51 protein-coding genes and 1 riboswitch (2 of these 52 cut by a window edge) are annotated in these 57,671 nt (G+C 74.0%); of the genes, 31 read left to right on the forward strand and 20 right to left on the reverse strand.

All coding sequences use genetic code 11. The annotated features are described in order from the left end of the window. Together AB0G74_RS07405 and AB0G74_RS07410 are read right to left on the reverse strand one after the other, a co-directional pair. A protein-coding gene (locus tag AB0G74_RS07405) for a metal transporter (RefSeq protein WP_361141657.1) crosses the window boundary here: on the reverse strand, positions 1-363 show its 5' portion. It extends 294 nt beyond the left edge of the window; only the first 363 of its 657 coding nucleotides appear in the window; its start codon is at positions 361-363; its stop codon lies off the left edge, out of view. 165 nt (positions 364-528) lie between these two features. Further along, positions 529-1,272 carry a trypsin-like serine protease gene (locus tag AB0G74_RS07410; protein ID WP_361141659.1) on the reverse strand — a complete coding sequence of 248 codons (744 nt, stop codon included), beginning with the start codon at positions 1,270-1,272 and terminating at the stop codon, positions 529-531. A gap of 286 nt (positions 1,273-1,558) precedes the next feature. On the opposite strand from AB0G74_RS07410, the gene AB0G74_RS07415 reads away from it, so the two are divergent. Then, positions 1,559-2,386 (forward strand): MOSC N-terminal beta barrel domain-containing protein, encoded by an 828-nt coding sequence (locus AB0G74_RS07415; RefSeq protein WP_361141661.1) that lies wholly within the window; start codon positions 1,559-1,561, stop codon positions 2,384-2,386. A 98-nt stretch (positions 2,387-2,484) separates the two neighbouring features. Here the strand turns inward: AB0G74_RS07415 and AB0G74_RS07420 are convergent, their stop codons facing one another. Continuing rightward, positions 2,485-2,736, reverse strand: coding sequence for a hypothetical protein (locus AB0G74_RS07420; RefSeq protein ID WP_361141663.1), 252 nt, complete (start codon positions 2,734-2,736; stop codon positions 2,485-2,487). A 76-nt stretch (positions 2,737-2,812) separates the two neighbouring features. After that, positions 2,813-4,015 (reverse strand): erythromycin esterase family protein, encoded by a 1,203-nt coding sequence (locus tag AB0G74_RS07425; protein ID WP_361141665.1) that lies wholly within the window; start codon positions 4,013-4,015, stop codon positions 2,813-2,815. A 68-nt stretch (positions 4,016-4,083) separates the two neighbouring features. Between AB0G74_RS07425 and AB0G74_RS07430 the strand changes: the two genes are divergently transcribed. From AB0G74_RS07430 to AB0G74_RS07455, 6 genes are all read left to right on the forward strand, one after another. Next, positions 4,084-4,827, forward strand: a complete 744-nt coding sequence (locus tag AB0G74_RS07430) for a TioE family transcriptional regulator (RefSeq protein ID WP_361141667.1) — start codon at positions 4,084-4,086, stop codon at positions 4,825-4,827. A gap of 706 nt (positions 4,828-5,533) precedes the next feature. Continuing rightward, the gene (locus tag AB0G74_RS07435) at positions 5,534-11,086 is read left to right on the forward strand and encodes a glutamate synthase-related protein (RefSeq protein ID WP_361141669.1); all 5,553 of its coding nucleotides are present in this window, start codon (positions 5,534-5,536) and stop codon (positions 11,084-11,086) included. Continuing rightward, positions 11,083-12,843, forward strand: a complete 1,761-nt coding sequence (locus tag AB0G74_RS07440; RefSeq protein ID WP_361141671.1) for a sulfite reductase subunit alpha — start codon at positions 11,083-11,085, stop codon at positions 12,841-12,843. Before AB0G74_RS07435 ends, AB0G74_RS07440 begins: the two co-directional genes overlap by 4 nt. Before the next feature lie 2 nt (positions 12,844-12,845). Next, complete coding sequence (locus AB0G74_RS07445) at positions 12,846-13,757, forward strand: hypothetical protein (protein WP_361141673.1); 912 nt, start codon at positions 12,846-12,848, stop codon at positions 13,755-13,757. A gap of 79 nt (positions 13,758-13,836) precedes the next feature. Beyond that, positions 13,837-14,220: a BlaI/MecI/CopY family transcriptional regulator gene (locus AB0G74_RS07450; RefSeq protein ID WP_358828695.1), complete on the forward strand. Its 384-nt coding sequence runs from the start codon at positions 13,837-13,839 to the stop codon at positions 14,218-14,220. Positions 14,221-14,228: 8 nt separating this feature from the next. Further along, complete coding sequence (locus tag AB0G74_RS07455; RefSeq protein ID WP_361141675.1) at positions 14,229-15,173, forward strand: M56 family metallopeptidase; 945 nt, start codon at positions 14,229-14,231, stop codon at positions 15,171-15,173. Between the two features lie 36 nt (positions 15,174-15,209). Here AB0G74_RS07455 and AB0G74_RS07460 read toward each other — a convergent pair whose 3' ends face one another. Together AB0G74_RS07460 and AB0G74_RS07465 are read right to left on the reverse strand one after the other, a co-directional pair. After that, complete coding sequence (locus AB0G74_RS07460; protein ID WP_361141677.1) at positions 15,210-15,866, reverse strand: response regulator transcription factor; 657 nt, start codon at positions 15,864-15,866, stop codon at positions 15,210-15,212. Beyond that, positions 15,863-17,005 (reverse strand): sensor histidine kinase, encoded by a 1,143-nt coding sequence (locus AB0G74_RS07465; RefSeq protein ID WP_361141678.1) that lies wholly within the window; start codon positions 17,003-17,005, stop codon positions 15,863-15,865. The genes AB0G74_RS07460 and AB0G74_RS07465 overlap by 4 nt, the downstream gene beginning before the upstream one ends. A 194-nt stretch (positions 17,006-17,199) precedes the next feature. Between AB0G74_RS07465 and AB0G74_RS07470 the strand changes: the two genes are divergently transcribed. Next, positions 17,200-17,679, forward strand: coding sequence for a DUF6326 family protein (locus AB0G74_RS07470; RefSeq protein ID WP_361141679.1), 480 nt, complete (start codon positions 17,200-17,202; stop codon positions 17,677-17,679). A gap of 156 nt (positions 17,680-17,835) precedes the next feature. Here AB0G74_RS07470 and AB0G74_RS07475 read toward each other — a convergent pair whose 3' ends face one another. Together AB0G74_RS07475 and AB0G74_RS07480 are read right to left on the reverse strand one after the other, a co-directional pair. Next, positions 17,836-18,825 carry a sporulation protein gene (locus tag AB0G74_RS07475; protein ID WP_361141680.1) on the reverse strand — a complete coding sequence of 330 codons (990 nt, stop codon included), beginning with the start codon at positions 18,823-18,825 and terminating at the stop codon, positions 17,836-17,838. Between the two features lie 86 nt (positions 18,826-18,911). After that, positions 18,912-19,130, reverse strand: coding sequence for a hypothetical protein (locus AB0G74_RS07480; protein WP_361141681.1), 219 nt, complete (start codon positions 19,128-19,130; stop codon positions 18,912-18,914). A 533-nt stretch (positions 19,131-19,663) separates the two neighbouring features. Here AB0G74_RS07480 and AB0G74_RS07485 point away from each other — a divergent pair. Further along, positions 19,664-21,508, forward strand: a complete 1,845-nt coding sequence (locus tag AB0G74_RS07485) for a transketolase (RefSeq protein WP_361141683.1) — start codon at positions 19,664-19,666, stop codon at positions 21,506-21,508. Between the two features lie 309 nt (positions 21,509-21,817). Here AB0G74_RS07485 and AB0G74_RS07490 read toward each other — a convergent pair whose 3' ends face one another. Continuing rightward, positions 21,818-21,973, reverse strand: a complete 156-nt coding sequence (locus AB0G74_RS07490) for a DUF6131 family protein (protein WP_361141685.1) — start codon at positions 21,971-21,973, stop codon at positions 21,818-21,820. A gap of 266 nt (positions 21,974-22,239) precedes the next feature. Between AB0G74_RS07490 and AB0G74_RS07495 the strand changes: the two genes are divergently transcribed. The 6 genes from AB0G74_RS07495 (at position 22,240) to AB0G74_RS07520 (ending at position 25,766) form a co-directional block, all read left to right on the forward strand. Then, the gene (locus AB0G74_RS07495) at positions 22,240-23,562 is read left to right on the forward strand and encodes an NAD(P)/FAD-dependent oxidoreductase (protein WP_361141687.1); all 1,323 of its coding nucleotides are present in this window, start codon (positions 22,240-22,242) and stop codon (positions 23,560-23,562) included. Between the two features lie 292 nt (positions 23,563-23,854). Then, on the forward strand, positions 23,855-24,643 hold the full coding sequence (locus AB0G74_RS07500; protein WP_361141689.1) for a SigB/SigF/SigG family RNA polymerase sigma factor: 789 nt from the start codon (positions 23,855-23,857) through the stop codon (positions 24,641-24,643). A gap of 102 nt (positions 24,644-24,745) precedes the next feature. Further along, positions 24,746-24,994 carry a DUF6479 family protein gene (locus tag AB0G74_RS07505; protein WP_361141691.1) on the forward strand — a complete coding sequence of 83 codons (249 nt, stop codon included), beginning with the start codon at positions 24,746-24,748 and terminating at the stop codon, positions 24,992-24,994. 28 nt (positions 24,995-25,022) lie between these two features. After that, a complete protein-coding gene (locus AB0G74_RS07510) occupies positions 25,023-25,205 on the forward strand; it encodes a hypothetical protein (protein WP_361141693.1) in 183 nt (60 codons plus the stop codon). 64 nt (positions 25,206-25,269) lie between these two features. Next, positions 25,270-25,530: a WhiB family transcriptional regulator gene (locus AB0G74_RS07515; RefSeq protein ID WP_361141798.1), complete on the forward strand. Its 261-nt coding sequence runs from the start codon at positions 25,270-25,272 to the stop codon at positions 25,528-25,530. After that, positions 25,530-25,766, forward strand: coding sequence for a hypothetical protein (locus tag AB0G74_RS07520; protein ID WP_361141695.1), 237 nt, complete (start codon positions 25,530-25,532; stop codon positions 25,764-25,766). The genes AB0G74_RS07515 and AB0G74_RS07520 overlap by 1 nt, the downstream gene beginning before the upstream one ends. Positions 25,767-25,798: 32 nt before the next feature. Here the strand turns inward: AB0G74_RS07520 and AB0G74_RS07525 are convergent, their stop codons facing one another. After that, positions 25,799-27,025, reverse strand: a complete 1,227-nt coding sequence (locus tag AB0G74_RS07525) for an ANTAR domain-containing protein (RefSeq protein ID WP_361141697.1) — start codon at positions 27,023-27,025, stop codon at positions 25,799-25,801. Positions 27,026-27,321: 296 nt separating this feature from the next. Between AB0G74_RS07525 and AB0G74_RS07530 the strand changes: the two genes are divergently transcribed. The 6 genes from AB0G74_RS07530 to cobM all read left to right on the forward strand — a co-directional run bounded on the left by AB0G74_RS07530 (position 27,322) and on the right by cobM (position 32,903). Next, the gene (locus tag AB0G74_RS07530) at positions 27,322-28,272 is read left to right on the forward strand and encodes an AraC family transcriptional regulator (protein WP_361141698.1); all 951 of its coding nucleotides are present in this window, start codon (positions 27,322-27,324) and stop codon (positions 28,270-28,272) included. A gap of 141 nt (positions 28,273-28,413) precedes the next feature. After that, positions 28,414-28,752, forward strand: coding sequence for a hypothetical protein (locus tag AB0G74_RS07535; protein ID WP_361141699.1), 339 nt, complete (start codon positions 28,414-28,416; stop codon positions 28,750-28,752). Between the two features lie 1,033 nt (positions 28,753-29,785). Next, positions 29,786-30,271: an STAS domain-containing protein gene (locus AB0G74_RS07540; protein ID WP_361141701.1), complete on the forward strand. Its 486-nt coding sequence runs from the start codon at positions 29,786-29,788 to the stop codon at positions 30,269-30,271. Between the two features lie 141 nt (positions 30,272-30,412). Next, positions 30,413-30,664, forward strand: coding sequence for a DUF4190 domain-containing protein (locus tag AB0G74_RS07545; protein WP_361141703.1), 252 nt, complete (start codon positions 30,413-30,415; stop codon positions 30,662-30,664). Positions 30,665-30,819: 155 nt separating this feature from the next. Next, entirely contained in the window at positions 30,820-32,157 is a 1,338-nt protein-coding gene (gene cbiE / locus AB0G74_RS07550; RefSeq protein ID WP_361141704.1) for a precorrin-6y C5,15-methyltransferase (decarboxylating) subunit CbiE, read from the forward strand. Beyond that, positions 32,154-32,903, forward strand: a complete 750-nt coding sequence (cobM, locus tag AB0G74_RS07555) for a precorrin-4 C(11)-methyltransferase (RefSeq protein WP_361141706.1) — start codon at positions 32,154-32,156, stop codon at positions 32,901-32,903. Before cbiE ends, cobM begins: the two co-directional genes overlap by 4 nt. A gap of 67 nt (positions 32,904-32,970) precedes the next feature. Here the strand turns inward: cobM and AB0G74_RS07560 are convergent, their stop codons facing one another. After that, positions 32,971-34,089: a cobalt-precorrin-5B (C(1))-methyltransferase gene (locus AB0G74_RS07560; protein WP_361141708.1), complete on the reverse strand. Its 1,119-nt coding sequence runs from the start codon at positions 34,087-34,089 to the stop codon at positions 32,971-32,973. Positions 34,090-34,136: 47 nt separating this feature from the next. On the opposite strand from AB0G74_RS07560, the gene AB0G74_RS07565 reads away from it, so the two are divergent. Further along, positions 34,137-34,898 carry a cobalt-precorrin-6A reductase gene (locus tag AB0G74_RS07565; protein WP_361141710.1) on the forward strand — a complete coding sequence of 254 codons (762 nt, stop codon included), beginning with the start codon at positions 34,137-34,139 and terminating at the stop codon, positions 34,896-34,898. Positions 34,899-34,990: 92 nt separating this feature from the next. Here the strand turns inward: AB0G74_RS07565 and AB0G74_RS07570 are convergent, their stop codons facing one another. From AB0G74_RS07570 to AB0G74_RS07580, 3 genes are read right to left on the reverse strand one after another with little or no spacing between them, the layout of a single operon-like run. After that, positions 34,991-36,505, reverse strand: a complete 1,515-nt coding sequence (locus AB0G74_RS07570) for a precorrin-2 C(20)-methyltransferase (RefSeq protein WP_361141712.1) — start codon at positions 36,503-36,505, stop codon at positions 34,991-34,993. Continuing rightward, a complete protein-coding gene (locus AB0G74_RS07575; protein WP_361141714.1) occupies positions 36,502-37,173 on the reverse strand; it encodes a precorrin-8X methylmutase in 672 nt (223 codons plus the stop codon). The genes AB0G74_RS07570 and AB0G74_RS07575 overlap by 4 nt, the downstream gene beginning before the upstream one ends. Then, complete coding sequence (locus AB0G74_RS07580) at positions 37,170-38,465, reverse strand: cobalamin biosynthesis protein CobG (protein ID WP_361141716.1); 1,296 nt, start codon at positions 38,463-38,465, stop codon at positions 37,170-37,172. The genes AB0G74_RS07575 and AB0G74_RS07580 overlap by 4 nt, the downstream gene beginning before the upstream one ends. Before the next feature lie 68 nt (positions 38,466-38,533). Then, positions 38,534-38,681, forward strand: a riboswitch (cobalamin riboswitch). Positions 38,682-38,710: 29 nt separating this feature from the next. On the opposite strand from AB0G74_RS07580, the gene cobN reads away from it, so the two are divergent. The 8 genes from cobN to AB0G74_RS07620 all read left to right on the forward strand — a co-directional run bounded on the left by cobN (position 38,711) and on the right by AB0G74_RS07620 (position 49,786). Then, a complete protein-coding gene (gene cobN / locus AB0G74_RS07585; RefSeq protein ID WP_361141718.1) occupies positions 38,711-42,304 on the forward strand; it encodes a cobaltochelatase subunit CobN in 3,594 nt (1,197 codons plus the stop codon). Positions 42,305-42,582: 278 nt separating this feature from the next. Next, positions 42,583-42,810, forward strand: coding sequence for a hypothetical protein (locus AB0G74_RS07590; RefSeq protein ID WP_361141806.1), 228 nt, complete (start codon positions 42,583-42,585; stop codon positions 42,808-42,810). Between the two features lie 218 nt (positions 42,811-43,028). After that, positions 43,029-44,327 (forward strand): hypothetical protein, encoded by a 1,299-nt coding sequence (locus AB0G74_RS07595; RefSeq protein ID WP_361141720.1) that lies wholly within the window; start codon positions 43,029-43,031, stop codon positions 44,325-44,327. A gap of 69 nt (positions 44,328-44,396) precedes the next feature. Beyond that, positions 44,397-44,921: a hypothetical protein gene (locus tag AB0G74_RS07600; protein ID WP_361141722.1), complete on the forward strand. Its 525-nt coding sequence runs from the start codon at positions 44,397-44,399 to the stop codon at positions 44,919-44,921. Between the two features lie 112 nt (positions 44,922-45,033). Then, complete coding sequence (locus tag AB0G74_RS07605; RefSeq protein ID WP_361141723.1) at positions 45,034-46,452, forward strand: MFS transporter; 1,419 nt, start codon at positions 45,034-45,036, stop codon at positions 46,450-46,452. A gap of 333 nt (positions 46,453-46,785) precedes the next feature. After that, positions 46,786-47,919, forward strand: a complete 1,134-nt coding sequence (locus AB0G74_RS07610) for an acyl-CoA dehydrogenase family protein (protein ID WP_361141725.1) — start codon at positions 46,786-46,788, stop codon at positions 47,917-47,919. Then, complete coding sequence (locus AB0G74_RS07615; RefSeq protein ID WP_361141727.1) at positions 47,916-49,430, forward strand: amino acid adenylation domain-containing protein; 1,515 nt, start codon at positions 47,916-47,918, stop codon at positions 49,428-49,430. The genes AB0G74_RS07610 and AB0G74_RS07615 overlap by 4 nt, the downstream gene beginning before the upstream one ends. Before the next feature lie 83 nt (positions 49,431-49,513). After that, a complete protein-coding gene (locus AB0G74_RS07620) occupies positions 49,514-49,786 on the forward strand; it encodes an acyl carrier protein (RefSeq protein ID WP_361141729.1) in 273 nt (90 codons plus the stop codon). A 67-nt stretch (positions 49,787-49,853) separates the two neighbouring features. On the opposite strand, the gene AB0G74_RS07625 is transcribed toward AB0G74_RS07620, so the two are convergent. The 6 genes from AB0G74_RS07625 to AB0G74_RS07650 are packed head-to-tail and all read right to left on the reverse strand — an operon-like array spanning position 49,854 to position 56,068. Then, the gene (locus tag AB0G74_RS07625) at positions 49,854-51,644 is read right to left on the reverse strand and encodes a gamma-glutamyltransferase (RefSeq protein WP_361141731.1); all 1,791 of its coding nucleotides are present in this window, start codon (positions 51,642-51,644) and stop codon (positions 49,854-49,856) included. 24 nt (positions 51,645-51,668) lie between these two features. Further along, positions 51,669-52,658: a PhzF family phenazine biosynthesis protein gene (locus tag AB0G74_RS07630; protein WP_361141733.1), complete on the reverse strand. Its 990-nt coding sequence runs from the start codon at positions 52,656-52,658 to the stop codon at positions 51,669-51,671. Beyond that, a complete protein-coding gene (locus AB0G74_RS07635) occupies positions 52,655-53,557 on the reverse strand; it encodes an LLM class flavin-dependent oxidoreductase (RefSeq protein ID WP_361141735.1) in 903 nt (300 codons plus the stop codon). The genes AB0G74_RS07630 and AB0G74_RS07635 overlap by 4 nt, the downstream gene beginning before the upstream one ends. Then, positions 53,554-54,573 carry a hypothetical protein gene (locus AB0G74_RS07640; protein ID WP_361141737.1) on the reverse strand — a complete coding sequence of 340 codons (1,020 nt, stop codon included), beginning with the start codon at positions 54,571-54,573 and terminating at the stop codon, positions 53,554-53,556. Before AB0G74_RS07640 ends, AB0G74_RS07635 begins: the two co-directional genes overlap by 4 nt. Further along, complete coding sequence (locus AB0G74_RS07645; protein ID WP_361141739.1) at positions 54,570-55,037, reverse strand: VOC family protein; 468 nt, start codon at positions 55,035-55,037, stop codon at positions 54,570-54,572. Before AB0G74_RS07645 ends, AB0G74_RS07640 begins: the two co-directional genes overlap by 4 nt. Positions 55,038-55,069: 32 nt before the next feature. After that, entirely contained in the window at positions 55,070-56,068 is a 999-nt protein-coding gene (locus AB0G74_RS07650; protein ID WP_361141741.1) for a class I SAM-dependent methyltransferase, read from the reverse strand. Between the two features lie 804 nt (positions 56,069-56,872). Here AB0G74_RS07650 and AB0G74_RS07655 point away from each other — a divergent pair. Beyond that, positions 56,873-57,671: the 5' portion of an amino acid adenylation domain-containing protein gene (locus AB0G74_RS07655; protein ID WP_361141743.1), read on the forward strand. 5,720 nt of this gene lie beyond the right edge of the window; 799 of the gene's 6,519 nt are visible here — the first part of the coding sequence; it begins with the start codon at positions 56,873-56,875; the stop codon falls past the right edge of the window.

A 57,671-nucleotide genomic window follows, 5' to 3' on the forward strand; every position in this document is an offset into this window, starting at 1 on the left:
ACCCGTGGCGGCCGGGGCCGGGAGCGTTCTGACCGCCGATCCGACCAGGACCGCCAGGGCGATCGCGGTGGCCGGTGCCGGTTCCTTCGGCAGCCGGTCCCCGGCGATCAGTGAGACGGCGACGGCACCGGCGGCGACGGTCGGGCCCGCCACCGCCGTGAGGGTCTGCCACCGGTGGCGCAGCAGGGCGAGGACGGCGACGGCGACCGAGACGCCCGAGCCGGGGAGCCAGGCCGTGCCGCCCCAACTGGTCGTGAACAGGAAGGCGGTGAAGGCGATGGCCGCGGCGAGTACGAGGCCCAGCCCGAGGTCGGCCGCCCGGCGCGCGGCACCGGGCCGGTGGTGCGCTGTCGCTCTCGTCATGCCGCTCAGGCTAGGAACCCGGGGGCGTCCCGCGTACCGGCCGAAAGTACGAGAACCCCGGGCACGCGGGCGGGTGCCCGGGGTGGTGCCCGCCGTTTCGCGGTGGCCGGGGCGGGCCGGGCGCGGAACGGCGGGCCGGGTGGGGACGGTACGGCGGAGGGGCCGTCAGACCCCGGCGATCGACTGGATCCAGGGCCGGTACGCCGTCACATTGGTGTACGCCGTCATGGTCTGCCGGTCGCTGGTGGACGCCACGCCGACCTGGATGCCGTTGGCCATCATCGGGCCGCCGGAGTCGCCGCCCGCAGTGATGCCGTCGCCCCGGCGGGCGCAGATCGCGGAGCCGTTGTAGGCGTCGCGGCAACCGCCGGTCACGGTCACATTGGCGACCTTCAGATAGCGGGACTGGCAGTTGGCCTCGGAGCCGCACTGCGAGGTGGCGCCCCAGCCGTAGACCTGGACGTTCTGGTTGACGTAGACCGAGCCGGGCTGGCCGAGCCGGGCGTAGCTCGCCGCCACCGAGCGGTCGAGCCTGACCAGGGACAGGTCGGAGGAGGAGTGGTTGTAGACGGCAGACGCGTTGGCCACGGTCCCGCCGCTGCTCTGGTCGAGGCTGCCGATCCGGAAGGAGAGGCCGCCGCCGGTGACGCAGTGCTTCGCGGTGAGGATCCAGGTGGGCGCGATGATCGAGGCGCTGCAGGTCTGGCGGCCGTTGGAGAACAGCCGGGCCGCCCAGGGGGCGTCGGTCGCGTAGCCGCCGCCGATGATGGGCAGTGCCGCCGTGCCGCTGACGTCCTGGCTCTCCACGGCCGGCGCGGGCGTGGGGGCCTGCGCGGACGCGGTGGGGGCGAGAGCGACGACGGAGAGCGCGGCGGTCGCGAGGGCGGGTACGAGTCTGGTGATGCGCACGTGATCTGCTCCATTGTGTGGGGGTGAATTCCTGCTGGGATGCGCAGGAGCGCCAGGGGCACCACAGTCGGGTGTTGTGGTGTCCATGACATATGGGGCTGCGGAGAATCTGACAGACGCCCCACCCGGCGCACAAGGGGTCGGCCGAAACGGCTTCCGCCGGGCGCGGCCGGATATCCGGGCGCGCGATACCGGATATCGGTCACTGTCCGGGAATCGCTTGCCCGTGCCGCGCGCCCACCCGTAGGTTCGGGGAAACGGGCCGGTGCGGCGGTGAGGGAGACGGGTGGCCAGGGTCGTCGAGTTGTCGTACTACCCCGTCAAGGGGTGCGCCGGAGTCTCCGTGGACGATGCCGAGATGACGGTCGCGGGCCTCGCGTACGACCGGAGTTTCATGGTCACCGACGAGCACGGCGGATTCCGCAGCCAGCGCCGCTCCCCGCGGCTCGCGCTGATCCGGCCCGAAGTCGGCGACGGCGGCGGGCAACTCCTCCTGCGGGGACCCGGAACCGACTCCCTCGCCGTCGAGGTGGACACCTCCGGACCCCGGCGGGACGTCAGCCTCTTCGGAGCCCCTTACCAGGGGATCGACCAGGGCGACGAGGCCGCGCGATGGCTGTCGGAGTTCCTCGGCGAGCCCGGCAGACTGGTCCGGGTACCGCCGGAACACCACCGGATCACCGACGGCCTCACCCCCGGGACCTCGGGCTACGCCGACAGCTGCGCCGTCCATCTGATCTCCCGGGCGTCCCTGCGGGAACTGAACACGCGGCTGGCCGAACGGAGCGGCGGGCCGCTCCCCATGGACCGGTTCCGGCCGAATATCGTCGTGGAGGGCTGGGACGAGCCCCATACCGAGGACCGGATCCGCCGGGTCACCATCGGGACCGCCGAACTGGCCTACGCCAAGCTCGCCGTCCGCTGCGCGGTGACCACCGTCGAGCAGACGACCGCCGCCCGATCGGGGCCCGAACCCCTCCGTACCCTCGCCGACTACCGGCGGGCGGCCACCGGCGGTGTCGCCTTCGGGACGAAGTTCGCGGTGCTCGGGACCGGCAAGCTCTCGGTGGGCGACGAGATCACCGTGGCGTCCTGGGGGGACTCCGAGCTGTAGCCGGGCGCGGTCCGCAATCGCGCGGGGGCGGTCGTACGGTACATCTGCCCCCGTCCCTCCCGGTCACCGCGTCGGCGGGCGGTACGGCCCCGGTACGGTCAGCGTCCTCCCGCGCGGCGGCGGGCGGCCTCCCGGGCGGCCCGGCGGAGCGCCGCCTCCTCCTCCCGGCCCGAACGCTTCTGCCGTTCGCCCTCCGCGCGGAGCCGGTCGTCGCGCAGGGCGATGCCGTCCGCCTCCTTCTTGCGGCCCATCACCTGCTTGAGCTTCGCCTTCGTCCAGCCCATGGCTCCCGTACCTTCCCGGTCGACCGGTTCGTTCCCGGCCCGGGTGCCCGGCACGGCGCACGTCATGCGCCCGACGGTCCTCCGAATCGCCCCGGCCGAACCGTCCCCCGGCCGAACCGTCCCTCGGCCGGGCCGCGCGGCGTCAGTCCCGGGTGACGTCCCTGACGAAGACGATCCCGTCCTGGGCGGGCAGATGGGACGGGTCCAGCGGGGCATAGCCGAACCAGGGCGACACCCGGGTGGTCAGCGGCGCGGCGGCGAGTACGCCCGCCAGCCGCCGCGCGTCGACCACCCGACTCTCCTCCGGGAGCGCGTACAGCAGCCCTTCGAGGGTGTCCGGCGCCGGGGGCCCCACCTCGTGGTGCGACAGGGTGCCGAGCGCCGTGGCCAGGAAGCCGTACTCCTCACCCAGCCGAAAACTCACCTGGGCGCCCGCACTCCACCACTCCAGCGGCGCCCCGCCCATCCGTATCCCGCTCAGCCGCCGCTGGAGATGTGCGTTGTGGGCGAAGACCAGGGCCGGGCCGCGTTCGGCGAGCGCGAGCAGGTTCTCGGCCATCATGGTGTCCCGCAACCCCAGCAGCCGGGTCATCCGGCTCGGCCCGGGCTCGGCCATCCAGTAGTGGTAGCGGAGCAGCCCGGTGGCCGTACGGCCGTACATCCGCGCCCGGTCCCACTCGTCCCGCGACCCCGCCGCGACCAGCTCCGGGGCCCGTTCGTGGACGAGCGCCACCAGATCGTCCGCGATCAGCCGCAGCTCCCGCGCCCGCGGCGACCGGCCCGTCGACCGCACCGGGTCCATCATCGCGGCCGGATGGACCCATGCCTCGTCCGTGCCCAGCAGCCGGTCCAGCGACGCCGCCGAGCAGGGCAGCAGCTCCGCTTCGAGACCGGCGGCGAGACAGTCGTACAGCGCCATCAGGGACCGCCGGGGACTGGCGGCGCCGGTGATCTCCAGCGGGCCGTCGAAACCGGCGAAACGCAGCAGATCGGCGCCGGACCGGCCGTCGTTGAAGGCACGCATCCAGCGCACCAGCTCACGGTTGGCGGCGGAACCCCCGAAGCCGTGGCTGAAGCCCCGCTCCATGACCGTGTCGAGGGTGCCCGTGCCCGAGGTGACGTACGCGTCCACGGCCAGGCCCTTCAGACAGTCGCTCTCGATCACGATCGTCCGGTACCCCTGCTGCTCAACCAACTGACGGAACAGATCGTTCCGGAGGTCGAGCAGCGCGTCCTCGCCGTGAGTGGGCTCGCCCAGGGCGAGCAGCCGGGGCCGGGTGGGGAAGAGGCTCATGACGGCTGCGGCCTCCACGGCGTGCGTGGAGTCCGTGAGGTCGATATCCATGACCTCAACGGTATCGTTGAACGAACGGTTGAAACTTTTGTGATGACCATGCCGATATCCTCGGCCTCATGGGGAGAAACCTTCAAAGCGATAAGCGGCTGAGGCCGGTCGACCTGGCCCGCGCGTACGGGCTCTCCACCCAGGCCGTCCGCAACTATGAGGAGGCGGGCATACTGCCGCCCGCCGACCGTTCGCCGCACGGCTACCGCGCCTACACCCCGCTCCACGTCATGGCCCTGAGCACCTTCCGCGCCCTGCTCCCCGGCCACGGCCACCGGACGTCCGCCGACGTTCTGCGGGCCGTGCACAAGGGCGCCGTCGAGGAGGCGCTGCGGCTGATCGACGAGAGCCACGCCCAGCTCCTCGACGACCGGCGGACCATGGAGACCGTGGAACTGGCCCTGCGCGATCTCGGGCCCACCGCCACGGCCGGACCGGCCTGGGTGTCCGGATCGGAGGTGATGTTCATCGGACCACTGGCCGCCCGGCTCGGGCTGCGGCCCGCGACACTGCGCTCCTGGGAACGGTTCGGGCTGGTGCGCCCGGCCCGCGATCCGCGGACCGGATACCGGATCTACGACTCGGCCGCCGTACGGGACGTCCGGCTCGCCCACCAGCTCCGGCGGGGCGGCCACCCCCTGGCCGGGATCGCCCCGCTGCTCGACCAGGTCCGGGCGGCCGGAGGACTGGAGCCGCTGGAGGCCGCGCTCGGCGACTGGCGGGACCGGCTCTCGGGGCGCGGGCGGGCGATGCTGGCGGGGGCGGCGGAACTGGACGCGTATCTGCGGCGCCGCGCCCCGGAAGGGCCTTGAGCCGGAGCCCCGGCCCCGGCCGCCGGGCCGCCTTCTGCGCGGCTCCGCCCCCTGGGGACCCCCCAGCGCCTTGGCCCTCCTGGGGCGCCGCCCCAGATGCCCGGGTCTCGCCCGGCGACCTGATGTTGTCGGCGGTCTGCGGACCGCATGTGGCTTGTCGCGCAGTTCCCCGCGCCCCTAGGTTTCCCTCCTGACCGCCCTCCGTAAGAGGCAGGCCCCTCTCACCAGAGGCGAAACCCTTTTCAGGGTCGGCGCCGAGGAGAGCCTTTAGGGGCGCGGGGAACTGCGCGACAAGCCAGCCACGGTCCGCAGACCGCGAACAAGAATCAGTGGCTGGGCGCGGCCCGGGTACTTCGGCGGTGCTCGGGAGGGCCAAGGCGCTGGGGGTCCCCCATTGCCGAAGGCATAGGGGGCGGAACTGCGCGACCAGCCGTAGGCGGTCCGCAGACCGCCGACAACATCAGGCCGCCGGGCGCGGCCCGGATTCGAGGCGGCGAGGCGCTGGGGAGCCCCCGCTTGCCGAAGGCAAACGCGGCGCTGCCCCCGGCCGGAGGGCGGACCGCACTTGCGGGGATGGTTAGGTAAGCCTTACCGTACACATTCGCACCACCTCGGGGCGCCGCCGGTTCGCCGGTCCGCCCGCGGCGAGCGCTCCACCGACGCAGCCTGGCCGTCCGCTGCCGGATTTCTCGCCGACGGGACCCATGTGAAGCACTCCGCCCCCGGTCTGTACGACCCCACCCGTGAACACAGCGCCTGCGGCGTCGGGTTTCTCGCCCGCCTCGACGGGACGCCGAGCCATGACGTCCTGCGCAAGGCCGACGAGGCGCTTCGCGCCATCCCGCACCGAGGCGGCAAGTCCGTCGAAGGTGTCGGCGACGGCGCGGGTGTGAGTGTCGACCTGTCGGTGGAGTTCTTCACCGCCCTCACCGGCCGTGAGCTGCGGGCCGGGCGCTTCGGCGTCGCGAACTGCTTCGTCCCGGCCGACGCCGCCCGCCGGGACGGCGCGCTGGAGCTGGTCCGCCGGAGCATCGCCGACCAGGGCCTGGAGATCCTGCTGGTCCGGGACGTACCGGTGGATCACTCCGTGGCGCCGCCCGCCGCCGAGCCGTATCAGCTTCCCCTGGTGCAGTGGGTCTTCCAGGCGCCCGAAGCCGTCGACGACGTTCGGGCCGTCGAGGACATCGCCGCCGCCGCCCACCGCGCCCTGCTGGCCGTCGAGGCCGCCGCGTACTCCGATGACGCGTACACCGGGCTCTATCCGCTGTCGCTGAGCACCCGGACCCAGGTACTCAAGGGGCGGCTCAACGCGGGGGAGACCATCGGCTACTTCCGTGATCTCACCGATCCACGGCACTCCGTCCGGTCGCTCTACTTCCACACCCGGTTCTCCACCAACACCGAACCGCATCCGACGATGGCCCAGCCGTTCCGGCTGCTGGCGCACAACGGCGAACTCAACACCGACCGCAAGAACCGGCTCTCGGACGAGGCCCTGGCCCGCGCCCGCGGCCGGGAGATCGTCCGCCCGCCGGGACAGTCGGACTCCGGCAGGCTCGACCAGACCCTCCGTAGCCGGGTCTTCGACGACGGGCGGGGCCTGGTCGAAGCCGTGGTGGCGATGATGCCGCCCGCCTGGGAGAACGACCGGTCACTGCCCGCCGGGGTCCGGGACATGCTGGAGTTCTTCTCGCTCTCCGAGGAGAAGAACGACGGACCCGCCGCCGTGATCTTCAGCGACGGCGAGGTGATCGGCGCCCGGCTGGACCGGCTCGGACTGCGCCCGCTGCGTACCGTCGAGACCGCCGACTACCTGATGGTCTCCTCCGAAGCCGGACAGATCGCCTTCCCCGACCACGAGGTGGTCCGCCGGGGCCGGATCGAGGCCGGTGGCATGCTCGTCCTCGACCAGCGCACCGGCCGGGTGACCCGGACCCGTGAGGTACTGGCCGAGCTGGCCGCGCGACGGCCGTACTCCGAACTGCTCGCCGCGGCCCGGGTGAACCTGGACGAACTGCCCGTACCCGACGCCGCCGCCGTCCAGGCCGTGACCGGCTACGACGGCGATCTGACGCTCGCCGGACGATATGTGGCGTACTCCCTGAACCAGGAGAGCTTCCGGTTCCTGCTCGACCCGATGCTCGCGCACGGCGCCGAGCGGATCGCCGCCATGGGGTACGGCAACGCCATCAACGCGCTCAGCGACACCGAGGGCGGGATGGCGAAGTACTTCTCCCAGCGGTTCGCCCAGGTCACCAACCCGCCGCTGGACAGCATCCGCGAGGCCGACGGAATGAGCAGCCGGGTCGCCCTCGGCTCCCGGCCCGACGGCACGGGGCGGCCCGGCGGACGGCAGCTCGTCCTCTCCTCCCCGCTGCTCGACGATCTCGGCCTGGCCCGGCTGACCGCCCAGCGGATCGTGCCGCTGGCCCGCTTCGAGCTGCTCTACGAGCCCGTACCCGGCGAGGAGAGCGCCAACGCCGACGCCCTGCGGACGGCGCTCGACCGCCTCTGCGACGACGTCGAACGGTTCGCCGCCGGGGACGGCGGGATCGCCCTCCTCACCGACCGGGCGGTCTCGTCCGACCGCGCGCCGCTGCCCGCGGTCCTCGCCGTCGCCGCCGTCAACCAGCGCCTCATCGAACGCGGAGTGCGCCCGCGGGTCTCCGTCGTCGTGGAGAGCGGCCAGCTCCCCTCGTCGCACCATGTCGCCACCGTGCTCGGCTTCGGGGCGTCCGCCGTCCACAGCCTCAGCGCCCGGCTCCGGGCCGGGGAGAAGTACCCGGACACGGCCCCCGGCGGCGCCGAGGAGGCGGCCCGGGCGGTGGACCGGTTCCGCAAGGCGGTCGGGAAGTCCCTCGCCAAGACCATGGGCCGGGTCGGGCTCTGCACCGTCGAGAGCTATATCGGCGGTGAGTTCTTCGAACCCAACTACCTCGACACCCACGACGCCGACCTCGCCCGGATCTTCCCCAGGATGGAGTCCCCCGTCGGCGGAGTCGGGTTCACCCGGATCGCCCGCGCCGCCACCGAGTGGCACCAGCGGGCCCGTACGGTCGCGAACGAGTCCCAGATCCCGCTGCTCGGCCTCTTCAAGGAACGGTCCGACGGAGCGGGGCACTCCTTCGGCGCCAACGCCGTACGCGGCTTCGGCGCGATGACCGGGGAGCGGCCCGAGTCCGGCCGCCCGGACGACCCGGAAGCGCTGCGGCTGCTCACCCTCGGCCAGCTCGACGACGCCTTCGGCATCAGCGACACCGCCTACCGCGACACCGGCTACGACGCCCTGAGCGACGCCGAGATCGACGGAGCCGGAATCACCCGCGGCTACCGCGACTTCGTCCGGACCACCTACGAGGAGCGGTCCCGGCGCCCCTCCGCGCTCCGGGACGTCCTCGCGCTCCCCGCCGACGTCACCGGCCTCACCACCCCGGAGGAGTTCGCCCGGGAACTGGGCCGGTTCTCCACCACCGGCAACGCGGGTATCGCGGTCCGCGGTCTGACCGTCGCCGGTGCCGACCGGCCCGGCGACGGCGACCGGATCACCGTCCGGCTGCGCCTCACCGACCCCGGCCCCGACGGCGCGGCCCACCACGCCGCGCTCGCCGCCGGACTGGCCGCCGCCCACCCGGGCGAGACCGAGGCCCTGCCCGCCACCACCGACGACGGCGTCCTCGTCACCGCCAGGGGTGCCGCCGCCCGGCTGCTCGCCCTGCTCCGCGAGGCGCCCGGAGCCGTGCCCCTCGCCGAGGTCCGGCCCGCGCACGAGATCACCCGTACGCTCGCCTCCGGAGCCATGAGCCACGGCGCGCTCGTCGCCACCGCCCACGAGGCCGTCGCCCACGGCACCAACATGGTCGGCGCCCTCTCCAACAGCGGCGAGGGCGGCGAGCACCACTCCCGGTACGGCACCATCCGGGGCTCGCGGATCAAGCAGTTCGCCTCCGGCCGGTTCGGGATCTGGGCGGGCTATCTCGCCGATCCGATGCTGCGGGAGCTGGAGATCAAGATCGGCCAGGGCGCCAAGCCCGGCGAGGGCGGCCAGCTGCCCGCGCCCAAGGTCACCGTCGACATCGCGGCGGCCCGCGGCGGCACCCCCGGAATCGAACTCGTCTCCCCGCCGCCGCACCACGACACCTACTCGATCGAGGACCTGGCCCAGCTCATCCACGACTGCAAGGCCGCCCGGGTCAAGGTCGTGGTGAAGCTCGTCTCCTCCGAGGGCATCGGCACCATCGCCGTCGGCGTCGCCAAGGCGGGCGCCGATGTGATCAATGTCGCCGGGAACACCGGCGGCACCGGCGCCGCCGCCGTCACCAGCCTCAAGTACGCCGGACGGTCCGCCGAGATCGGCGTCGCCGAGGTGCACCAGGCACTGGTCGCCAACGGGCTGCGGGACCAGGTCGTACTGCGCTGCTCCGGCGCCCACCAGACCGGCGGCGACGTCGTCACCTCGGCCCTGCTGGGCGCCGACAGCTTCGAGTTCGGCACCACGGCGCTGATGATGCTCGGCTGTGTGATGGCGAAGAACTGCCATCTGAAGTGCCCGGCCGGGCTCACCACCAACGCCGAGGCGTTCGAGGGCGATCCGCGCGCACTGGCCCGCTATCTGCTCAATGTGGCCCATGACGTCCGGGGCGTACTCGCCCGGCTCGGGCTGCGGTCGCTCCGCGAGGCCCGCGGCCGGACGGATCTGCTCCAGCTCCTCGACCACCCGGCGGGCACCGGACGGCTCGACGTCCGACGGCTGCTCGCCCCGGTCTCCGGGCGGACCGTCGAACACCCGGAGCTCACGGAGCCCGACTTCCGTACCGACGACGCCCTGATCGACCTGGTCCGGGCCGCCCTGATCGACCGCCGCGAACCGGCCCTGCTCGTACCGGACATCCGGCTCGGCAACAACGACAAGTCCGTCGGCGGACAGCTGAGCATCGATGTCGAGCGGCTGCTCAACCACGGCGAGACCGCCGACGGACTCGCCGGCGTACCGGCCGTCATGACCGACGACCGGGGCCGGCGACGCCTCGCCGACGGCGCCGTACGGATCCGTACCAGCGGCTCGGCCGGCCAGTCGTACGGCGTCTTCTGCAACGACGGCATCACCCTCGAACACACCGGCACCGCCAACGACGGCGTCGGCAAGAGCCAGAGCGGCGGCCGGATCGTGGTCCGCGCCCCCGGCGGCGGCGCCCCCGAACCCGGCGGCAACGTCCTCATCGGCAACTTCGCGCTCTTCGGCGCCACCGGCGGCCGGACCTTCGTCGAAGGCGAGGCCGGGGACCGGTTCGCGGTCCGCAACTCCGGCGCGACCGCCGTCGTCGAGGGCCTCGGCGACTTCGGCTGCGAATACATGACCGGCGGCGCCGTACTCAACCTCGGCGGCTTCGGCAAGGGCCTCGGCAACGGCATGAGCGGCGGCTTCCTCTACCAGTACGACCCCAGCGGCGAACTGCCCGACCGGGTCAGCGCCGACTCCCTGCTGGTGTTCCCCGTCACCGACACCGAGCACGGCGCCTTCCACGAGGAGGCCGTACGGCTCCTGCTCCGCTGGCACCAGGAGGCCACCGGCTCCCCGCTGGCCGCCCGGCTGCTGGAGAACTGGGCCGACGAGCGGCAGTACGTCTGGTGCGGAATGCCCCGAGCCCTGCTGCTCTACCAGGACGCCACCGAGATCCTGGCCGCCGCGACCCGTAACGAACTGCTCGACGAACTCGCCGGGTCCATCGCGACCGACAAGCTCCGCGCCTTCAAGCTCGACTACCGCGACCGCAGGACCGTACTCGGCGGCCGGGCCCCGGCGCTCGGCGACCGCGACGGCGACGACATGTTCTCCCTGCTGTCGTCGTACGCCGTACTCGGCGTCGCTCAGGACGTCGCCCGCGAACGGGTCCCCGGCGCCACCGGACCCAACGACCCGAAGATCGCCGCGACCGTCCGCAACCTCGTCCTCACCGAGGACTTCGCCGTCCGGCGCCGCGTCGTCAGCTACCTCCGGGGCACCCTCGAACGGTTCGCCGACGACGAACTCGCCACCCTGATCGCCATCAAGCGCCTCGACGACTACAAGCGCGCCCTGCGCCGGCGGAACAACGCCAGCATGGACGCCCCGGGCACCTACGGCTGGATCATCCACCAGAACACCAAGAACGCCGGGCGCGCGCGTGCCGCCCGGTTCGACGAACTGCTCGCCACCGCGGCCATGGACGACCTCGCCGGACGTCTGACCCCGCGGACCGCGACCGAGGCGGTGACCGCGTGACCCTCCTTGCCCCGACCGGCTCCCTCATCCCCGCCGACGCCCCGTTCTCCGCCGAACAGGAGGCATGGCTCGCCGGATTCATCGCCGGGATCTCCGCCGCCGGACGCCGGGACGACCCGGCCGACCCGCCCGCGGCCACCGTCGACATCCTCTTCGGCACCCAGACCGGCACCGCCGAACTCCTCGCCGGAGAGGCCGCCGCCGGGGCCCGTGCCCGCGGCCTCGGCGCCAATGCCACCGCACTGGACGCCGTCACACCCGAACGGCTCGCCGCCCTCTCCCACCTCCTCGTCGTCGTCTCTACCTACGGCGAAGGCGAGATGCCCGACAACGCCGGACTCTTCTGGGACGCGCTCCGGGCCGAAGGAGCTCCCCGCCTGGAGGGCCTGCGCTACGCCGTCCTCGGCCTCGGCGACCGCGGCTACGACGACTTCTGCCACGCCGCGAAGCTGATCGACGCCCGGCTGGCGGAACTCGGCGCCACCCGGATCCACGACCGGGTCGACTGCGACGTCGAGTACGAGGAGCCCGCCGCCGCCTGGACCACCGCCGTACTGGACCGGCTCGCCGAGGAGACCGGCGCCACCGCGGGCGCCGCCCCGGCGGGCGGCGCCGCGACCGGACCGGCGACCCCCGTCGGCCGCTCCCCCTGGAACAAGCGGAACCCCTACCGCTCCCGGCTGCTGGTCAACCGGCTGCTGTCGGCCCCCGGCAGCGCCAAGGAGATCCGCCACTACGAGTTCGACCTCGGCGACAGCGGAATCGACTACCGGGCCGGAGACGCGCTCGCCGTCGTCCCCGTCAACGACGAAACACTCGTCGGCGCGCTCCTCGACCACCTCGGCGCCACCGGCGACGAGGACACCGGCGGACGGCCGCTCGCCGAAGCCCTGCGCTCCGGGCGCGAGATCCGCACCCCGTCGAAGGAACTCCTCGCCGACCTCGCCGAACGCGCCCCGGACGGCGAACTCGCCGCCGTACTCGCCCGCGGCGACCGGGCCGCCCTCGACGACTGGCTCGCCACCCGCGACGTACTCGAACTGCTGCGGGACGCCGGATCCGCCGGGCCCGGCGCCGCCGAACTCCTGCCACTGCTCCGGCCGCTCCAGGCCCGGCAGTACTCCATCTCCTCCAGCCCGCTCGCCCACCCCGGCCGGATCCACCTCACCGTCGCCTCGGTCCGCTACGACTCCCCGGGCCGCCGCCACACCGGCGTCGCGTCCACCTATCTCGCGGACCGGCTCGCCGACGGCGCGGACGCCGGTGTCTACCTCCAGCCCAACGCCGCCTTCGGCGTCCCGGCCGAGGACGACACCCCGATGATCATGATCGGTCCCGGGACCGGGATCGCGCCGTTCCGGGGCTTTCTGCACGAGCGCGCCGCCCGCGGCGCGAACGGCCCCAACTGGCTCTTCTTCGGCGACCAGCACCGGCGGACCGACTTCGTCTACGAGGACGAACTCGCCGGACTCCGCGACCGGGGCGTACTGACCCGGCTCGACCTCGCCTTCTCCCGCGACCAGGCGGAGAAGATCTACGTCCAGACCCGGATGCGTGAATCGGCCCGCGAACTCTACGACTGGCTGGAGGACGGCGCGTACCTCTACGTCTGCGGAGACGCGTCCCGGATGGCGAAGGACGTCGAGGCGGCCCTGCTGGACGTGATCGCCGGGCAGCGCGCCCGGGGCGCCGACGACGCCGCCGACTATCTCGCGGAGCTGCGCCGCGCCAAGCGCTACGTACGGGATGTGTACTGAGCATGAGGGAACAGCGGCCCGAACCGTCCCCCGCCCGCACCCTGTGCGCGCTCGACGCCCACTGCGGCTCCGTACGCCGGGTCGACCCGCGGACACCCGATTTCGTCCGCTGCCTGACGCTCTTCCAGTACGTCCACGCGGTCACCGGCGGACCCGTCGCCAGGATCGAACAGGCGGGTGAGTACGCGGTCCCCGGTCTGCGCGGCGAAGCCTTCGCCGTCCGGCCCGGCTCGATCACCCTCCGGGTCGACGGGGACGGCATCGCCTCCGCCGGGGTCGTCCGGGACGAGGCAGGCGGGACCGTCTCCCTGCTGCTCCACGACACCGGGGGCCGGATCGCGCACCGGGGCCAACTGCTGTCCGAGGGCGACCGGCTGCTCGCCGGACTCACCCCGGTGGCCGACCCCGGACCGCCCGGCGGACGGCCCCCGGCGGCCGACTCGCCGCCCTGGGAGGACGGCGACCAACTCGCCCAGCTGGACGCGATCCTGCTGGACGGCGGCCTCGCCCGGCGCCGCGCGTTCGACCGCTACCGGGGCGAGCACCGGCCGGTCGACCCGGCGGTACTGCCCGCCGTACTGGACCACCTCTGCTCCGCCGGACTGCCCGTCGGGGTCGCCGTCTTCGCCCCTTCGGCGGCCCTCCAGGCGTGCGCCGGACGGATCCAGGTCACCGACCGGACCATCGGCGGACGGCTCTTCGCGGCGATCGAGGAGAGCGCCGTCGAGATCGACCTGCCCGGGGTACGGGCCTGCCGCCTGGTCCGCTCCCGGGCGGCCCACGGGCCGACCTCGGCCCTCGAACTGGACGACGCGGACGGCCGGTGCGTCGCCGTCCTCACCCAGTTCGGCCCGGTCGGGCAGCGGGTCCACGAGGAGTGGGAACAGCTGACGGCGTCCCTGCCGGACGACTGAAGGGCCTGATACCGGGCCTGGGCAGCCCTTACCATGGGCGGGCCCGCCGGACGCGGGCGACGGCGCGGAAGGAGACGGGGTGAACGACGAGGGACGGCCGCGGCGACGGGGGCAGGGGGAGCTGGAGGCCGAGGTGCTGGGGGCGTTGCGGGAGGCGCCGGGCCCGGCCAGCACCGCATGGGTGCAGGAACGGCTCGGGGGAGCCCTGGCGTACACCACCGTGATCACCATTCTCACCCGGCTGCTGGCCAAGGGCGCGGTGACCCGGGAGAAGTCGGGCCGCTCCTTCCGCTGGACACCCGCCGCCGACGAAGCCGGGCTCGCGGCGCTGCGGATGCGGCGGGTCCTGGACGGCGAGAGCGACCGGGAGGCCGTACTGGCCCGGTTCGTCACCGGCCTGGAACCCGGCGACGAGCGGCTGCTACGGGCGCTGTTGGAACGCGCCGGAGACGCCGAGGAGTAGAGAAGGTCATGGGGGTCTTCGTTTTCCTGCCGCTGGTGCTGCCGCTGACGGCCTGGCCGGTCGCCCGGCTCGCCGAACAGCATTTGCACCCCCGGACGGCGACCCGGCTGCTGTCGGGCGTCGCCGGGGTGCTCGCGCTCTGCAGCACGCTCTGTCTGGCGCTGCTGATGGTCGTCGGTACGGCCCAGCTCCCCGGGAACCCCCTGCCGGACGGGTGGTCCGATCCGGAGGTACGGGCCGCCGTGCCCTACGACGAGGTCGCCGGGAAGGCGGCCATCCCCGCCCTGATCGCCGTGGTCGCCGCCTGCGCGGCCACCGCCCGACGGCACGTACGGGTCCGCCGCCGGGCCGAGCGGGCGCTGCGCGGCCTGCCCCCGACCCCGGTCGCGGTGGTCGCCGACCCGGTGCCGTACGCCTACGCCCTGCCGGGCGCCCGGGGCCGAATCGTGGTCAGCACGGCCCTGCTCGACGGACTCGAACCGGCCGAGCGGCGGGCCCTGTTCGCCCACGAGCGGGCCCATCTCGCCTGCCGTCACCACCGGTTCGTGCTGACCGTCCAGCTCGCGGCCCGCGCCAACCCGTTCCTGCGGCCCCTGCTGACCGCCGTCACCTACACCACCGAACGGTGGGCCGACGAGGAGGCCGCCACCGCCGTCGGCAGCCGCCGCACGGTGGCACTGGCGATCGGCCGGTCGGCGCTCCTGGCGCCCGCCGGGTCCGCCGGATTCCCCGGCGGCGCGGGGCTCGCCGGGTTCGCGGTCGCGGGCCCGGTGCCGCGCCGGGTCGCGGCGCTGCTGGAACCCGCCCCGGCCGGGGCGGTCTGGCCCTCGGTCTTCACCACGGTGGGCCTGGCGGCCTGGGGCGCCGCCGCGGGCACCACCGCATCGGCGTTCTCCTCGGCGAACTCGGCCGTCACGCTCTTCCTCATCCTCCGCGCCGCCACCCCGATGTGACGGGGCGTGCCCCGGCGGGCCGTGCGACCAGCCGGTTCAGCTCCCCACCCGGCCGGTGTCGTACGCCCACATCGCGATCTCGACCCTGTTCCGGACACCGATCTTGGTCAGCAGGCCGGCGACATGGGTCTTGACGGTCGTCAAGCCGATACACAGCTCGGCGGCGATCTCGGCGTTCGTGCGGCCACCGGCGACCAGCGTCAGTACCTCCTCCTCGCGTTCGGTGAGCGGCTCGACCGGCTGGGTCCGGCGGCCCGACGGCTGCCCGGCGGCGAAGGCGGCCAGCAGCCGCCGGGTGATGTTCGGCGCGATCAGGGCATCACCGGCGGCGGCGGCATGGACGGCCTGGACGAGCAGCGCAGGTCCGGCGTCCTTGAGCAGAAATCCCCGGGCACCGGCCCGGAGGGCGCCCTGGACGTACTCGTCGAGGTCGAAGGTCGTGATCACCACTACCGCGATCGGGTCCGGGACGCCCCGCCCCGCGAGGCGCCTGGTCACCTCGATGCCGTCGAGCCCGGGCATCTGGATATCGACCAGGCATACGTCGGGGCGGAGCCGGCGCGCCAGCTCGACGGCGGCGTGGCCGTCGGCGGCCCGGCCGACGACCTCGATACCGGGCTGCGCGTCGAGGATCATCGCCAGGCCGGTGCGTACCAGATCCTGGTCGTCGGCGACCAGTACACGTACCGTCATCGGCGTGCCTCTGCGGGCATGTCGGCGTCGACCGTCCAGCCGCCGCCCGGCGCGGGCCCGGCCCGCAGCGTGCCGCCGAGCAGCTGTACGCGCTCGGTCATCCCCAGCAGCCCGAAGCCGTGGTTCACCGGCCGTGCCGGATCGATCTGTCCGTCGTCGGTCACGCGCAGTCGCAGCCTTCCCGCGTCCTGTACGACCCGGATCTCCACCCGTGATGCGTTACGGGCGTGCCGCAGGGCGTTGGTCAGCGCCTCTTGCGCCAGCCGGTAGACCGCCGCGTCGACCTGGGGCGGAAGTCCGCCCATGGAGTCCGGTACCTCCACGTCGACGACCGGGACCGGGGCCCGTCGGGCGAGGGACATCAGGTCGGCGACGCCGGGCCGGGGGCCGTACTCCGCGGGCGCCCCGTCGCGCAGCACCCGGACCATCGCCCGCATCTCCGCGAGGGTCCGCGACGCCTCCCCTTCGATGGCCACCAGCGCGTCGAGCGCCGCCTCGGGCCGCTGCCCGGCCATCGCCCGGCCCGCCTGCGCCTGCACGGCGATCGCCGAGACGTGGTGGGCGACGATGTCGTGCAGCTCGCGCGCGAGGCCGACCCGCTCCCGGCTACGGCTCTGGGCCAGCGCCCGGCACCGGCTCTCGGCCTGGTAGCGGAACGCCGCCCCGCCCGCCGCCGCAGCGGTCAGGACACCGAGTCCGCCGATGACATCGGCAGGCCCGGTGTGGTCGGCGACCGTACCGACTCCCGCGGCGACCGCCACCACCGCCAGCCCGATCACGATCTCGCGCCCCGAGCCCCAGCGGACCAGGGCGTAGACGAACACCAGGAAGTAGATCATCGAGTCGAGGCCCACGCTCGGGGCCCCGTCCAGCAAGGTGGCCAGTCCCAACGCCGCCGCGGTGCCGAAGGCCACCACGACACAGACCAACGGATGGGTACGCCGCCACAGCAGCACCGGCGCGAGTCCGACCGCCACGATCGTCGCGAACGGCCGCCAGGCGACACCGTCCCGGAGGGCTCCTTCGAGCAGGGCCGTCACCATCAGCACCCCGACCAGCACCCAGTCGCGCCACACCCGCTCGGGAGCGTCCACGGCACGGGGCTCGGCCCACAGCGAACTCAGGGCTTTGATGGTCACAAAGCCAGCCTAGGCGCCGCCGGGGCGTCGGGGACCGGCCGAAAGAACGAAACACCGCTGCTCCGACAGGCCCAAAGAACGAGACGCCGCCTCTCCCGACGGCCGAGGCGGGTCCGGCCCCGATACCGATGTGCCCGCCGCCGGACTCGGCGATCGTGGACCTGTCAGCCCTCACCACGACAACGGAGCCCGCGATGAGAACACGTCAACCCACCACGACCGCACTGGACGACCAGCCGGTCCCGGTGCGGGCCAAACTCGCCGCGGCGTGGACCAGCGTCATGTTCCTGTACGCCTACGTGGACATCATCGCCTTCTTCAAGCCCGGCGTCATCGACGGCATCGAGGCCGGTCTCGTCTGGGAGTTCGACGTCAGCCAGCCGCTGCTGACCACCTTCCTCGCGCTGATGGCGATCCCGATCCTCATGGTCGTGCTGTCGATGACACTGCCCGCCCGGGCGAACCGCGCCACGAACCTCGTCGTGGCCTCGATACAGGTCCCCTTCGCCGCGTTCAACGCGGTGGGCGAGTCCTGGACGTACTTCTACGGCCTCGGCGTCGCACTGGAAGTGATCGTCCTCGCCCTCATCCTGCGGTACGCCTGGACCTGGCCCCGCACCACACCGTCGGCCATCACGCCTACCAGGGAGTCTCTTGCGGATCGGGCCGGATGAGTGAGTGGGGGCCCCACGCCCCTCGGGCGTAGGGGGCGGGTCCGGTGCGGGGGATTCGGGCGCCGGAGGAGCCCCCGGCGTTGCCGGGGTCCCCACCGCCTCGCGATGCCGCGTACGGGACGCGCCGCGGGCCAGGCGCGATTTCGACGACACGGGCTAACCGTCGTCCTCCTCCATCGCGTCGCCGATCTCGTCGACCACCTCGGCCGCGACCAGACCGCCCGCCACACCGACCGCGACCCCCGCCGCGCCCGCGGCGACCACCGTGCCCATGCCGGGGCCCGAGCGGTGACCGCCGTGGCCGTGCTCGTGTTCGTGGTGCGGGTAGGGATCGCCGTGGTCGTGGCCGTACGGCGCCGGTACGCCGACGACGCCGCGGCCCGCGACCAGCTGGCGGAGCCAGGCGTCCACGGCCTCGGTCCAGTCGCGGTGGGGCACCCCGTCATGGCTGACGACATGCCGGTTGACCGCGTCGTGGCCGCCGGAGAAGAACCCGGCGGGCTTGTCGGCCTCCAGGACGATCTCCATCCCGCCCGGGTTGGCGAGGAACGTCACCTCCAGCTCGCGCATCGCGTGCGCGTACCGGGGCGCGGGCGTCAGCTCGATCTCCTGATAGAACGGCAGCCGCTGGCCGGTGCCGCTGATCCGGCCGAATTCGAGATCGGCGGACCCGAAGGCGAACCCGAGCTGTCCGAGGGCTTCCAGTACGGCCTCCTGCGCGGGCAGCGGGCGTACGGTGAGCTGGTCGAGGTCGCCCTTGTCCTTGGCGCCGGAGACCGCGAGTTCGGTACGGACCCCCAGCACGATGCCCAGTGGCTGCCCGTACAGCTCCGTGATCGGTGTCTCCCACGGCACGGTGAGACCGAACGGCAGGGATTGCCGCTCCCCGGCCCGGAGGCGGAAGCCGCCGCCGACGGTGCAGCGGTCGAAGGCGACCACGCCCTCGGTCTCCCCGCCGTCGTGTTCGGCCTCGACCCGGGCGATCAGTTCGAGGGCGATGTGGTCGATGTCGACATCGGTCTTTCCGCCGTCCAGGACGACCCGGCCGGTCAGGATGGCGCCGGGCAGGACCGGGCCCGGGTCGAGAACGGTGTCCACCGAGGGTCCGCCGACTCCGAGCGATCCGAGCAGCCGCCTGAGCATCATCGGATGTGCACTCCTTCACGTGCTGTTCTCGCGGTGCCCGGTGCCGCCGGGGGGATCGGCACCGGGCGGGACTGTGTGGTGCGGTGTCAGCCGGCCGCGGCCAGCTCCGCCAGGGCCTGCGCCCGGCGGACGTACTTCAGCGCGGCCAGGTCCGCGACGGTCTTCACGCCGAACGCCTGGTCGAGCAGTTCGCCGTCCCGGTCGGAGACGCCCTTGAGCGCGGACACGGGCGCGGCGAGCACTTCGGCGACGGGCTTGTCCGCCCATGCCTTGTCCAGCACCTTGGTCAGATCGATCGATGTCATCTACGTCCTCCGGGAAGGGTGAGTGGGCAGGGCTGCGCACGGTGCCGCCGACCGGGCCGGGGCAGCGGTCGGGACCCCCCTGTACTTCTACAAGCGTGTAGAAGTATAGGGCGGGCGGGGGTCGTTGAGGCCCCGACGCGTCCCGGGAGCGGGAAGGTGGCGCAAACCCGACGACGCGGTGTTCCGGCCGCGAACCCCGAAAGCGCCGGTACGCCGGGCCCCGCCGCCGGACGGGCCCGGCCGGGACGGTGGCGCCGGTGGCGAGAACCGGACATCCGCCGGGCGGCGGGCACAGCGGGTCGAGGTGTATCCGGCCGGGTCCGGAGCGGTTCCCCGTTTGAGGACGGGAGTCCGGGGCACCCGGGGCGTGGTCACCCGCGCCCTCCCGCCGACGCGGAGGCGTGCGGCCCCGGCCCGGATCACCGCAGGTGACCGGCCGGTCGCGCCGGGCGCCCACCGCCGTCCCCGGGAGGAACCCCGGGGCGGCCCGGAGCCGGGCACCCGAACCGAACACCGAGGACGGGGAGTGAACGATGCGTACCGAGGAGCTGGCCGAACTGGGACAGCAGCTGCGGGTGGACGCGGTCCGGGCGGCCGAGGCGGCGGGGTCCGGACATCCGACCTCGTCGATGTCCGCCGCCGATCTCGCCGCCGTCCTGCTGGCCCGCCATTTGCGCTACGACTTCGACCGGCCCGACCGTCCCGGCAACGACCGGCTGATCCTCTCCAAGGGGCACGCCTCACCGCTGCTGTACGCCCTCTACCGGGCCGCCGGGGTGATCGACGAGGCCGAGCTGCTGACCTTCCGGCACGACGGCAGCCCCCTCGAAGGACACCCCACGCCCCGGCTGCCCTGGGTCGACGTGGCCACCGGATCCCTGGGGCAGGGGCTGCCGATCGGGGTCGGCATGGCGCTGGCGGGACAGCGCCTCGACCGGGTCCCCTACCGGGTCTGGGTGCTCTGCGGGGACAGTGAGATGGCCGAGGGATCGGTCTGGGAGGCCATCGAGACGGCCGCGTACGAACGGCTCGACAAACTGACCCTGATCGTCGACGTCAACCGGCTCGGCCAGCGCGGCCCCACCCGCGAGGGCTGGGACCTCGACGCCTACCGGCGGCGGCTCGACGCCTTCGGCTGGCACACCGTCGAGGTCGACGGGCACGACGTCACCGCGATCGACACCGCCTACGCGGAGGCCGCCGCGATCACCGGCCGGCCCACCGCCGTCCTGGCCAGGACCCGGAAGGGCCGGGGTGTCGCCGAGGTCGAGAACCAGGAGGGCTTCCACGGCAAGCCGCTGCCCCACCCGGCCCGGGCGATCGAGGAACTGGGCGGCGTCCGGCAGATCCGGGTCGACGTGGAGACCCCGCCGCCGCTCCCGGCCCGGCCCACCCCACCCGCCCGGGACGCCGAACCGCCCCGCTACCGCGTCGGCGACGACGTCGCCACCCGGGACGCCTTCGGGGACGCCCTCGCGGCGCTGGGCTCCGTACGCGGCGACGTCGTCGCCCTCGACGGAGAGGTCGGCGACTCCACCCGGGCCGAAGCCTTCGCCTCGGCCCACCCCGCCCGCTACTTCGAGTTCTACATCGCCGAACAGCAGCTCGTGGCCGCCGCGGTGGGGATGCGGGCCCGCGGGTATCTGCCGTTCGCCACCACCTTCGCCGCCTTCCTCACCCGGGCCCACGACATCATCCGGATGGCCGCCGTCAGCGATGCCGGGATCCAGCTCTGCGGCTCCCACGCCGGGGTCGCCATCGGACCCGACGGCCCCTCCCAGATGGGGCTGGAGGACCTCGCCATGATGCGGGCGATCCACGGCTCCACCGTGCTCTACCCCTGCGACGCCAACCAGACGGCGTCCCTGGTCCGGCACATGGCCCAGCTCCCCGGCATCGGCTATCTCCGCACCAGCCGGGGCGCGACGCCCGTGCTGTACGGCCCCGGCGAGGACTTCCCCGTCGGCGGTTCACGGGTCCTGCGCTCCGGTGACCACGACCGGGTGACGATCGTCGCCGCCGGGGTCACCGTGCACGAGGCCCTCAAGGCCGCCGACACCCTGGCCGGAGCGGGTATCGGGGCCCGGGTGATCGACCTCTACTCGGTGAAACCGGTGGACGCGGCGACCCTGGAGGCGGCGGCCGACGCGACGGGCTGTCTGATGACCGTCGAGGACCACCGGGCCGAGGGCGGCATCGGCGACGCCGTGGCCTCCGTCTTCGCCGACGGCCGTCCCCAGCCGAGGCTGGTCAGGCTCGCCGTCCGCACCATGCCGGGCTCCGCGACCCCCGAGGAGCAGCTGGCCCACGCGGGCATCGACGCCGCCTCGATCACCGCGGCCGTACGGCTCCTGGTGGGGGAGGCGGTCGTCGCCTGAGCCGGCCGGACCACCTGCGAACGGGAAAGCGGCCGTGCGCCGGACGACGACGGCCCCAGTCGGGTCGACCCGCGTCGGTGCGACCGAGGAGCGGAACGGGAGATCCGGCGGGCGGACCCCCCGACCCCGTAAGACGGCCGGGGCCGCGCCGCACCGGACTGAACCGGTATCCGGCGCCGGGGCAAGTCCTGCTACCGGTACGGCCGCTGCCGGGCTCGCGCATGCCGGGGCCCGGTCACTCCGTGTCAGGAGCGACCGGGCCCGGTACGGCACTCGGGGCCACGACGGCCCGTACCCGCCCGGCAACCGTCACCAGTAGTGGCGGCGCCCGCCGACGGCCCGGCCCACCGAGCCCAGTACCCACATGGCCAGCCCGACCGCCGCCAGGACGACACCGATCGTCGTCAGCAGACCGAGGCCGGTGAGCAGGCCGACGACCAGCAGGATCACACCAAGGGCAATCATGGATACTCCAGTGGGTCCGGGAACGGGAATCTCTCTCCCCGCGTGCCCCGTTCACCCGGAGTAATACCTCCCCGGTTCCGCGAACCGCCCGCCGTCCCCCGTCGTTCTCGTGCTCGTGATCGCGACCCGCTGGACCCGATGTTTCGAGTGATCCCCCCGTGGGCACCCGTCAGGGGCCCGAGAGGTCCGGCACCGCCCGGCCTCCCCCGTACCGACGGGGGCGGTGCCCGTCGGCCCGCCGCCCCCGACCCTCGCCGGAGGTGCTCGTGAGCCGTGCCCGAGTCGTCGTGGTCGGAGGTGGGTTCGCCGGATTCCAGGCCGCGCGGACCCTGCGCCGGACCCTGGGCCGCCGCGCCGAAGTGACCCTGCTCAACCCGACCGATCATCTGCTCTATCTCCCGCTGCTGCCGCAGGTCGCGACCGGAGTGCTGGAGCCGCGCCGGGTGGCCGTCTCCCTGCCCGCCGCGCTCCCCGGGGTCCGGCTGGCCCTCGGCGAGGCCGAGCACATCGACCTGTCCGCGCGTACGGTCCACTACCGCGACCAGGAGGGCGCCACCGGGCAACTCGGGTACGACCGGCTGGTGCTCGCCGTCGGCAGCGTCAGCAAGCTGCTGCCCGTACCGGGGGTGATCGAGCACGCCACGGGCTTCCGGGGCCTGCCGGAGGCCCTGTACCTCCGGGACCACCTCGTCCGCCAGATGGAGCTGTCCGCCCAGGACGAATCCGCGACCGACCGGCGTACCTTCGTCGTCGTCGGCGCCGGATACACCGGTACCGAGGTCGCCGCCCAAGGGGCCCTGTTCACCACCTCGATGGCGATCCGGCGCCGCGACCCGGCCGAGCGGACCCGGCGGCCCCGCTGGCTGCTGCTGGACATCGCCGACCGGGTACTCCCCGAGCTGGACCCGCGGCTCTCCGAGACCGCCGAACGCGTCCTGCGGTCCCGGCGGGTGGAGATCCGTACCCGCACCTCTGTGAAGGAGGCCACCAAGGACGGAGTCCTCCTCGACGACGGGGAGTTCATCCCCACCCGCACCGTGGTGTGGTGCGTGGGCGTCCGCCCCGATCCGCTGGTCGGCGGGCTCGGACTGCCGGAGGAACGCGGACGGCTGGTGGTCAACCCCACCCTGGACGTCCCAGGACACCCCGAGGTGTACGCCTGCGGTGACGCGGCGGCCGTCCCCGACGCCACCCGGCCCGGCGAGTACACCCCGATGACCGCCCAGCACGCCACCCGCCAGGGGCGGCTCGCCGGACGGAACCTGGCGGCGTCCCTCCTCGGCCGGGGCGTGGCCCGCCCCTACGTCCACCACGACCTCGGCTTCGCCGTCGACCTCGGCGGCGTCCAGGGCGCCGCCAACCCCCTCGGGGTGCCGCTCTCCGGCCCGCTGGCCGGGGCCGTCACCCGCGGCTACCACCTCGCCACCATGCCGGGGAACCGGATCCGGGTCGCCGCCGACTGGCTGCTGGAGGCCGCCCTGCCGCCCCAGGCGGTCCAGCTCGGCATGATCCGCGCGGGCTCCGTACCCCTGGACAGTACGTCCCCGGAACTGGCCCGGGTCCCCGGGCCGCCTTCCCGCGACGAGTGACGAGCACGGGGGAGCGGCCGGGCAGGGGTTCCGGGGAGGCGGACGGCGGGCCGCCGTGATGGCCGGCGGGTACCCGCTCACGGCGGGCCGAACGGGGTACGAGGTGCGGGGAGCGCCCGGGTTTGACACGGTGGGGTGAGGGCAGGCGCGCCAGTGCCGCGCCGGACGGGCGCTCCGCAGCAGCTCCCGGGCCCCGCTCATCGAGCCCGCTCGTGAACCGGTGGCACCGGCGCCCACGCGTCCCGACGACGACGCTCTGTGAACACCCGCCCCCTATGCTCGGGAACAGGTGATGAGTGTGACCCGCCGACGGCACCGGCACCACGACGCCCCGGACACCACGGCGGACTTCCGCCGACTCGCGGCCCTCCCCGGCGGGCCGGAGCACGACGCGCTGCGGGACCGGGTGGTCTGCGCCTGGCTCCCGATGGCCCACCGGCTGGCCGCCCGCTACCGCAACCGCGGCGAATCCCTCGACGATCTGCGGCAGGTCGCCGCGCTCGCCCTGGTCAAGGCGGTCGACGGCTTCGACCCCTGGCGCGGGGGAGCCTTCGAGAGCTATGCCGTGCCGACCATCACCGGCGAGGTCCGCCGCCACTTCCGGGACCACACCTGGATGCTGCGGGTACCGCGCCGCACCCAGGAACTGCGCGGCCGGGTCCGCGGGGTCTACCGGGAACTCGCCCAGTCCGGCGCGGAACCCTCGGCCGAGGCCATCGCCGCCCGGACCGATCTGCGCGCGGACGAGGTCCGGGAAGGTCTCTCGGCGCTGCACGCCTATGCCGCGCTCTCCCTCGACGCGGAGCTGGCGCCGGGGGCGCTCGGCGAGCGGCTGACCCTGGCCGACACCCTCGGCGGGCCGGACCGTGGACTGGACACCGTGGTGGACCGGGAGGCGGTCAAGCCGCTGATCGAGGAGCTGCCCGAACGTGAACGGCGCATCCTCTACCTGCGGTTCTTCCGGGGGATGACCCAGAGCCGGATCGCCGAGGAGTGCGGAATCTCGCAGATGCACGTCTCCCGGCTGCTGACGGAGACCTGCTCCCGGATCCGGCACCGGGCGCTCTCCGGTACCGGATGAACCCCGGCCCCGGCGAGTTCCAGGGGCCGTCGTCGACCGGGCCCGTACGGCTCGGAAGGGGTGAGCCCCGGTGAACCGGGCACGTCGGGGTACCCGTCGGCCATGAACACCTCTACGGAACTGGTCACCGTCGCCGCCGAGGGCGGCGGAGTCTCCGGCATCGGCCCGCTCGTCGCCGGGCTGGCCGTCGTCGCCCTGCTGATCGGAATGGTCCAACTCGGAATCCGCAAGCGGCGGAGCAAGCCCCGGCCGCCCCGGCCCGAGGAACAGCCCAGGCGGCCCACCCCACCCGGCGGCGGGGGCGGTGCCCCGACCGAGGACGGTCCGGAAGACGGCGGCCGGGGCGTATGAGTTCCCCGGTTCGTGGCACCCGGACCGTATGACGTTCACGGCACACGCCCCGTACACCCGGTTCGCGGGCCCGCCGGCCGGCGGCACCGCTGCCCTGATCGCCCGGGCCTACGGCGGGCCCGCCGTGGCGTTCGAGCCGGAGGCCGGGACACCGGTCCGCCCGGCGATCGTCCGGACCGACACCCGAACGGACACCGACGGCGACGAGTGAGAGGAGGCGGCCCATGCGGGCGAACCCGGGAGGCCGGTTCGTCGAGGACGGCGGGCGCGATGCCATGGAGTGGCAGCGGTACGCCGCCTGCGCCGAGCTGGACGACCCCGATCTGTTCTTCCCCATCAGCACCAGCGGCCCCGGCGCAGAACAGGTCGCGGAGGCGCGGGAGGTGTGCGACCGCTGCCCGGTGACGGAGCACTGTGCCGACTGGGCGCGGCGGACCGGGCAGCACACCGGGGTCTGGGGCGGGTTCGCCGCCGAACGCGGCCGGCTGGTCCCGGTCCGGGGCGCCGGCGCCGCCACGAACGGAAGGAGCCGGTGATGACCAGGAACCCCGAACGCGACCGGACCGGCGAACAGCCGCTGCCCCGGGACCCCGAACCCCAGCAGGCCCGGGACGGCCACGACGAGGACCCCCTGGCGATCCCCGTACCCGAGGGCACCGCGGACGACGACGAACTGCCCGGCTCCGGCCAGGCGGGCTCGGGCCCCCGGCGCCGCCCGGAGCGGGGCACCGTCCACCCAGAGCATCCGACTCCGCAGGAGCCCACCGGCTGAACCGCCGGAAGGGCCGCCGCACGCCCCCGGTGTCACCGTCCGGCTCGGGTCTCCCCGGGCCCGGCGCCGGTCTCATCGGGCCCGAGGTCCCGGGCCCGGGTGTGCAGTTCCTCCAGCGCGTCGAGGACGACCGTCCGGTGGTGCCATTCCAGCCAGGCCCCCGCCTCCCGCCCCAGGTCGACCAGCTCCCGCAGCGCGCCGGAGCCCAGGATCACCCCCGGAGCGCCGTGGTGGACCGAGAGTTCACCCAGGATCCGGCCGTCCGGGGCGGTCAGCGGCACACTGTGCCGGGTCCGCGCCCCCGACGCCAGCAGCGCGGCCCGTACCGCCGGGGCGTGCAGGGGATCGCCCGTCACGTCCAGGGCCGTCACCGGCACCGCGCGGCCGTGGACGCAGTGCGCCGGCGCGGTGTCGTCGGCGAGTTCCCACGCCGAGAGGAAGGAGTCGTCGGGGGAGCGGTGGGCCTCCGGCCGGGTGGTGCCGCTCAGCGGATCGGCCAGCCGGATCACCCCCATCCCCGCCCCCGCCGTCGCCAACGCCCGGTCCAGCAGCGCCGACAGGGCCTCCGAGCGGTTCGCCGTCGCCGCCCGCCGGGCGGACAGAAAAGTGGCCCGGGGCGGCAGCCGCCGGGCCCGGCCGGGAAACCAGGACTCCGCCGACGCCACCGGCACCCGGGCCGCGACCAGTGACGCCGCCAGATGTCTGAGCCGGAGATTACGGCTCTGGGCGACCTCCTTCAGCAGCCGCAGCGCCAGCTGCCCGTCCCCGATGGCGTACCGCCCCTGAAGAATGCCCTGGGCCTGGGCGATCACCACCCGCGAATGCAACTGGCGCCGCAGATCCCGCAGTTCGTACGGGGGCGGGGCCACCGCCGCGACCGGCGGCGCCGGGGTCGTCGCGGGCGCCGCCCCGGCGAACCGGGCGATCACCTCCGCCAGCGTCGGCGCCGTCAGTACGGAACCGGGGCCCGCCTCGCCGCGCAGGGTCCGGGCCGCCCGGGGCGGGACCCCGGTCACGTACACCCTGCGGTCCGGCCCCGCCGCGGCCCCCAGCCGGCGGTCCGGTAAACCGGTCTCCGCCCAGCGCGCCCCGGACAGTTCCAGGACGACGCCCACACACTCCGCCGGGGCGTCCCCGGTGAGTGCGGCCCAACCCCGGGGCTCCGTAGGGCCCGTCACATGGAGTACCCAGAGGCCGTTCCGCCGCCTGGGGAGCCAGACCATCTGCGCCTGAACGGCCGTCGTCTCACCATCGCGCATGGTCGTTTTCGCCCTTTACGTACCTGGTCCCACCGGTCTCGTGGAACACCCGGTACCCAGCCTGCCGATTTCTCACCCTCCGTGACGAGGACGCCCGGCGAAGAGTCGCTGTGATCCGGGCCGGAAAACGAAATGGGCGGCCTCGGCACGGGTAGGCGCCGCGTAGGCTCGTTCGCCGCGCCGTCGCTCGGGGAGGCCCCGTCGGCGGCCCCGGCCCGAGGGCCGCGAACGATACCGACAGGGGCGCCCGGGCGGCGCCCCGTACCGACGCCGACCAGGGAACGGAGGAACCACAGATGGGCATCCTGCTCTTCGAGAGCGACGACCTGGAAGTGACCGAAACCTTTCTCAGCGAGGCGTACACCAGGATGCGGATCGGCAGCAGCAACCCCGCCGAGAGCCGGGCCCGGGTATCCAGGTACGCGGCCGGACCGGTCAGTGTCGATCTGCTCAGGCTCGAATTCGAGATGAGCTACCGGGCCGACCCGCTGGGCCGGATCTGTCTGTGCAGCATGCACTCCGGCACCATCAGCAACCACGCGGCGGGCGGGATCTCGGACACCTTCGGCCCCGGCGACGTGGTCTCCCTCGCCCCGCCGGACCGGCCCTACGCGGGCCGGGTGGAACGGGCCGGATACCACATCACCCTGTTCGACCCGGATCTGCTCAGCCGGGTCGCGTCCAACGGGCCGCGCGAACCGGGGCCCGTACGCCTGACCGGGCACCGGCCGCACTCGGCCGACGCCGCCCGCGGGCTCCAGCGGGTGATCGGCCATCTGCGGTCCCAGGTGCTCGCGACACCGGCGGGGGAGAACCCGCTGGTCGTGTCCACGGCGGCGCAGTACCTGGCGGCGAGCGTCCTGCACGCCTTCCCCCACACCGCCGTCACCGACCCCACCGCCCAGGACCGGTCCGACGCGCGGCCCGCCGCCCTGCGCCGGGCGATCGCCTATCTGGAGTCCCACGCGGACCAGGACATCTCCGTCGGTGACGTCGCTGCGGCGGCCCATGTCACGGTCCGCGCCCTCCAATACGCCTTCCGCAGGCATCTGGACACCACCCCCATGCGCTATCTGCGCCGGGTCAGGCTCGCGGAGGCCCATGCCGAACTCCTGGCCGCCGACCCCGGATCCGGGGCCACCGTCGCGGCCACCGCCGCCCGGTGGGGCTTCGCCCATCCGGGCCGGTTCACCCGCGAGTACCGGGCCGCCTACGGCCGGGGGCCCGCCGGCACCCTCCGCGACTGACGGCCGCCGCGCCCCGGCACCGACCGGGACGCGGCCCCGCCGTACGCGGTCCGGGTGGGGCGGCCCGCCCGGGTTACCCGGCGGGAACGCGAACCCCCGGGTACCGCTGTCCGGTACCCGGGGGGAGACGGAAGGAGAGCCATGACCGACGGCAACGGACGCCATGCGAAGCGCCCGCGCGGGCGGGCGGCCGGGGGCGGGACGGCCACCCGGGCCCCGGGGACCGAGCCCATGACCGCCCGTACCGCCACGGAACTGCGGAAGGCACTCGCCTCCGTGGCCCTGGTCGTGTTCACCGCCGCGACGGTGGTGCTGGTCGTGTTCGCCCTGCGCGCGGACGACGGCGGCGCGCCGTCCGGGGCGGCCCTCGGCGGGCTCGCCGCCGTCTGCGGGCTGGTCGCCCTCAGCACGGCGGTCGACCTGGCGGTGCTGCGCCGCCGGAACCGCCGGAACGGCGGAGGGGAGAGCGCCGGTGTGTAAGCGCGCCGGAGCGTGGCACTCGGGGAGGGCGGGGCGAGGAGGCCCCACCTCCCCACGTGACCGCGGTCCCACCGCGGCGCCTCCTCGCCCCCGCGCCCGCTCCTCGCGCGCCGCCACCCCGGGCCGCGAGAAGGCGTTCGACGAGCGGCTGCCCCCACCGAACCCGCGCTCCGCGAGCTGTTCGCGAAATCCCGTCGGCGAACCCCCGCATCTGGTTGACCTCTACATCCGGTGGACCTCCACGGAGAACCCTTCCGCCAGGACGGAGTTCAGGTGCTTCGCATGCGCACCCAGCCACTGGCGGGCGTCGGAGAACTGTGCCGTCAGTTCGACGAGCACATACTCCTCGGAACCGTCGGTCGACCCACCACAGACACAACAACGCAGGCGCTGACTCGGCCCGCCCGTCCACTCCGGTCCGTTCCCGTCCCCCGCCACCACCTGATCATCGACATGCACGGCCACATCGTTCCAGACGCCCTGGAACAGCCCCCGTCCACCTCGGCCGAAGAGAGGGAGCCGTCCCCGGCGGCAGGGGCCCCGGCCCCGGGCGGGCCGCCCGCCGTCGGCCGTCGGGGACACGGGGGCCCCGGCCCGATCGGTCCGCCACGGTCCGCGGACCGCCGCCGACGTATCCCCGCTCGGCGAGCCCGGCCACCCCGAGTGCTACCGTCGGCCATTCGAAGCGTCGATTCCCGGCCGACATCGCCCCCGTTCCCACCCCTGCGCCCACCCCCGCGTTTGCCTTCACGGGGGAGGGGCAGACGCGCAACACGTGCTTCGGAATGCAGGCACGACGCCCGATACGCGGTGCCCGACTCCGTCGGCCCCCGTCCGTAGGCGCACGCCCACGCTTCCCCCTTCGCGCGTGGCCGTGCCCGTCCCGGCGCCGTACCGCCCGGCCTCGTCCGAGGAGCAGTTCCATGAGCACATCCGTCCCCCACGCCCCACGGCACGGCCACTACCGGCGTCACACCCCCGGTACCACCACCGTCACCACGCCGCGCCGGCACGTCCTCGCCCGGGAGTCCGGGTGACCCCGCCGCGCCGGCGGTTCGGCCACCGCACCCTCTTCACCGGCCCGGCGGGCGACGGCACCGCCTGGGCCGAGGTCCGGCTCTGGGGCGAGGTGGACCTGGAGGCCGGGGCGGAGGTGGACGCCCTCCTCGATCTCTGTCTCGCCTGCCGTCCCGCGGGCATCCGGATCGACGTCACCGCCGTCGGACTGCTGGACTGCGCCGGGCTGCGCCATCTGGAGCGGGCGGCGGAGACAGCGGCCCGGGCCGGGGTCTCCCTCGTCCTCGGCGGCACCCCGCAACCCCTGGTCGCCCGGCTCCTGGCCCTCACCGGCACCCGGCTCGGCCGGCCGGACCCGGGCCCCCGGACCACCGCGCCCGTCGCGGCCCGTCACCCGGGCGCGGGCCGCCGGGAGCGGCTGCTCCGGCTCTCCATGCTCACGATCGCGGGCTCCACCGTCCTCGGCTCGCTCCTCTTCGCCACCCTCGCCCAGACCGGCTGACCACCGCTCACCCCGCATACCCCATGCGCCTCGTCCGCCCCGGCCCTCCCGGCTCGGGCGGACGAGGCGTGTCCGGGCCCGGAACGGGTAGCCGCCCCGGTGGAAGGACGTGAATCGACGAGACCACAGAGGAGTCCGATCGTGTACGCCTCCAAGTTCCTGACCCGTTCCGGCGCCCACCCCCTCGCCACGGGCCTCGCCCTCGCCAGCGTGATCTGCGGAGTCCTGGGCTTCTTCCTGCTCACTCCGCTGCTGGGACCGCTGGCGCTGCTCACCGGCTACCTGGCACTGCGGCAGCGGGGCTCGCACGCCGAGACCCCGGCCCGGGCGGGCATCGTCCTGGGCGCCGCCGTACTGATCCTCTACGCGGTCCTGCTGGCCGCCCGCGCCTGACCCCGTCCGGCCCCCGGCCCGGGGCGCCCCCACAGCCTCCGCGACCGCGCCGACCTCGGACGACGCCAGCGGGACACCCGGCAGGACCCCGATCGCCGACGCCCCGTAAAGTGCCTCTCCGTTGCCCTTCCCGAGCCCGAGGTACCGCGCACGTGATGTCCGATCCCGCCGCACCGGCCGCCGCCGCGCCCGGCCCCGAGACCGTGACCGTCGTCGGGATCGGCGCCGACGGCTGGCCCGGACTGACCGCCGCCGCCCGGGCCGCGCTCGGCGGCGCGGAGGTCGTCATCGGCGGACCGCGACAGCTCGATCTGCTGCCGGGGGAGTGCGCCGGGGAACGGGTGGCCTGGCCGTCGCCGCTGCGGCCCGCCGTACCCGGACTGCTCGCCGCGCACACCGGCCGCCGGATCGCCGTACTGGCCAGCGGCGACCCCATGTTCTACGGCATCGGACGCGCCCTCACCGAGACCCTCGGCGCCGGGGCCGTACACGTACTGCCGCATCCGTCGTCCGTCTCGCACGCCTGCGCCCGGCTCGGCTGGCCGCTGGAGGACGTCGGGGTCGTCACCGTCGTGGGCCGCCCGGTGGCCCGGGTCGCCGCCGCCCTGCACCACGGGCGGCGGCTGCTGGTGCTCAGCGCCGACGCCACCACCCCCGACGCGATCGCCGCCCTGCTGCGGGACCGGGGCTTCGGGCCGAGCCGGATCCGGGTCCTGGAGCGGCTCGGCGCGCCGGAGGAGCGGATCACCGCCCCCGTCAGGGCCGACGACCGGCCGCCCGGCACGGCACCCGGCGATCCGCTGAACATCGTCGCCGTCGAGTGCGAGGCCGCCCCCGGCGTGCTGCGGCTCGGCGCCGTACCCGGGCTCCCCGACGACGCCTACGAGCACGACGGCCAGCTCACCAAACGCCATGTCCGGGCAGCCACCCTCGGCGTCCTGGCCCCGGCGCCCGGCGAACTCCTGTGGGACGTCGGCGGCGGCTCGGGCTCGATCGCCGTGGAGTGGGCCCGCACCCACCCCGCCTGCCGGGCCGTCGTCGTCGAACGCGACCCGGCGCGCGCCGCGCGAATATCCCGCAACACCGACCGGCTCGGCGTCCCCGGGATACGGGTGGTGACCGGCGCCGCGCCCGCCGCGCTCACCGGACTCCCGCGCCCGGACGCCGTCTTCATCGGCGGCGGACTGACCGCCCCCGGGCTGCTGGCCGCCTGCTGGGACGCGCTGCCCGAGGGCGGCCGGCTGGTCGCCAACACCGTCACACTGGAATCCGAGGCCCTGCTCGCCGACGCCTACCGCCGCCACGGCGGCGAACTGGTCCGGCTCGCCGTGGCCCACGCCGTGCCCGTGGGCGGCTTCACCGGCTGGCGGCAGGCGATGCCCGTCACCCAGTGGTCCGTCCGGAAGCCCGCGGGCACGGCCCCGGCCGCCCCCGGCGACCGGTCCGCCGACCCTCTCGATCCCCCCGCAGCGACCGCAGGAGCCGACAGATGACCGTGTACTTCATCGGAGCCGGGCCCGGCGCCGCCGACCTGATCACGGTGCGCGGCGCCCGGACGCTCGCCGCCTGCCGGGTCTGTCTCTACGCGGGCAGCCTCGTCCCCACCGAGCTGCTGGCCGAATGCCCGCCGGACGCCCGGCTGGTGGACACCGCCCGGCTGGATCTCGACCGGATCACCGAGGAGTTCGTCCGCGCCCACGAGGCCGGGCACGACGTGGCCCGGCTGCACTCCGGCGACCCGTCGGTGTTCAGCGCCGTCGCCGAGCAGATGCGGCGGCTCGACGCGGCCGGGATCCCGTACGAGGTCGTCCCCGGGGTGCCCGCCTTCGCCGCCGCCGCGGCGGCCCTGAAGCGGGAGCTGACCGTGCCCACGGTCGGCCAGACCGTCGTCCTCACCCGGGTCGCCCAGCGGGCCACCGCCATGCCGGACGGCGAGGACCTGGACACCCTGGGCCGCAGCGGGGCGCTGATCGTGCTCCATCTGGCCGCCTCCTACGTGGACCGGGTGGTGGCCGAACTGCTGCCCCGGTACGGCGCCGACTGCCCCGCCGCCGTGGTGGCCTACGCCTCCCGCCCCGACGAGCTGATCATCCGGGGCACGCTCGACGAGATCGCCGGGAAGGTGAAGGCGGCGGGTGTGGTCAGGACCGCGGTCATCATGGTCGGCCGGACCCTCGGGGCGGAGCACTTCCGCGACAGCCACCTCTACTCGCCCGAACGGGACCGGCACGACTGCTGACCCGCCCGACCCGAACCCGCCGCCGTGACACGGCGAGCCCGTGGAGCCGGAGCGGTCGTACGGCCGCTCAGAGCACCGGGCTGCGGCCCACGACCGCCCCGGCCCGGTCGATGCAGATCACATCGACCGCGACCGGCGCCCCCCGCAGTACCGCCCTGGCCTCGTCCCGGGCCCTCACCGCCACCAGATCGCCCAGCGGCACCCCTGCGGCCCGGCAGAGCTGGAGGGCGGCGAGCCCCGTATTGGCGTCCGCGATCTCCGTCGCCAGCGCCTCGTCCGCGCCGGCCGCCCGGGCGAGCGCCGCGAGAAAACCCTTGTCGACCTGGGAGCGGGCGGAGTGCAGATCGAGATGGCCCGCGGCCAGCTTGGAGAGCTTGGCGAACCCGCCGCAGATCGTCAGCCGGTCCACCGGATGGCGGCGGACGTACTTCAGTACGGCGCCCGCGAAGTCGCCCATGTCCAGCAGGGCGTCCTCGGGCAGCCCGTACTCGGCGACCACCGTCCGCTCCGACGTCGAACCGGTGCATCCGGCGACATGGGTCCGGCCCGCCGCCCTGGCCACGTCCACCCCGCGCCGGATCGAGTCGATCCACGCCGAGCAGGAGTACGGCACCACGATCCCCGTGGTCCCCAGGACGGAGAGCCCGCCGAGAATGCCCAGCCGGGGGTTCCAGGTGGAGCGGGCGATCTCCTCGCCGTGGTCTACCGAGAGCGTGATCTCCACATCGCCGTCGCCGCCGCAGCGCGCGGCCACCTCGGCGACGTGTTCGCGCATCATCCGCCGGGGCACCGGATTGACGGCGGGCTCGCCGACCGGCAGCGGCAGCCCCGGCCGGGTGACGGTCCCCACCCCCGGGCCCGCCCGGAACACCACCCCGGCCCCGGCGGGCAGCCGCCGTACCGTCGCCCGGACCAGCGCCCCGTGGGTGACGTCGGGGTCGTCACCGGCGTCCTTCACCACCCCCGCCATGGCCCGGCCGTCCGCCAGCTCCTCGACCGCGAGGGCGAACGACGGGGTCTGCCCCCGGGGCAGCGTGATCGTCACCGGGTCGGGGAACTCGCCGGTGAGCAGTGCCGTGTACGCGGCGGTCGTGGCGGCCGTCGCGCAGGCACCGGTCGTCCACCCCGGCCGCAGACCGGTGTGCTTGAGTTGGGCCTCGCGGCCCCCCTCGGCCTTGCTGTTCATGATGGGCTCACGGGAAAGGGCAGTGCCATGCCGGAAACGGGACTGAAGTGCACATACTGATTCTGGGCGGTACCACCGAGGCCCGCCGTCTGGCCGAGCTGCTGACGGCCGTCGACCCGCCGTCGCGGGCCCGGGTCACCAGCTCCCTGGCGGGACGGGTGGCCACCCCCCGGCTGCCGCCCGGCGAGGTCAGGGTCGGCGGCTTCGGCGGCGCCGACGGTCTCGCCGACTGGCTCCGCGAGCACACGGTGGATCTGCTGGTCGACGCCACCCACCCCTTCGCCGGAAAGATCAGCTTCAACGCGGCCCGGGCGGCCGTCACCGCCCATGTTCCCCTACTGGCGCTGCGGCGCCCCGGCTGGGGTCCCGTCGAAGGGGACGACTGGCACGAGGCCGGATCGCTCGCGGCGGCCGCCGCGCTGCTGCCGGGGCTCGGCCGGCGGATCTTCCTCACTACCGGCCGGACGGGGCTCGCGGCCTTCGCCCACCTGGACGACCCGTGGTTCCTGGTCCGCTCGGTCGACCCGCCCGAGCCGCCGTGCCCGGCCCGTACCGAGGTCCTGCTCGACCGGGGCCCCTTCACCCTCGACGGGGAACGGGCCCTGCTGCGGGACCACCGGATCGACGTCCTGGTCACCAAGGACAGCGGGGGAGCGGCCACCGCGCCCAAACTGACGGCCGCCCGCGAGGCGGGGCTGCCGGTGGTCGTGGTCCGCAGACCGCCGGTCCCCGAGGGGGTACCGGTCGTGCCCGGCCCGGCCGAGGCCGTCGAGTGGATCCGTACGGCGTACGAACCCCGGACGCGCTGAGCCGCTGCCCGCCGGACACCCGGCCGCCCCGGGGACGGCCGGACCGAAGGCGGCCCGCCCCGGGGACGGCCGGGCCGACCGCCTCCCGGGTCCTACGCCTCCGGATAGCGGCGGGGCGTCCAGACGACCTCCTCGCCGTCACCCCGCCGTACCACCCGGGTCTGCGACGAGCCGACGAGCAGGATCGTCCGCATATCGACCTCGGCGGGGTCCAGCTCCGCGAGCCGGACGATCCGCACCCGCTCACCCGGGCCGCCGACGTCCCGCGCCACGACCACCGGCGTCTCCGGCGCCCGGTGCTCCAGCAGCAGCTCACGGGCCTTCGCCACCTGCCAGGTACGGCTGCGGGAGCCGGGATTGTAGAGCGCCAGCACCAGATCGGCCCCGGCCGCCGCGCGCAGCCGCTCGGCGATCACTTCCCAGGGCTTCAGCCGGTCCGACAGGGACACCGTCGCGTAGTCGTGCCCCAGCGGCGCCCCGGCCCGGGCGGCGGCCGCGTTGGCGGCGGTCACCCCGGGCAGCACCCGCACCGGGACGTCCGCGTACTCCGGCGCCGACGCCGCCTCCAGGACCGCCGTGGCCATCGCGAAGATCCCCGGATCGCCCCCGGAGACCACCGCCACCCGCCGGCCCGACCTGGCCAGTTCCAGGGCGAATGCGGCGCGCTCGGCCTCCACCCGGTTGTCCGAGCCGTGGCGGCGCTGGCCCGGGCGGACCGGCACCCGGTCCAGATAGGTGGTGTAGCCGACCAGATCGTCGGCGGCGGCCAGCGCGCCCCGGGACTCCGGCGTCAGCCAGAGCGGCCCGGCGGGCCCGGTACCGACCACGGTCACCTCCCCGGCGGACCCGGCCGAACCCGCCGTGCCCGGCACCGGCTCCGGGCGGACCACGTCCACCCGGCTCGGCAGTACCGCCACCGAGAAGTACGGCACCGAATCCGGGTCCACATCGGCGAGATCCGCCAGCCGCTCCCCGGCCATCGTGGCCCGCTCCGCGTACCGGGCGTCCGCCAGCCTGCCCGCGCCCTCCAGCGCCGTACGCACCTTGGGGAACGTCCGCCCCAGCTTCATCACCACGGCCGCGTCGGTCGCGGCGAGCCGGGCCGTCAGCTCCTCCTCGGGCAGGGTGCCCGGCAGGATCGTCAGCACCTCCTCGCCCTCGGCGAGCGGCGTCCCGAGCCGGGCCGCAGCCGCCGACACCGATGTCACCCCGGGGATCACCTCGGTGTCGTAGCGGTCCGCGAGCCGCTTGTGCATATGCATGTAGGAGCCATAGAAGAGGGGATCGCCCTCGGCGAGGACCGCGACCGTACGGCCCGCGTCGAGATGGACGGCGAGCCGGGCCGCCGCCTCCGTGTAGAAGTCCTCCATCGCGCCCCGGTAGCCGCCGGGATGGTCCGTGGTCTCCGTGGTGAGCGGATAGACCAGCGGCTCCTCGACATGGTCGGCGCGCAGATGCCGGGCCGCGATCGAGCGGGCGATGGACCGCCCGTGCCGGGCGCTGTGATAGGCGATCACATCGGCCTCGGCGATCACCTCGACCGCCCGGACCGTCATCAGCGACGGATCGCCGGGACCGAGCCCGACGCCGTACAGCTTGCCGCTCATTCTTCCTCGCTCGCGATCGCGTTGAGGGCCGCGGCGGCGATGGCGCTGCCGCCGCGCCGGCCCCGGACCACCAGGTGTTCAAGACCCGAGGGGTGGGCGGCCAGGGCGTCCTTGGACTCCATCGCGCCGACGAAGCCGACCGGGACACCGATCACGGCGGCGGGCCTGGGCGCGCCCTCCTCGATCATCTCCAGCAGCCGGAAGAGGGCCGTCGGCGCGTTGCCGACGGCGACCACGGAGCCTTCGAGCCGGTCCCGCCACAGCTCCATCGCGGCGGCGCTGCGGGTGGTGCCGAGCTTCGCCGCCAGCTGTGGCACGGCCGGGTCGGAGAGCGTGCAGACCACGTCGTTCCCGGCGGGCAGCCGCTTGCGGGTCACGCCGCTGGCGACCATCTGCACATCGCAGAGGATCGGCGCGCCGGCGAGCAGGGCGGCGCGGGCGCTCGCCACCGCCCCGGGCGAGTAGGCGATATCGCGTACCAGGTCGACCATGCCGCAGGCGTGGATCATCCGGACCGCGACCCGGCTGACGTCGGCGGGCAGATCCGCCAGGTCCGCCTCCGCGCGGATGGTGGCGAAGGACTGACGGTAGATGGCCGCCCCGTCCTTCTCGTAGTCGTACGGGGTCACGGTGTTCTCGCTGCTCTCGGTCGTCGTCGTACGGGTCATGGGGCGATCGCCGCCAGGGCGGCGGCGAGCCGGGTGGGGTCGTCCAGGCGGACGGTGTCCGCGGGCCGCCCCGCGGCGGCGGTGGTCAGGTGGTAGCCGCCGTCCGGGGCCGCGACCGCGTCGATCCGGTCGCCCGGGGGGCGGCCGCAGCGGCGCTCGCAGCCGGACCAGTACAGCGGCAGCGGCGAGCGGGCCGCGTCGGCGAGGGTACGGGCCGCGTCCGCCCGTACGTCGGCCCGGGACTTGGCGCAGCCGGGGCGGCCGATGCAGGCGCCGACCCGGGGCCAGGGCGATCCGGCGTCGGTGACCAGCCCGGTACGGGCCAGTCGGCCGAGGGCATCGGCGGTCTCCCGCGGATCCGGTCCGCGGACCGGCACCACGACGCCCCGCCAGGGCGTCAGCCGCAGCTCGGCGTCGGGCGCGGCGGCGGCGACGGCGGTCAGTTCCCGCCACTGTCCGGCCGTGATCGTGCCCAGCGGGGCGTGCACGGCGAGGGCGTCGCCGGTGATGCCCGGCGGCGGGGGAGCCGTCGCCGACGTGTCCCGGGGCGCGGGCCGGGCGTCGATCCCGGCCGCCGTCAGCGCCACACCAATGGCACGTGTCAATTCCTCAGGTGGTACGGGGAGTTCCGCGATCCGCCAGACCCGCGCGCCGCACTCCGCCGCCCGCGCCAGAAACACCTCGGCCGCCAGCAGCGCCGCCCGCGCCGCTTCCCCGTCCGGCACCAGCAGCGCCCCGGCCGAGGCGCCCGCGGTCAGCAGCGCCCCGCCGCCGGGCACCGCCCGTACCGTCAGATCGGCGCCGAGCGCCGCGACGTCCCCCCGGCCGTCGTCGAGGGCGAACAGGAACCGGCCCGAGAGATCCCGGGCCGGTCCGCTGCCGCAGAGCGCCGCGTCCAGCGCCGCCAGCCAGTCGCGGACGTCCCGGACGCCGCGCCCGTCGAGCCCGGCGAGCGGTGACGCCACCACGTTGCGGACCCGCTCGTGGCCGTACGAGGGCAGCAGCCCGGCCGCCGCCAGGGCGGCGGCCAGCTCTGCGGCGCAGCCGTCGGACAGTCCCCGCAGCTGCACATTGCCCCGGGAGGTCAGATACAGCGCGCCGTCGCCCCACCTGTCGGCCGCTTCGCCCAGCGCCGCCGCCTGCCGGGCGGTCAGCACACCCCCCGGGATCCGGACCCGGGCCAGGGCGCCGTCATCGGCCGCGTGCAGCCTCAGCGTCCCCGGGCAGGCGTCGCCCCGGTCCCGTGAGACCGCTGTGGCCTGGGACGACGAAGGAGGAGGGGCCGTGGACATGGCGGCGAGCATACCGACCATCACACCGGACACGCCCTCCACCCTTCGTGGACATGACCCTTACTATGCTCATCGGCGGATCATCCGGTCCGCCATCGCCACGACGGCGACAGGGGAGGAAGCCCGGTGCGAATCCGGCGCGGTCCCGCCACTGTGAACCCGGCCTTCACGGAGCCGGGCGAGCCAGGAACTCCCGCCGTCCGACACCACCCGGGGCGCGGACCCCGAGGAAGGCCAGGCGCCGCATGATCCTGCTCCTGTCGACGTCCGACACCGACCTGTTGAGCGCCCGTGCGGCGACCGGTCCGGTGCCCTACCGCTTCGCCAACCCCGCCCGGCTCCCGCTCGACGACCTGCCCGCGCTCCTCGACGGCGCCGACCTCGTCGTCGTCCGGCTCCTCGGCGGTGTCCGGGCCTGGCAGGACGGCCTCGACCTGCTGCTCGCCGGGGACCGGCCGGTGGTCGTCCTCACCGGCGAACAGGCCCCCGACGCCCAGCTGATGGCCGCGTCCACCGTGCCCGTCGGGATCGCCGCCGAGGCCCACGCCTATCTCGCCCACGGCGGCCCCGCCAATCTGGAGCAGCTCGCCCGCTTCCTCTCCGACACCGTGCTCCTGACCGGACACGGCTTCGACGCCCCGGCGCCCGCACCCTCCTGGGGGCCGCTGGAGCGGACCGCGCGTACCGTCCCGGCCGGGGCGCCGACCATCGCCGTGCTCTACTACCGGGCCCACCACATGAGCGGCAACACCGGCTTCGTGGACACCCTCTGCACGGCCGTCGAGGACGCGGGCGCCCGCCCCCTGCCGCTCTACGTGGCATCCCTGCGAGCCCCCGAACCCGAGCTGATCGAGACCCTGCGGACCGCGGACGCCATCGTCACCACGGTGCTCGCCGCGGGCGGCACCAAGCCCGCCGAGGCGTCCGCGGGCGGCGACGACGAGTCCTGGGACGCGGGCGCCCTCACCCAGCTCGACGTACCGATCCTCCAGGCCCTGTGCCTGACCGGCCCCCGCAGCGTCTGGGAGGAGAACGACGAGGGCGTCTCCCCGCTGGACGCCGCCAGCCAGATCGCCGTACCCGAGTTCGACGGCCGGCTGATCACCGTCCCGTTCTCCTTCAAGGAGATCGACGCCGACGGACTCCCCGCCTACGCCGCCGACCCAGAGCGGGCCGCCCGGGTCGCCGGAATCGCCGTCCGGCACGCCCGGCTCCGCCACATCCCGGCCGCCGGGAAGCGGATCGCGCTCGTCCTCTCCGCCTATCCCACCAAGCACTCCCGGATCGGCAACGCCGTCGGCCTCGACACCCCCGCCAGCGCCGTCGCCCTGCTGCGCCGGCTGCGCGAGGAGGGCTACGACTTCGGCGGCGCCGACATTCCGGGGCTGGAGTCCGGCGACGGCGACGAACTGATCCGGGCGCTGATCGACGCGGGCGGCCACGACCAGGACTGGCTCACCGAGGAACAGCTCGCCCGCAACCCGGTCCGGGTCCCCGCCGCCGACTACCGCCGCTGGTACGCCGCCCTCCCCGAGGAGCTGCGGACCGCCGTCGAGGAACACTGGGGCCCCGCGCCCGGCGAGATGTTCGTCGACCGCTCGGCCAACCCGGAGGGCGATATCGTGCTCGCCGCCCTCCGCTACGGCAATCTCCTCGTCCTGATCCAGCCGCCGCGCGGCTTCGGCGAGAACCCGATCGCGATCTACCACGACCCCGATCTGCCGCCGTCCCACCACTATCTGGCCGCCTACCGGTGGATCGCGGCCTCCCGCGCCGACGGCGGCTTCGGCGCCGACGCCATGATCCACCTCGGCAAGCACGGCAATCTGGAGTGGCTGCCCGGCAAGAACGCCGGACTCTCCGCCGCCTGCGGCCCCGACGCGGCCCTCGGCGATCTGCCGCTGGTCTACCCCTTCCTGGTCAACGACCCGGGCGAGGGTACCCAGGCCAAGCGGCGGGTGCACGCCACCCTGGTCGACCATCTGGTGCCGCCGATGGCCCGGGCCGACTCCTACGGCGACATCGCCAGGCTCGAACAGCTCCTCGACGAGTACGCCCAGATCTCCGCCATGGACCCGGCCAAGCTGCCCGCGATCCGGGCCCAGATCTGGACCCTGATCCAGGCCGCGAAGCTCGACCACGACCTGGGCATGGCCGACCGCCCCGACGACGACGGCTTCGACGACTTCCTGCTCCATGTCGACGGCTGGCTCTGCGAGGTCAAGGACGCCCAGATCCGCGACGGACTGCACGTCCTGGGCGCCCCGCCCGCCGGACCCGACCGGGTCAACCTCGTCCTGGCCATCCTGCGGGCCCGGCAGATCTGGGGCGGCACCACGGCGCTGCCCGGACTCCGCGAGGCCCTCGGCCTGGACGAGTCCGCCGCCACCCGGACCACCGCCGACGCGGCGGAGGCCAAGGCCCGCGCCCTGGTCGAGGCCATGGAGGCGGCGGACTGGGACCCGGCCGCCGTCCCCGCCGAACACGGCGACGAGGTCGCCGCCGTCCTCGACTTCGCCGCCCGCGAGGTCGTCCCCCGGCTCGCCGCGACCACCGACGAACTCGACCACGCCGTACACGCCCTGGCGGGCGGCTTCGTCCCCGCCGGACCCTCCGGCTCGCCGCTGCGCGGACTGGTCAACGTCCTGCCGACCGGCCGCAACTTCTACTCCGTCGACCCCAAGGCCGTCCCCTCCCGGCTCGCCTGGGAGACCGGCCAGGCCCTCGCCGAATCGCTCCTCCAGCGCTACCGCGCCGACAACGGCGAATGGCCCACCTCGGTCGGACTGTCCCTCTGGGGCACCAGCGCCATGCGCACGGCGGGCGACGACATCGCCGAGGCCCTCGCCCTGCTCGGCGTCCGCCCCGTCTGGGACGACGCCTCGCGCCGGGTCACCGGCCTGGAGGCCGTACCGTACGAGGAACTCGGCCGCCCCCGGGTCGACGTCACGCTCCGGATCTCCGGCTTCTTCCGCGACGCCTTCCCGCACACCATCGGCCTCCTCGACGACGCGGTCCGCCTGGTCGCCGGGCTCGACGAGCCCGCCGAGATCAACCACGTCCGCGCCCATGTCCGGGCCGACCTGGCCGAACACGGCGACGAACGGCGCGCCACCACCCGGATCTTCGGCTCCCGCCCCGGGACCTACGGCGCCGGACTCCTCCAGCTCATCGACTCCCGCGACTGGCGCACCGACGCCGACCTCGCCGAGGTCTACACGGTCTGGGGCGGCTACGCCTACGGCCGGGAACTCGACGGCCGCCCGGCCCGGGACGAGATGGAGACCGCGTACCGCCGGATCGCGGTCGCGGCGAAGAACACCGACACCCGCGAACACGACATCGCCGACTCCGACGACTACTTCCAGTACCACGGCGGCATGGTCGCCACGGTCCGGGCCCTGCGCGGCACCGCCCCCGAGGCGTACATCGGCGACTCCACCCGCCCCGAGACGGTCCGCACCCGCACCCTGGTCGAAGAGGTCTCCCGGGTCTTCCGGGCCCGGGTCGTCAACCCCAAGTGGGTCGAGGCGATGCGCCGCCACGGCTACAAGGGCGCCTTCGAACTCGCCGCCACCGTCGACTACCTCTTCGGCTACGACGCCACCACGGGCGTCGTCGCCGACTGGATGTACGACAAGCTCACCGAGACGTACGTCCTCGACCCCACGAACCGCGCCTTCCTCCAGGAGGCCAACCCCTGGGCCCTCCACGGCATCGCCGAACGCCTGCTGGAGGCCGAGTCCCGCGGTCTCTGGGAGAAGCCGGACCCGGCGGTCCTGGCCGCGCTCCGCGAGGCGTACCTGGAGACCGAGGGCGATCTGGAGGACGAGGACTGAGTCCGGGGGCGCCACCGGGCGGGGGCTCTCCCCCCCCGCCCGGACCGGGCCGCCCCACTCCGCCGCCGTACGACCGCTTTCGCCCTCTGCGCCCTTTGCGCCCCCTTCGCCCGCCGGGTCCCGGCGGGCTTCGCGCGTATCGGGAGCGGGTCCGGACCGCGGCCGGGGCGGGTCCGGACCCGCCCCCGGACCCGCTCCGGATGAGAAACATGAGAACCCTCCCATCAAGTAAGGCTTTTCCATGAGGGGACTCTCATACAAGATCCATTGACGAGATCATGGCGAAGATCTTAATTTTCATTACGGAAGTGCGGCCCGCCGGCCGCAGCCCCGATTACCGGAGGTCCGAAATGGAAAAGCTCATCAAGAAGATGGCCCAGGACGACGTCTGGCGGGCCTGGAATTCCGCCAATTCCGCCGCGGCGGGCGAGAAGAACGGTTGCATCAGCGCGACCGCCAAGTCCGGCTGTATCAGCGCCGCGCCGAAGGCCGGCTGCATTTCCTGACGCACCACACCATGCCGCGGATCTCCGTCGGGTACGGCTGAACGAGCCGCGCCGCACCGGACGGAGATCCCGTGGAACGGCCCGGGCGGCGGACTTCCCCCACCGCCGCCCGCCGCCACGGCCCGAACCCCGGTCCATCCCCTGCGCCCGGAACCGCCCATGACACCCCGTCGGCGGGCCCGGCCGGACCGGGTCCCTCACGCCGACGGAAGGTCACTGTGGACGTCACCGCGGACGGCCAGCCAGGCCCCGGCACCATCGAACTCATCCGGGACATCCCCGTCTACCGGGACTCCATCACCCGCGGGCACTTCCCCGTACTGGAGAAACCGGAGATCGCCCGGGACTTCCCCCACAACTGGACGACCCCCGCGCTCACCGCCGCGCTGGAGCGCGGCGAGGCAGAGTTCGTCCTCTCCACCGGCACCAACCACGCCCGGATGCAGATCATCCGGCCCCCGTACTTCCTGCTCACCTCCTACTACCGGCTCTGGAGCGAGCATCCGGAGATCTCCGGCACCTGGCACGACGGCTGCCGCCGGGTGTCGCTGACCACGGTCCTCGCGACCGAGCACGTCGCCCGGGTCAACGCCCGCGCCCGGGAGACCGCCCGCACCGGCCGCCCCGCACCGCAGCCCGCCGTCCCCCGGGACTCCGGCGCTGCCCGGCCCGTACCGTCCCTGGACGACCGCCGTCTCGACGACCGGACCGTCTATCTCAACCTCCGGCTCGACCCGGCGCTCTGGAGCCGGGAGGAGGTGGAGCGGATGATCACCGAGATCCGCGCGGAACGCGCCGCGCACCCCGGGGGCCGCTACCACCTCGACTGCTCGGGGCCCCATCTCGCCCAGCTGGTCCGCAAGGCGGTCGCCTGGGGCCTGTGGGACGACTTCCCCCGGCCCGCCAGTGTCATCACGGCGTACGAGTACACCCCGGTCAATGTGCGCCGCTATCTGGAGAGCCGGCTCGACTGCCCGGTCGTGGACCTCTTCGGCAGTACCGAGCTGGGCTATCTGTCCTACAGCGACCAGGACGGCCGCTACCACCCGTACCTCGACCGGATGCATCTGGAGCTGATCCCGGTCGCCCCCGGCGTCAATCTCCACAGCCTGATCGTCAGCAGCGTCCGCAACCCCTGGATGCCGCTGATCCGCTACCGCTCCGGGGATCTGGTCCGCACCCTCGACGGCTCGCCCGACCCGGCCCTGATCACTCGCTTCTGCGGCCGGGAGAAGGAACTGTTCGCGTCCCCGCGCGGGCCCGTCTCCCAGGGTGACCTGGACGACTGCCTGGCCGCCGCGTCGCCCCGGATCTTCCTGGGGCAGCTGAACACCGGCGACCCGAGGGGCCCGCGCCTGGCGTACACCACCTTCGACGACACCCCGCTCGACCCGGCCGAGCGGACCGCCCTGGAGAAGCACCTCGGCGAACTCCTCGGCGCCCCCTGCGCCGCCCGCCACCGGACGCACATCCCGATCGGCGCCTCAGGGAAGTACGCCTGGCTCACCGCCGGGTGACCGCCGTCCCGCCCCGCCGGGCGTCCCCCCGCCCCGGCGCCCCGTACCCCGAGAACCCCGGGAGAGCATATGACCACCGCCGCCGACACCCATACGACGGTGACCCCCGCCGAACTCCGCGAACTCCTCGGCGAGACTTTGCATACCGAGGTCGTCGACTATTTTATCGGGCAGACCGGGAAGACGCGGGAGGAAATCGAGCGGGAAGTCCTCGAATGCCTGCGGTATCTGTATCTCGTGTCGCGGCACCGGGATCAGCTCGGCGGTCTTTTCCTTCCGGTGGACCAGCATATCGACGAGATCTGGCATTACTTGATTCTGCAGACCCGGGAATACCGGGACCTCTGTGAGAACCGGCTGCCCGGCGGATTCTTCGTCGAACACCGCAGTATCGGGTACGAGGAGTACCAGCAGGAGCCCGGCCGGGAGCGCACCATCGAGGAGGCGCTGCGCTGGATCCCGCTCTACTGCTGGGAGTTCGGGGCCTTCGACGAGGGCGCGCTGCCGCACTGGACCATCGTCCGCTTCCTCCACGAGCGGCTGGAGATGCCGCTGGCGGAGATCGCCGACCTCCAGCCCTACACCCCGGCCTGACCGGCCCCGATACCCCGGCCCGACCCGGTACCCGCACCCCGACCCCGGTACCGGGCCGGGTCCGGTCCCGTTCCCGGGGCCGGGCAGATCCACCGACGCGAGGAGCGCCGCCATGAGGTCCCGGTCCCGTACCCCCGCACCGGCACCGCCGTCCGGGCGGGGCGGGGACCGTCCGGCCCCCGCCCCGGCAGCCGCCCCGCGAGGGGAGGGAGACCACCCCGCCCAGCGCCGGGTCCTGGCGGTGCTGACCATCGCCCAGATACTCAGCGGAGCCGCGCTCGCCGCCGGGTTCACCATCGGGCCGGTACTCGCCGAAGCCATGCTGGGATCCACCTCCCTCGCCGGGGTGCCGAGCGCGCTCTTCGCGGCCGGTGCCGCCCTGGGCGCCCTCGCTATCGGCCGGATCAGCCGGTCCCGGGGGCGGCGCCCCGGACTGGTCGCCGGATACGCCACCGGGGCCGTCGGCAGCCTCGGTACGGTCGCCGCGACCGCCTGGGAGAACGTGCCGCTGCTGCTGGCCGCACTGCTGGTCTACGGCGTGGGCACCGCGTCGATCATGCAGGCCCGGTTCGCCGGGGCCGATCTCGCGGCCTCCGCCCGCCGGGCGCGCGCCGTGGGCACCGTCCTCCTCGCCACCTCCGCCGGGGCCGTCGCCGGGCCCAACCTGGTCGGCGTCACCGGCGAGTTCGCCGAGAGCCACGGCATCCCCTCCGTCGGAGGGCCCTTCCTGCTGGCCTTCGCCGGATTCGCCGCGGCCGCCCTGGTCCTCGGGACGATGCTGCGGCCCGACCCCCTGCTGACCGCCCGTACCGCGGCCGCCGAACCGGACCCGGCCGCCGCGCCGGACCCGGCGACCACCCCGCCGGAGGCCGCCGGGGACTCCCCGGACGGCACCGGGACCACCGCCCCGGGCGTCCGCGCCACACTGGCCACCGGGGTCACCCTGATGGTCCTCGCCCAGCTCGTGATGATCTCCGTGATGACGATGACCCCGATCCATATGACCGACCACGGACACAGCGCCGGGGCCGCCGGACTGGTCATCGGACTCCACCTGGGGGCCATGTATCTGATGTCCCCGGTCTCCGGGGTACTCGCCGACCGGGTCGGCCGCCGGACCACCGCCGTACTCTCCGTCGTCGTCCTGGTCGGGTCGGCACTGCTGGCCGCACTGCTTCCCGCGCACTCCGCGAGCGCGCTCTCCGCCGCGCTGATCCTGCTCGGCGTCGGCTGGAACCTCGCCTTCGTCAGCGGCTCCGCGATGGTCACCGACGCCCTGCCGCCGTCCGCGTGGGCCCGCGGCCAGAGCCTGACGGACGTCGGCATCCTGGTCGTCGGCGCGGGCGGCGGACTGCTCTCCGGAGTGATCATGGCGGCCGGCGGCTTTCCGCTGCTGGCGCTCGGCGGCGCGATCCTGCTGCTGATCCCGCTGCCGCCGCTGCTCCTCGGTACGGTCCTGCCCCGGACCTCCGCCGACGCCGCCGCCGCGAAGGAGCCCCGGGGCACGGTGTCCCCGACCCCCGAGTCCTGAGCCCCGGGAGCCCGGCCGGACCCGGGACGCGTTCAGGGGCGCGGGGAACCCGGGCCCCCGCCGGTGAGTACACCGGCCTCCGGCTGGGCATCTCATTGGTCAGCTCTCCGCCGACGGCGGGAGCGGGCGCGTCCCCGTACGACAGGTCCGTCCCGAGGTCCGTCCCGGTACCGACGAAAGGTTCCGTCCGTGTCCGAGCGGAGTGCCCGGCCCGACCCCGTCGCGGCACCCGCCCGCGCGCCCGGGGAGAGCGGGGCGCGCGGCGACCCGACGTGACCCCGGCACCGCCCCCGTACCGCAGGCCCCTCATCCCTTCACCAGCGGCGAGGTGTGATGTTCCTGGAGTGGCAACAGGCGCAGTCCGACGCGTACGACACCATGCTCGCGGCGGTCGGGAAGACCCTCAGGGAGCCCCCCGACGCCCGCTCCGAACCGCGGGCCGCCTGGCGGCGCTGCGGGGAACTGGGGCTGCTGGGGCTCTGTATCCCCGAGGCGTACGGCGGCGGCGGTCTCGGCGCCCTCGACACCGCGCACCTGGTGGAGGCGTTCGGCCGGGGCTGCGAGGACACCGGACTGGTCTTCGCCACCAGCGCCCATCTCCTCGCCTGCGCCGTACCCATCGCCACCTTCGGCTCCCCGGAGCTGCGCGCCCGGCTGCTGCCCGCGATGTGCGCCGGGGACGCCGTCGCCGCCAACGCCATGACCGAGACCGACGCCGGTTCGGACATCGCCGCGATCAGCACCCGGGCCGTCCGCGACGGCGACACCTATGTCCTCGACGGCACCAAGTCCTGGGCCAGCAACGCTCCCGACGCCGATGTCTTCGTCACCTACGCGGTGACCGACCCCACCGCCGGATTCCTCGGCACCTCGGCCTTCGTGGTGGAACGCGGCACCCCCGGCCTCCGGGTCGGCGAGCCGCTGGCCAAGATGGGCCTCGACACCTGCGCCGCCGGGGCCGTCCACTTCGATGACTGCCGGATACCCGCCGGAAACCTGCTCGGCGGCGAGGGCGCGGGCGGCGCCGTCTTCCAGCACTCGATGGCCTGGGAACGGGCCTGCCTCTTCGCCGGCTATCTCGGACTGATGGACCGGCTGCTCGACCGCTGTGTCGACCACGCCCGGCAGCGCCGTCAGTTCGGCCGCCGGATCGCCGACTTCCAGGCCGTCTCCCACCGGGTCGCCGAGATGAAGCTCCGGCTCGAAGGGGCCCGGCTGCTGCTCTACCGGGCCTGCTTCCGGCTCGACCGGGGCGACCACACCGCCGCCGACAGCGCCCTGTCGAAACTCGCCGTCTCCGAGGCCGCCGTCCGGGCCGCGTCCGACGCCCTGCGGATCTTCGGCGCCCGGGGCTATCTCGTCGCCGAGGGGCTGGACGCCGCACTCCGCGACACCGTACCCGCCCGGCTGTTCTCCGGGACCAACGAGATCCAGCACGAGCTGATCGCGAAGGGGCTCGGGCTGTGAACCTGGCGTCCCTCGTGATCGAATCGGCCCGCCGCGCCCCCGGCGACCCCGCCGTCTCGGGCCCGGACGGCGAACTGAGCTACGGCGCCCTCGACCGGGCCGCCGACCGGCTCGCGGCCCGGCTGCGGGCCCGAGGCGCGGGACCCGGCGACCGGGTGGTGATCTGGCTGGAGAAGTCGGTCACCGCGGTCGTCGCCTTCCAGGCCGTCCTGCGGCTCTCCGCCGTCTACGTACCCGTCGACGCCGCCAACCCGCTCCGCCGGGCCGTACTGATCGCCCGGGGCTGCGGCGCCGCCCTCCTCGTCACCGACCGGGACCGGGCCGAAGCGTTGGACGAATCGGGCCTCGGCACGCCCCCGGTCCTCACCGTCGGAGCGGCCGACCTCACACCCGCCGAAGAGCCGAACGGCGGCGGCGCCGGCGGCCGTGCCGGGCCCGGAGCCGTAGCCCCGGCCTCGGCTCCGGCTCCGGACGATCTCGCCTACATCCTCTACACCTCGGGATCGACCGGCGAACCCAAAGGCGTCTGCGTCACCCACCGCAACGCCCTGACCTTCGTCCGCTGGGCCGCCGCCGAACTCGGCGCGACCCGCCACGACCGGTTCGCCAACCACGCGCCCTTCGGCTTCGACCTCTCCGTCCTCGACCTCTACGCCGCGTTCCTGGCGGGAGCCTCGGTCCGGCTGGTCCCCGCCGAACTGGCCTACGCGCCCCGCCAGCTGACCGCGTTCCTCACCGAGGAGCGGATCACCGTCTGGTACTCGGTGCCCTCCGTCCTGGTCCTGATGATCCGTGACGGCGGGCTCTGCGACACCCCGCGCCCGCCCGCGCTCCGGGCCCTGCTGTTCGCGGGGGAGCCGTTCCCCGCCGCCCCGCTGGCCCGGCTGTACGGACACTGGCCCGGGGTCCGGTTCCTCAATCTCTACGGCCCCACCGAGACCAATGTCTGTACGTTCCACGAGGTCACCGCCGAGGACATCGGCGGACCCCTGCCGATCGGCCGGGTCTGCGCCGGGAACGAGGCATGGGCGGAACGGGCCGGCGGCGGACGGGCCGGACCGCTGGAGGACGGCGAACTCGTGGTCGCCGGGCCGACCGTGATGGCCGGGTACTGGGGCCGCCCCGCCCAGCGGGGCCCGTACCGGACCGGGGACCTGGTCCGGGTCAGGGCCGACGGCGGCTTCGACTACCGGGGACGGCTCGACCAGCTCGTGAAGATCCGGGGACACCGGGTCGAACTCGGCGAGATCGAGGCCGTACTCGCCCGCCATCCGGCCGTGGACGAGGCGGCCGTCCTGGTCGACGGGGAGGGGACCGCCGCCCGGCTGGTCGCCGTCGTCGTCCCCGGCGCCGCCGCGCCGCCGGGACTGCTGGCGGTCAAACGGCACTGCGCCGCCCTGCTGCCCCGGTACATGATCCCGGACGCCGTGGTGTCCGTACCCGAACTGCCGCGCACCCGCAACGGCAAGACCGACCGGTCACTGCTGCGTACGGCCCTGAGCGGCGGATAGGCACACCATGCCCGGGTATCCGCCGACCCGCTACCAACACGCCGATCCGCCGGAGCAACGAGGAGAGAGGACGACCGACGCCCATGGACCAGGCCGCAGCCGCCAAGGAGATCGAGCGGTACATCCGTACCGAATTCCTCGACGGGGACCCCTCCGCCGAACTGGCCGCCGACTCACCCCTGCTGGAATGGGGGGTACTCAACTCGATGAACATCACCCGCCTCGTGGCGTTCCTCAACGAGCGGTTCGGCGCCGAGGTGGCCCCGGGGGACCTCGTCCCGTCGAACTTCCGGGACGTCGACAGTGTGGCGCGGCTGGCCGCCCGGCTCGCTCCGGAGGGGGCGGCAACGGACTGAGCGGGCCGATGTGTCGATGTGCCGATGGGGGCGGTCCCGGGCGGGGCCGCCCCCAATCGGCGCGCGGTCAGCGGACCACGGCGTACGCCTGCCCGCCGCGGGGACTCGCGGCGGCCAGTACCCCGCCGTCCGCGTCGATCCCGGTGACACAGACCTTGCCCAGTGAGTACGGGGCCACCAGCCGCAGTTCGTGGCCCCGTTCGCGCAGCCCCGCCAGGGTCTCCCCGGGGAAGGAGTCCTCCAGGGCCAGGGTCAGCGGCCGGGCCGTGCGGGGGGTGAACGACGTCGGTACGTGATCAGTGTGGAAGGCGGGGGCCTCCACCGCCTCCTGCGGACCGAGCCCGAAGTCGAGATGGTGGACGAGGAAGCTGAGGGTCCACTGGTCCTGCTGGTCGCCGCCGGGGGTGCCGAACGCCAGCCGGGGACGGCCGTCCCGCAGCAGCAGCGACGGACTGAGAGTGGTCCTGGGCCGCTTGCCCGGCGCGAGGGTGTTGTTGTGGCCCTCCTGGAGCCAGGCCATCTGGCCCCGGGTGCCGAGGGGGAAACCGAGCCCCGGGACCACCGGTGAACTCTTCAGCCAGCCGCCGCTGGGTGTGGCGACGACCATATTGCCGTCCCGGTCGGTGGCGCTGACACAGGTCGTGTCGCCCTTGGCGGCGGTCCGCAGCAGCACCGTGGGGATACCGTCGCCGAGCTGGGTCAGCCAGTCGGGCCGTCCGGGGACGGGGGTCACGTCCCGGACCGGTGGGATCCACGGCTCGCGGCCGCCCGGTGAGCCGGGTCGCAGCTCCCCGGAGGCCCGGGGGCCGATCAGCGCCCGGCGGTCCGCCGCGTAGGCGGGGTCCAGCAGCTCCCGCAGGGGTACGTCGGCGTGCTCCGGGTCCCCGTACCACGCCTCCCGGTCGGCGAAGGCGAGCTTCGCGGCCTCCACCACCGTATGGAGGTGTTCCGTGCCGCCGCGCTCCATGGCGCCCAGGTCGAACCCTTCCAGCAGGGCCAGTTGCTGGAGGAAGACCGGCCCCTGCGACCAGGGGCCGGGCTTGTGGACCTGGTGGCCCCGGTAGTCGTAGCTCACGGTCGGCTCGGAGCCCGCGCGCCAGGCGGCGAGATCGGCGCCGGTGAGCAGCCCCCGGTGGTGCCGCCCGGTGCAGTCGATCTGCTCGGTGGCGGTGAACCGGTCGATCGCCTCGGCCACGAAACCCTCGTAGAAGGCGCGGGCGGCGGCGTCGGCCTGGCCCTCGCGGTCGGGCGCGGCGGCCCGCGCCTCGGCCAGGATCCGCCGGTAGACCCCGGCCAGGGCCGGATTGCGCATCCGGGTCCCGGCGGCCGGTACCCGCCCGCCGGGCAGGAACGTCCGGCCCGACTCCGCCCACTCGTCCCGGAAGAGAGGGGCCATCACCTCGATCATCGCCGCCGCCTTCGGCAGCAGCGGATAGCCGCCGTCCGCGTAGCCGATGGCCGGTTCGAGTACGTCCTCGACCCGGAGCCGGCCGTGGTCGCGGAGCAGCCGCATCCAGGCGCCGAACGCGCCGGGGACGGGGGCGGCCAGCAGCCCGGAGCCGGGAACCGTGTCCAGGCCCAGGGCGTGGAAGGCGGCCGGGGTGGCGGCGGCGGGCATCGGGCCCTGACCGCAGATCACCCGGGTCGTGCCGGTCGCCGCCTCGTACACCATGATCGGGACGTCGCCCGCAGGGCCGTTCAGATGCGGCTCGACGACCTGGCACACCAGGGCGGCGGCGACCGCGGCGTCGAAGGCGTTGCCGCCTCGGTCGAGCATCGCCATCCCGGTGGCGGAGGCCAGCCAGTGGCTGGCGGAGACGGCGCCCAGGGTGCCGTGGAGTTCGGGGCGGTGCAGCAAGACGGGTCCTTCCGGAGCATCGGGTCAGTCGGCGGGAGGCGGTGGGACGGCGACGGTGCCGCGGGTGACGGGGGTGACGTCCCCGGCGGCCGACGCGTGTACGGGACGGCCGCCGACGACGGTGACCGCGCACTCCAGCCGGCCGGTACGGGGGGTTCCGGCGCCCAGGCGGACGGTGTAGCGGTGGACGCCGTCCCCGGCGGGCAGCCGTCCGGTGGCGGCGAGCCAGCGGCCCAGCGCCAGCGCCACCGGGGCGCACGCCGGGTCGTCGGGGATACCGAAGCCGGGGGCGAACAGCCGGGCCCGGACGGTCACCGAACCGTCCGAACGGCCCGCGCGGTCGGCGGTGCGGCTGACAACGGTCGTGCCGCTCGTGCCGGGTGAGTTCGGCGAGTCGGCGGGATCGGCGGCGGGGGCCGGGTCGGTGGCGACGAGACAGAGCGCCTTCAACCCCTCCGCCGCCATCCGGGCGGGGTCGGGGCGGGCCCGCGCGAGGGCGGAGCCCCGTACCGGCAACAGGGGGAAGGGGGCGCCGAATCCGGTCGCCGTCGGGGCGTCTCCGGCGGGGTCGGCGGGGGTGTCGGCCCGGGTGAGACCGGCGGCGGCGAGCAGCGGTCCGGGGTCGAGGCCGGTGCCGGGCAGCGGGTCGCGGCCGAGGAGCGCGGCCCCGGCCGCGTCGGCGGTGAGCGTCTGCCGCGCCGCTCCGCAGCCCTGTGTCACGGGCCCGGCCGGGACGATTCCCAGCCGGACCAGGGTGGCGGCGGTGCCGATGGCGCTGTGGGAGCCGAACGGGGTCTCACCGGTCGGCTGGAAGACCCGTACCCGGTAGTCCTCGCCGGGCGCCCCGGCGGGCCGGACGAAGACGGTCTCGGTGGTGCCGAGTCCGGCGGCCACGGTCGCCATCGTGGCGGCGTCGAGCCCGGCCGCGTCCGGGACGACGGCCAGATCCCCGCCCGGGTACGGCCCTTCGGCGCACATCCGGACGATTTCGTACGGGAACTCGTACGGGGTCACGGGCGGTCCCCCGGGTTCAGTACGGCGGCGGCGATCTCGTCGAGGACTTCCGGCCGCCCCTGGTAGGGGAAGCCGGGCCGGGGCCAGTGGGTGACGACGTCGGTGAAGCCGACGGCGCCGAACCGGCCGCAGGCGTCGGCGTAGGACTCCGCGGAGTCGAGGGTGCGGGTGATCATGGCGCCGGTGACGACCATCCGGCGGAGCGACGCCGGGTCGCGTCCGACGGCGGCACAGGCCGCGTCGAGCGCCGCGGACTGGGCCGCGAGCCCGGACAGGGCCCGTTCGTAGGGGAGTGGTTCGCCCCAGCCGGGGCGGCCCGCCGTGATCCAGATATCCGCGTGGCGGGCGGCGAGCCGCAGCCCCCGGGGGCCGGTGGCGGCGATGGCGAGGGGGATCCGGGGCCGCTGGAGGCAGCCGGGCCGCATGGCCACATCGCGACAGCGGAAGTAGCGGCCCTCGTAGCTGGTGGCGGGTTTGCTGAGCAACTGGTCGGTGAGTTCCACGAACTCGGCGAACCGGTCGGCGCGTTCGGCGGGCGCCGGGGTCGCTTCGCCCAGTACCTCGTCGTCGAAGCCGCCCGCGCCCGCGCCGATACCGCAGATCAGCCGTCCTCCCGCGATGTCGTCCAAGGTCATCATCTCCTTGGCGAACGGCACGGGGTGGCGGTAGGCGGGGCTGGCGACCAGGGTGCCGACGGTGATCCGGCGGGTGGTGGCCGCGGCGGCCGTCAGGGTCGGGACGACGGAGAACCAGGGGTCGTCCCGGAGCCACCGCCACATCAGATGGTCGTAGGTCCAGACATGGTCGAAGCCCAGTTCCTCGGCCCGTACCCAGGTGCGGCGGGCGGTCTCCCAGCGGTGTTCGGGGAGGATCACGACCCCGTGGCGGAGCGCGCTCACCGGGCCGCCGGGGCGCCCGGCCCCGTGCCGTCGTCGGTACCGGTACCGGTGGGCGGGCCGCCGCCGGATCCGGTGACGGTGTCCGGGGCGCGTCCGGCGGCCAGGGCCGCCGTCCGGACCAGGGCCGGGATCAGATCCTTCTCGCATTCGGTGACGGCGGGATCGCGCAGCTCGTCGGGGACCGGGTCGAGGGCGTCGCCGACGTCCGGATAGAGCCCGTTGGTGGCCAGGTCGATGGCGACGGCCTTCTGGCGGCGCAGGAGCTGGGCCGTCACCTCCTTCCGGGCCACCGGCGCCCGCAGGGTGAGGAAGTAGCAGTCGAAGACGGCGCCCCAGCTGCGGTGGGAGGCGATGTTCCCCTCCAGGACCGCGGCCTGTAACAGGGAGCGGCCCTGGTCGACGAGTTTGGAGGCGACACCGAGATGGATCTGGTTGGTGAGGGCGATCTCGCGCAGCAGCTCCGCCGTCCGGTGCGGGACGACGGGCGGCGGCCTGCGGCCCCGGAAGAGGCTGCGGACGCCCGGGTAGTCGGGTGCCCAGGTGCCGCTGAACTTGTCGTGCTGGCGGTACATGCTGGGGCGGATGGTGCGCTGGTAGATCTCCCGGGTACTGGAGCCGGTGTACAGCAGCATGCCGCAGTACGCCCGGACGTACTCGGTCAGCCGGACGGCGGCCGCGTCCTGGTCACCGGTGCCCCGGTGGACGTCGGCGAGGGCGTCGGCGATCAGCCGCCAGATCACGAACGAGACATGGTGGCCGATGATCCAGCGGAACCAGAAGAGCCGTTCCAGGGACGCGGCGTCGATGGGATCGGTGGTCCCGAACCCCTCCCGGGCCTCCGCGAGGAAGCGGGTCACGGCGTCCTCGGCCGCGGGGGAGAGCGACCCCGGGGCGAGGGTGACGGGCTCGGGCGGATGGGGCAGGGTCAGCGGTTCCATGGAGTAGGGGTAGTCGCCGAAGTCCCAGCCCCGGTGCCGGGAGAAGCCGAGGGCCGCCTCGGTCGATGTGGCTCTCACGCCGGTCCCTCCGGAACATGGGTGAACTCGAATTCCAGGCCGTTGACGTCGAGGAAGTAGAAGCTCTCCACCCCGTCGTCGTCGACGACGATCTCGGTGGGCTCCTCGTCGTGGGCGAAGACGAAGCGGCCGGAGTCGCGGACGGCGAGCCAGTGCGCGCGCCGTTCCCGCAGTTCGGCGGAGGACTCGGTCGCCAGACAGACGTGCTGGAACCGGGCGCGGTCCGGCGGCTGCCGCCGGCCGTCGGTTCCGGCGTACTCGAAGAGGTGGAACCGCATCCCCGCCGCTTCCACCTCGGCCATCACGACGATGCCGGGCAGCCGTTCGCGGGTGAGCGGGGAGAAGACGTCCGTCGACCAGGTGGGGCGGCAGCCGAAGTACTCGCGGTACCAGTCGACGCTGTTGGCGAGGTCGGCGGTCTGGACGGCGATATGGTGCAGCCGGGGCGGGGCTGGCGGGGTCACTGAGGTTTCCCTTTCGGTCGGTGCCGGGCCGGTCAGAGCTGTTCCAGCTCGTAGATCACTTCGCCGACCGCGATATCGATCGCGTACTTCCGCCGTACCCGCCAGCCGCCCTCGGCGAAGACGGACTCCCAGTCCTCCGCCCGGGGGATGAAGGTGCCCATGAGGTCATGGGCGACCTCGAAGCCCAGGGTGAAGACCGGCAGATCCCGGTCGGCGACGCCCACCGTGCGGGTGGCGTCGCCGAGCAGGAACCGCCGGGTGCCGGGGAAGAGTTCACGCAGTCTTCGCAGTGTCTCGACGCACCGGGGTCTGGGCCAGAAGTCATGGCCCATCATGAAGCAGGTCAGCAGCTCCACCCGGGCGAACTCGGGGCGGGCCGTCATGGTCCGGACATCCGCCTGGACGAAGGAGACCCGATCGGCGAATCCGGCCCGGTCGGCGGCGTCGGCGGCGACCTCCAGGGAGGGCGCGGCGATATCGATACCGACCCCCCGGGCCCGGGGGTGGCGGCGCAGTACCTGGAGTACCCGCTCACCGCTGCCGCAGCCCAGATCGGCGACGACCCCCGGCTCGAAGCCGAGCCCGTCGAGGGCCTGGTCGAACCAGGGGTCGTAGCAGAAGGAACTGATCTCCCGGCAGGCGACCGCGATGGCGGCGCTGTCCCGCTGGTAGTAGTCGCCCGTCCGGTTGCGTTCGGGAAGCAGCTCGGGCATCCGGCGGAAGACTTCGGCGCTGCCCCGGGCGAGCCAGTGGAAGAAGGAGCGGGTCCGGAACACCTCGTCGAAGTTTCCGGCCGGGGTCACCTTGTTGTCGGCGCGTTCGACGATGTCCACCGCGGCCAGGGCGCGAAAGAGCCCGGTCGTCGCGGATAAGTCGAGCCCGTGTTCGGTGGCGAAGGCGGCGATGTCGAGGGCACCCCGCGATTTCAGCTCGTCGAGGGCGCCCAGTTCCCAGGCGGCGCTGATGGCCGAGGCCGCGACGGCTGAATTATAGATATGTGCCACTGCTCTTTCGGCGTTCTGAAGAGACATGTCCGCTCGCTCCCAGTTGTTCGCTATCCGGATGGGCCCGTCGGGCCGGAGAAAGCACTGTGCGGAGAACTGCCGGGCCGCTCCTGGTACGGAGTCGGCGGACGGCCGGAAACGCGGAAGTCAGTTGCCCCCTGCGGGTCGAAAGGAATTCTCCCCCGGGGTGTCACGGCGGCAAACCGCCGTTTGCCGGCCGAACTCGGCGCCCGGTGCGGCGCTGCCCGTACTCCCTCCGCCCCGGACGGCGATTGGCCCGAAATCCTGTCGGCAAAGGGCCAGGATGCCCAGCCGACGTGCCCTTGTCGAGAGGGGCGCGGAACCGGGCGGCGGCCCCGGGGTGGCGCGATCACCATGGTCAGCGGAGGGTCTTGCCCTTTGTTGGGCGTCAGGTGACACTGTGTCCACTTCTCTGCCCGTGACCGCCTCAGGCAGACGGCTGCCGTCGTCACCAGAACGGGGAACGCAGTGAAACGCGAAACACCGTATCGGGGTGGGCGTACACGGGTTCGGGTCCGGTTCCGGCCGCCGCCGGGTGACCGCCGGATCGTCCGGCGATGTCGCCCGCGCGGCCGGCCCGGCTTTTCCCCGAGGTAGGGCCGGGGCGGCGGATGTCTCGTACATCCATGCCCGCCGGGGCGGCCGGGACTTCACCGCGAACTCCGCTTCCCGTGATGTGACCCGTCGTTCCCCCGTCGTTCCCCGGGGCTTCCTCCGCCGTTCCTCGCGGCTTGTGCCGCATGTCGTCCGTTCTTCCGTGCCGCCATCCGCCATGTCATGGATTAGAGGTGTGAGTTGCCGGAGCGCCGAGTGGAACGTCTGCGTCTGCTGGCCGGTCAGCAGGGCATGTGGTACGCCCAGAAATTCGATCCGGACAGCTCCGTCCTCAACGTCGGGGAATACCTCGACATCACCGCGCCGCTCGATACCGGGCTGTTCCGGACGGCGGTCCGGCGGCTGACCGGCGAGGCGGAGACCCTGAGGCTCCGTTTCCACGAGGAGGACGGCCGCCCGGTCCAGTCCGTCGGCCCGCCGCCGGACGACCCGCTGGTCGTCGTCGACGTCCGGGACGAGCCCGACCCCCGCGCGGCGGCCCTGGAGTGGATGCGGGCCGACCTGGCGCGATTAAGGGACCCGCTGACCGGCCCCCTGGTGACCCAGGCGCTCCTCTCCCTCGCCCCGGACCGCCATCTCTTCTACCGGGGCTGCCACCACATCGTCTGCGACGGCCTGAGCTACGCCGCCCTCGGCGACCGGCTGGCTCGGATCTACACGGCGCTCGCCGATGGCCGCCCCGTACCGGAGCCCGCCCTCCCGCCGCTGCGGACCCTCTTCGAGCGCGAGACCGCCTACCGGGAGTCCGGGCAGTTCACCGAGGACCGGGCCTACTGGCTCGACACACTGGCCGGACGCCCCGTCCCCCGCAGCCCCGGCGGACGGCGCCCCCGGGGACCGGCCCGGGACCGCCGACGGCAGGAGACCGCCGTCGCCCCCGCCGACGCCGCCCGGCTGCGGGACGCCGCCGCGCGGCTGCGGACCGGAACGGCCCGGCTCGTGGTCGCCGCCACCGCGCTCTACGTCTCCCGCCTCACCGGCGAACGGGATGTCG

Origin of the sequence: Streptomyces sp. NPDC020875 (assembly GCF_040641415.1) — a bacterium.
In the GTDB taxonomy this organism is placed as follows: Bacteria; Actinomycetota; Actinomycetes; order Streptomycetales; family Streptomycetaceae; genus Streptomyces.

Coding starts and splice junctions, on each gene's coding strand:
- cobM (WP_361141706.1), top strand. CDS start 32,154: ATGACCGTGTACTTCATCGGAGCCGGGCCCGGCGCCGCCGACCTGATC.
- AB0G74_RS07580 (WP_361141716.1), bottom strand. CDS start 38,465: ATGTCCACGGCCCCTCCTCCTTCGTCGTCCCAGGCCACAGCGGTCTCA.
- AB0G74_RS07605 (WP_361141723.1), top strand. CDS start 45,034: ATGAGGTCCCGGTCCCGTACCCCCGCACCGGCACCGCCGTCCGGGCGG.
- AB0G74_RS07470 (WP_361141679.1), top strand. CDS start 17,200: ATGAGAACACGTCAACCCACCACGACCGCACTGGACGACCAGCCGGTC.
- AB0G74_RS07445 (WP_361141673.1), top strand. CDS start 12,846: ATGAGGGAACAGCGGCCCGAACCGTCCCCCGCCCGCACCCTGTGCGCG.
- AB0G74_RS07600 (WP_361141722.1), top strand. CDS start 44,397: ATGACCACCGCCGCCGACACCCATACGACGGTGACCCCCGCCGAACTC.
- AB0G74_RS07500 (WP_361141689.1), top strand. CDS start 23,855: ATGAGTGTGACCCGCCGACGGCACCGGCACCACGACGCCCCGGACACC.
- AB0G74_RS07515 (WP_361141798.1), top strand. CDS start 25,270: ATGGAGTGGCAGCGGTACGCCGCCTGCGCCGAGCTGGACGACCCCGAT.
- AB0G74_RS07505 (WP_361141691.1), top strand. CDS start 24,746: ATGAACACCTCTACGGAACTGGTCACCGTCGCCGCCGAGGGCGGCGGA.
- AB0G74_RS07575 (WP_361141714.1), bottom strand. CDS start 37,173: ATGACCCGTACGACGACGACCGAGAGCAGCGAGAACACCGTGACCCCG.
- AB0G74_RS07650 (WP_361141741.1), bottom strand. CDS start 56,068: ATGTCTCTTCAGAACGCCGAAAGAGCAGTGGCACATATCTATAATTCA.
- AB0G74_RS07560 (WP_361141708.1), bottom strand. CDS start 34,089: ATGAACAGCAAGGCCGAGGGGGGCCGCGAGGCCCAACTCAAGCACACC.
- AB0G74_RS07430 (WP_361141667.1), top strand. CDS start 4,084: ATGGGGAGAAACCTTCAAAGCGATAAGCGGCTGAGGCCGGTCGACCTG.
- AB0G74_RS07420 (WP_361141663.1), bottom strand. CDS start 2,736: ATGACGTGCGCCGTGCCGGGCACCCGGGCCGGGAACGAACCGGTCGAC.
- AB0G74_RS07520 (WP_361141695.1), top strand. CDS start 25,530: ATGACCAGGAACCCCGAACGCGACCGGACCGGCGAACAGCCGCTGCCC.
- AB0G74_RS07425 (WP_361141665.1), bottom strand. CDS start 4,015: ATGGATATCGACCTCACGGACTCCACGCACGCCGTGGAGGCCGCAGCC.
- AB0G74_RS07610 (WP_361141725.1), top strand. CDS start 46,786: ATGTTCCTGGAGTGGCAACAGGCGCAGTCCGACGCGTACGACACCATG.
- AB0G74_RS07535 (WP_361141699.1), top strand. CDS start 28,414: ATGACCGACGGCAACGGACGCCATGCGAAGCGCCCGCGCGGGCGGGCG.
- cobN (WP_361141718.1), top strand. CDS start 38,711: ATGATCCTGCTCCTGTCGACGTCCGACACCGACCTGTTGAGCGCCCGT.
- AB0G74_RS07460 (WP_361141677.1), bottom strand. CDS start 15,866: ATGACGGTACGTGTACTGGTCGCCGACGACCAGGATCTGGTACGCACC.
- AB0G74_RS07490 (WP_361141685.1), bottom strand. CDS start 21,973: ATGATTGCCCTTGGTGTGATCCTGCTGGTCGTCGGCCTGCTCACCGGC.
- cbiE (WP_361141704.1), top strand. CDS start 30,820: ATGTCCGATCCCGCCGCACCGGCCGCCGCCGCGCCCGGCCCCGAGACC.
- AB0G74_RS07510 (WP_361141693.1), top strand. CDS start 25,023: ATGACGTTCACGGCACACGCCCCGTACACCCGGTTCGCGGGCCCGCCG.
- AB0G74_RS07530 (WP_361141698.1), top strand. CDS start 27,322: ATGGGCATCCTGCTCTTCGAGAGCGACGACCTGGAAGTGACCGAAACC.
- AB0G74_RS07485 (WP_361141683.1), top strand. CDS start 19,664: ATGCGTACCGAGGAGCTGGCCGAACTGGGACAGCAGCTGCGGGTGGAC.
- AB0G74_RS07480 (WP_361141681.1), bottom strand. CDS start 19,130: ATGACATCGATCGATCTGACCAAGGTGCTGGACAAGGCATGGGCGGAC.
- AB0G74_RS07620 (WP_361141729.1), top strand. CDS start 49,514: ATGGACCAGGCCGCAGCCGCCAAGGAGATCGAGCGGTACATCCGTACC.
- AB0G74_RS07570 (WP_361141712.1), bottom strand. CDS start 36,505: ATGAGCGGCAAGCTGTACGGCGTCGGGCTCGGTCCCGGCGATCCGTCG.
- AB0G74_RS07525 (WP_361141697.1), bottom strand. CDS start 27,025: ATGCGCGATGGTGAGACGACGGCCGTTCAGGCGCAGATGGTCTGGCTC.
- AB0G74_RS07475 (WP_361141680.1), bottom strand. CDS start 18,825: ATGATGCTCAGGCGGCTGCTCGGATCGCTCGGAGTCGGCGGACCCTCG.
- AB0G74_RS07455 (WP_361141675.1), top strand. CDS start 14,229: ATGGGGGTCTTCGTTTTCCTGCCGCTGGTGCTGCCGCTGACGGCCTGG.
- AB0G74_RS07590 (WP_361141806.1), top strand. CDS start 42,583: ATGGCGAAGATCTTAATTTTCATTACGGAAGTGCGGCCCGCCGGCCGC.